Here is a 57,671-nt window from a genome sequence, read left to right on the forward strand (position 1 = left end):
GGTTGATGTCGCGCTATCCGGACAGTTGGTGCGTGAGTTCGGCCAAGTCCTCGTTGCTGTGGTGCCGGCCCGCCAATCAGACCGTCGAGAATGAACGTTTGCTGGAAAAGCTCGAGGGCCTTGGCTGGAACATTCTGCGCATCGCCGTGGGCGGGCAGGCCGATGGATTAGCGGGATTGCGTCGCTGTTATCGCCGGGTCGGCGACCTGCTGGCCTATGGGCGCGAGGTGTTGCCCCGGTCGCGGTTGTTGATCCTCAACCGTTATCGATTGCCGGTGATGCTCTGGCGCCACCGCAACGACGATGCCCTCGACGAACTGCTCAACCCGTTGCGCAAAGTCATTGCCAAGGACAACAACGGCCAGTTGCTGGCAACCCTGCGCAGCTGGTGCGAGCACGATGGCCAGAGCCAGGCCTGTGCCGATGCGCTAGGTATTCACCGCAACAGCCTGCGCTACCGCATGGAGCGGATCGCCGAACTCAGCGGCGTCGATCCACTGCGCCTCGATGGCATGCTCGCCCTTTACCTGGGCGTGCAACTGCTCCCGCAGACCGACACCCATCCATAAACAACACCCTCACCCTGGACAATGTTGGGACACAAATTTCATGAGCAACGCAAATCCCCTGTGGGAGCGAGCCTGCTCGCGAAGGCATTCACCCAGACACATCCTGCTAAATGCCGGTCCCACCCTTGGGTCTCCACAGGACTAGCCTTCTTCATGACTTGAACATGCAAGAGGCGAAGGAATGCCTGGATTGTCCGCTTCACACCGCCTGCGTCTGGGCCGTTTTGCCGAACCCAATCGGATTTACCTACTGACCACTAATACCCTCGCGAGAGCTCCGGTCTTCAACGACTTCGCCTTGGGCAGGTTGGTCGTCGCCCAATTTCGCGCCGCGCAAGAACTTGGATTTGCCCATTCATTGGCTTGGGTAGTCATGCCTGATCACTTCCACTGGTTGATCGATTTGCAGCGCGGATCATTGAGCGAACTGATGCAAAGGACCAAATCCATGAGCACCAAGGCGATAAACCAGTCTACTGGACGACAGACTCGTTACTGGCAGCAAGGTTTTCATGATCGAGCGCTACGCCGCGATGAAGACTTGGTAAAAGTGGCCCGGTACATTGTGGCAAACCCGTTAAGGGCGGGGCTGGTCGATAAATTGGGTGACTATCCGCTGTGGGATGCAATCTGGGTCTGAGCTGGAATCGAGTTGCCTTCTTCGCGAGCAGGCTCGCTCCCACAATGGACCGTGGTGGGGCCCGGACTGCATAAGCAAGACCAATCCCCTGTGGGAGCGAGCCTGCTCGCGAAGAGGCCAGCACATCCAACACCCATGCCGACTGACCCACCGCTTTCGCGAGCAGGCTCGCTCCCACAATGGACCGTGGTGGGGCCCGGATTGCCTAAGCAAGACCAATCCCCTGTGGGAGCGAGCCTGCTCGCGAAGAGGCCAGCACATCCAACACCTATACCGACTGACCCACCGCCTTCGCGAGCAGGCTCACTCCCACAATGGACCGTGATGGGACCCGGATTGCATGGGCAACGCAAACCCTCTGTGGGAGCGAGCCTGCTCGCGAAGAGGCCAGCACATCCAACACCTATACCGACTGACCCACCGCCTTCGCGAGCAGGCTCACTCCCACAATGGACCGTGGCGGGGCCCGGATTGCATAAGCAAGACCAATCCCCTGTGGGAGCGAGCCTGCTCGCGAAGAGGCCAGCACATCCAACACCTATACCGACTGACCCACCGCCTTCGCGAGCAGGCTCACTCCCACAATGGACCGTGATGGGACCCGGATTGCATGGGCAACGCAAACCCTCTGTGGGAGCGAGCCTGCTCGCGAAGAGGCCAGCACATCCAACACCTATACCGACTGACCCACCGCCTTCGCGAGCAGGCTCACTCCCACAATGGACAGTGGCGGGGCCCGGATTGCATAAGCAAGACCAATCCCCTGTGGGAGCGGGCCTGCTCGCGAAGAGGCCAGCCCATCCAACACCTATGCCGACTGACCCACTGCCTTCGCGAGCAGGCTCGCTCCCACAATGGACAGTGGTGGGGCCCGGATTGCCTAAGCAAGACCAATCCCCTGTGGGAGCGAGCCTGCTCGCGAAGAGGCCAGCACATCCAACACCTATGCCGACTGACCCACCGCTTTCGCGAGCAGGCTCACTCCCACAATGGACCGTGGTGGGGCCCGGATTGCCTAAGCAAGACCAATCCTCTATGGGAGCGAGCCTGCTCGCGAAGAGGCCAGCACATCCAACACCTATACCGGCTGACCCACTGCCTTCGCGAGCAGGCTCGCTCCCACAATGGACCGTGGTGGGGCCCGGACTGCATAAGCAAGACCAATCCCCTGTGGGAGCGAGCCTGCTCGCGAAGAGGCCAGCACATCCAACACCTATACCGACTGACCCACCGCCTTCGCGAGCAGGCTCACTCCCACAATGGACCGTGGTGGGGCCCGGATTGCATGGGCAACGCAAACCCTCTGTGGGAGCGAGCCTGCTCGCGAAGAGGCCAGCACATCCAACACCTATACCGACTGACCCACCGCCTTCGCGAGCAGGCTCGCTCCCACAATGGACCGTGGTGGGACCCGGATTGCATAAGCAAGACCAATCCCCTGTGGGAGCGAGCCTGCTCGCGAAGAGGCCAGCACATCCAACACCCATGCCGACTGACCCACCGCCTTCGCGAGCAGGCTCACTCCCACAATGGACCGTGGCGGGGCCCGGATTGCATGGGCAGCGCAAACCCTCTGTGGGAGCGAGCCTGCTCGCGAAGAGGCCAGCACATCCGACACCCATGCCGACTGACCCACCGCCTTCGCGAGCAGGCTCGCTCCCACAATGGACAGTGGTGGGGCCCGGATTGCATATGCAAGACCAATCCTCTATGGGAGCGAGCCTGCTCGCGAAGAGGCCAGCACATCCAACACCTATACCGACTGACCCACCGCCTTCGCGAGCAGGCTCGCTCCCACAATGGACCGTGGTGGGGCCCGGATTGCATGGGCAAGACCAATCCCCTGTGGGAGCGAGCCTGCTCGCGAAGAGGCCAGCACATCCAACACCTATACCGACTGACCCACCGCTTTCGCGAGCAGGCTTGCTCCCACAAAAAACGGTTTTGTGGAAATGAACAATAATCCTCAATGCCCCTTGTGCAGCGGACCGGCGCCATCGTGTTTGGCGACTGGCAGGATGAGGGTATTGGAACTGGAGAATTCCCATGAAGATCGTGATTGCCCCTGACTCGTTCAAAGACAGCATCAGTGCTCAAGGCGCGGCCGACGCCATCGGGTTGGGTTTGCGGGAAGTCTGGCCGGAGGCGCAACTGATCAAATGCCCGATGGCCGATGGTGGGGAGGGCACTGTCGCGGCGGTGCTGGCGGCGTGTGGCGGGGAGCTTCACAATGCCGAAGTGCGCGGCCCCCTCGGCGATACAGCCTATGCGAAGATGGCCTGGTTGCCGGACAGCCGCACCGCGATCATCGAAATGGCCGAAGCCAGCGGTTTGCAATTGGTGCCGGTCGATCAGCGCGATGCCTGCAACAGCAGCACCTTTGGCACTGGGCAATTGATTCGTTTCGCCCTCGACGAAGGTGCACAGCGCATCATCCTGGCCATCGGCGGCAGCGCCACCAACGACGGTGGCGCCGGCGCGATGCAGGCCTTGGGCATGCAGCTGTTCGATGCACAGGGCCAGCCGCTCGCACCGGGCGGCCTGGCCCTGGCGCAACTGTTTCGCATCGACCTGAGCGAACTCGATCCGCGCCTGGCGGAGGTGCGCTTTGACATCGCCGCCGATGTCGACAACCCGCTGTGCGGTCCCCACGGTGCATCGGCGGTGTTCGGCCCGCAAAAAGGCGCCACGCCGGAACAGGTTCAACTGCTCGATCATGCCCTTGGGCACTTTGCCGATCACTGTGCGAAAGTCCTGAACAAGGATGTGCGCGATGAACCGGGCAGTGGCGCGGCGGGCGGGTTGGGTTTTGCCGCCAAGGCGTTTCTCGGTGCGCAGTTCTTGCCGGGGGTCGAGGTGGTCGCCGAACTGGTGGGCTTGGTCGAAGCCATCGAAGGTGCCGATCTGGTAATCACGGGCGAAGGACGTTTTGATGCCCAGACCCTGCGCGGGAAAACGCCGTTTGGTGTGGCGCGAGTTGCCAAACAACATGGCGTGCCGGTGATCGTAATCGCCGGGACCTTGGGTGAGGGCTATCAGGCACTGTATGAACACGGCATCAATGCCGCGTTCTCCCTGGCGAGTGGGCCGATGACATTGGAGCAAGCCTGCAACGAAGCACCGCGTCTGTTGCGAGAGCGGGCGACAGACATCGCGCGTGTCTGGAAAATAGCTGCACTCATCAGCTGACCGCAATCACTGTGGCGAGGGAGCTTGCTCCCGTCGGGCTGCGAAGCGGCCCCAAAAAATGGGCCTGCTGCGCAGTCCAGCGGGAGCAAGCTCCCTCGCCACAGAGGTTCCTGTAGCCACAAAGGTTTTGTGTAAGGGCGACTACTGCGGTGGATCTATCTGATCCAGCACCCGGTTCGCCGTGATCTCCGCCAGCATCACGCTGTTGGAAATCCCCAGCAGCGCATGGCGGTCGCCACCTTCCAGGTGATCCACCAACTGATGGACCATCACATCCACCGACGCCAGCGTCTCCACCAGATACACCATCAGGGTTTCGGTGGTGAGTTCCGGGTCCACGGTAAACATGGTGGAAGGCGTACGCGGTGTGGCCTTGATATCGGCCGTGGAGGGGAAGTGGAAGTCGAGAGCGCGCTCGGCGGCTTCGTTGAGTTTGTTTGAATCGGGTTCGTACGGGGAGGTCGGATCGGTGTCCGGGGGATTCGGTGTGACTTTGAACATAAGCTAGGTTCCTTCATGGGGTGCCAACCCTCCTGCGACTAAACGAGAGGGAGGCAACTGTGCGCAGGTTAGTCGACCGGGGAATCTAGCAAAGCCGGCGCGCCGAAGCGCCCTGCGCACAGTCACCATCGAGTGCAGGCGTGGATCTGCCTGACTGATGAGCTTGTGCAACTCTCTAAATATCCAACCGGGCGACTAAACCCGATCACTGATGAGCAGTGACGCGAATCAAGTTACCGAGCGGCCCCAAGGCGCACAAGCCGGCGGATTCTGGCGCAAGCGTAGGCAGTGACGCAAGGTCTTGTGGTTTTCAAGAAGTTGTCTTAAACGCGATTAAACAGGTGCTCTGAGGTGACGTCGAGCCACGACTTTGCGCCGTTCATATGTGATGGTTCTTTTGTTCCGCACCACGCCTGTATAGGTAGCCACCTGTCAACTCTGACAGTATCGCGATCTGTAAAACTTCTGCTTAATTCGCTCAAGGCCCAAGCAGCCTCGCAGAGCGAAGGGAAGAGTATTGCCGTGCCCGACTGTATCGATCTGCCAGACAGATATGACGGCCATTGCCTTCGCAATGGTTTGAACGATACGAATGGGAGAGCGACATCATGGCAAGTGACGGCAGAACACAACTACTACCTGCCTGGAGCCAGAGAGCGCCAGGGCGAGCCGATGCGGATCCGTTTCCACCCCCCGATGTGAGCAAAGTCACATTGCCGGGCGAACCGAAAGGATTGTTCGCCAGAGCAACACTTGACGCCGATGTGACGTTGAAGATTCAGGCCTGGAGCACGATTCCGACTGATCCAATGGATAGAGAGCAAATCCGCGTACAGCTCGCGCGGCCAGGTACCTCGAACTACGAAACAGTTTACGAAAAGGAATATATCCCTGGTACGACCGAGATTCCGGTGGAGGTAACGATTCCTTCGCCATGGTTGCTGAAGGACGAAAATGAAGGCCCGTTCAAACTACGGTATCAACATGAGAATTATCTCGGCACACCCAGCAATTCCACAGACGTGGACGTGTTCGTCGATAAAATCCCTCCAAACGGTACTGCCGCGCCAGACAAGCTGACCTACGAGTTCGGGCTACCCATTGTCGATGCCACGCTTGCAGGGGCCGACCTGGAGTTCAAAGTTCCCGACTGGACCGGTCCTGCCCAAGGTGACAGAGTCGCCTTCACCGTAGTAGCAGACAAACTGCCTGACGACCCCAATGACATCGTGCCCATCGATGTGGTCGAGTTGGGGGCTGACCGCAAGATTAAATTTCCGACTTCATTGTTAAAAGGGTTGCCAGACGGCAACTACTGCTTTGGCTATGTCGTTTTGGACAAGGCCGGCAACCGTAGCCGCATCTCCAATTACGACCTGATTCCCTTGGCACTCGGTGCGTTTCCGCCGAATCCATACCCCCCCCCTCAACGTACCTGAAGGGGACGATGGGGTGGTAGATCGGGCAGACGCTTTGCAGGGTGTCCATGTCGAGTTCGCAAAAATCCTGAACGCAAAAGCGACGGACCTGATCGCAATTATTTGGGGCACGAAGGAGCTTCCTTACCGCACACCCGTGGGTGCCGCCCCTCAGAACCGGATGAGTGTGCGGGTTATTTGGGAACATATGAGGGACCAGTACGGCTCGGCGGACGATCCTGTTGATACGCCTGTGGAGTACAAGCTGTACCGTGGTTCGGTGGCGCTTGGCGGTGCGACGGGCAAAGTGATGGTCGATTTTTCCCACACCGGTCCGGAGAACCCTAAACCTGAACCCGGCAACCCGAACCTTCACCCATTAGATGTTTACGGCGAGAGCGGTGAAGCCAGCGACACGCCTAACAAGTTGATCGCCAGCGATGAGAACAAGCCTGTTGTGGCCAGAGTCAAACTGTATGACCCTCTTACCAAGGGCGACGTACTTCAGGTGCGCTGGAACGAAAAGCCTATCGGCAGCCCTCGCCCAATCGACCCTGACCAAGACAACCCAGGCGACGAAATTGATATCGATATAACGGATTGGGACGTTATCAGGAAGGAAGGCAACAACACGAAAATGCCGGTGATCTATGCCCTTACCAATCCTGGCTTCACCAACCCTCAGGAACCCGAGACGCCTACTGAAGTTGAAATCACCTTCCTTACCGTGACGTTGCCAAAGGCAGAACCACAAGGTCTCTTCAATGGCAGGCTCACTTGCCGTTCATTGCACTTCGAAGACGGAAAGATTGGCTTCCGATACCTGATTCCGCCAAGCGACTACTTGAAAGCAGGGATGATGGTTGCGCTTGAGTGGAAAGCTTCACATACCTACGCCGCACCCGTGCCGATACCCTCCGCCGGCCTCAAGGCATCCTACGGGCCGATATCCGACGACGAGGCGAAAAAGGGATTCTTCTGGTTTATCCAGCCTTATCAGGCTCACATCCTGCCGACATGGAACAGCCCCACCAATCAGATCGGCAAGGGTGAAGTCAGCTACACCCTGGACGTCGGTGGCGTCCCGGTGTCCTCAGTCTTCTCGGACACGCAGGTAGGGCTGACTCAAGGGGATGGCACTTGTGACTTGACTCCACCCGCGCGCCGAAATTGAACAGGACTGCAGCGGGTGCTTTACGGTACCTGCTGCTGTTGTGTGGTCCGCGACTGACTCTCGCGCTGCTCGCAGGATTAGTCCTACAAGATGTTCAGGAAACTCCTGCATCTGGGTCGGAAGCATCTGGATATTCTGCGCCGCCTTTGTAGTCCGGTTCTTTTCTATTGATCAGGAAAGCGCCGAACTTTTGTAGTTCAGAATCAATGGAGTCGCTCATGTCTGCCAGCCAGTTTTTTTTGTTGAGTCCTTTGTCGCGTACATTGCGACTGTTGCCCGTCGTGCCTTTTTTAATCATTGGCGAGCAGGCCCATGCCACCCGTTTTATCGATGGCAGCCTGGAACCCGTTGCGTCAATCGATGGGACAGCGGCACTGGATAACTATGACGTATTCAACGGTGCCACCTTGAATGCCAACGGTGCGCAAACGCGGGATATCAGGATGACAGGATCGACCTTGAACCTCACCGGTACTCAGGTACAAGGCACTTCCGCCAACGGCGTGCATCTGGATAGCAGTCATGCAACGATCATTGGCAGCAGTATCAACAGCGACAGAGTCGGACTGGTGCTCAGTCACAATGCCGCAAACACCATTGGATCAACCGCGCAGGTAAGCGGCAGCACCATCACCGGCGCGCGAAATGGTGCGACCGTCAACGGCTTGAGTACATTGACGCTGGCGAACAGCGCGGTCACCGGCAACAGCCTGGCCGGCATCCGCATGTTCAACGGTACAGTCAATGCCGAGGGCAGCAACATCACAGGGGCCACCAACGGTATTCAGATCAATACCGACCCCGGTGTGGCTTCTCCTAATACTGTCGAACTGAGTGGCAGTCGGGTCGAGGGCTTGAATGGTGCGGCGATTCTGGTCGATACACAAAATGCAGGCGCGACGCAGGCGAATATCGCCGCCCTCAAGAACTCAACGCTGGTCGGCAGCAACGGCGTGCTGATGGAAGTACGCAATGGCGCCGAAGGTAACTTGCGCGTTGGTGGCAGCACGCTGGTCGGCGATATCGTTGCGGACGGCACCAGCACGGCCAATGTGCTACTGGATGACTCCGCCACCCTGACCGGCCGCCTGCAAAACGTGCAGAACCTGGGGGTCAACAGCAATGCCCGCTGGATCATGGTCGATAACGGCACGGTACAAAATCTGGACATGAACGGCGGCGCCATCCAGTTCGGCAACCCTGGCGAATTCTTCAAGTTGAACGTAGGTACGTTGTCGGGTACCGGCGGTACGTTTTTCATGCACACCGACTTTCGGACCGGTCAGGTCGATACCCTGACTGTGACTGGCACGGCGACCGGTAATCACACTGTAGCCATTGATGCCAGCGGCACGGAGCCGGTGGGGGCCGGCGCTATTCCGGTGGTTCACATCGGTGGCGGTGATGCGACGTTCAGCCTGGCTGGCGGTGCCGTGGACCTGGGGGCTTTTTCCTACGACCTGATTCAGCAGGGCAGCAACGACTGGTACCTCAATACCGCGTCTCGCGTAATCAGCCCGGGGACCCAATCGGTTATCGCGCTGTTCAACGCCGCACCGACTGCCTGGTATGGCGAACTCAGCACCCTGCGTACGCGCATGGGCGAAGTGCGCATGGACCACGGCAAGGCCGGCGGCTGGATTCGCGCCTACGGCAACAAGTTCGACGTCGAGGCCAGTTCGGGGGTTGCTTATCAGCAAGTTCAGCAAGGCCTTTCGTTTGGTGCCGATGCGCCGTTGCCGATGGGGGATGGGCAATGGCTGGTGGGGTTGTTGGGGGGTTACAGCAAGTCCGACCTGGATTTGAGCGGTGGCACCAGCGGCACCATCGACAGCTACTACCTGGGCGCCTACACCACGTGGCTGGATGCACTGAGCGGCTACTACTTCGATGGCGTGCTCAAGTTCAACCGCTTCCAGAACGAATCCGATGTGCACCTGAGCGACGGCAAGAAAACCAAGGGTAATTACGACAGCCATGGTGTTGGCACATCGCTGGAGTTCGGCCGCCATATCAAATTGGCTGACGACTACTTCGTTGAACCCTTTACCCAACTGTCGGGCGTGATCATCCAGGGTAAAAACTACGAACTTGACAACGGCCTGTCCGCAGAAGGCAGTCGTACCCGTTCACTGCTGGCCAAGGCCGGCGCAACCGCAGGGCGCAACTTCCAGTGGGATGACAAGGTCGTGCAGCCTTATGTCCGCGCCGCTTATGTACACGAGTTCGCCAACAACAATGAAGTGAAGGTCAACGACAACACCTTCAACAACGACCTTTCGGGTTCCCGTGGAGAATTGGGTCTTGGTGTGGCGGCATCGCTGAGCGACAAGGTCTCGATTCATGCCGACTTCGATTACAGCAATGGCGACAAGATCGAACAGCCGTGGGGCGCCAATTTTGGAGTGCGTTATAGCTGGTAACGCGTTGATTGCGACAGCACGAAGGCTGGTTACTGTCTTGATCGACAGCCACCAGCCTTTGAATGGAAGTTGAGTTTTCATCAAACGGTCGGACATCTGCGGCTGACTTTGTCTCCTGCGTCTGGCACTTAGTGAAGGAGAACATCAATGTCATCAAAAAGCAGCCGTACGATGCCTGCCCCCTGGACAGATCCTGCACCACTACCCGATATAGTGGGGGGAGAGACCAATCTGATGCCTAGATTGGCGTGGATTGATCCGGCTAATCCACTCAAGGTGAAGTTCGCACCTTGGTCACCCTCAAACCCCAGCGTAGGCGATCCCGAGTCAGTCCGTATTTATCTGGACGATAGTGAAATCGGCTTCAAGGAGTGGACTGCGACCATAAGGCCCGACGATCACTTTGTTTCCATCAGTGCGGACAAGCTAACCCAAGGTGAGCACCAGCTAACCTATGTCATGACCAACTGGCTTGGAACGCCCGATAAATCACTACCATTCATCATCACTATCGATAAACTGGAGCCACAACTCAGCAACCCGAACAAACTGGTTTTTCCTGCCGAAGTCGCCCCCCCTCCGAAGAAAATCACTGCCGCTTACCTCACTGCGAATCAGGACAAGGTCTTGGCGACCCTGCCTCGATACACCGATCCCAAGCCGGGTGATGTCATCCGCTGGTACTGGGGCACCAGTCAAGGTGACTTGAATGAGGCCGATTTCATAGTGCTCGATAACACCAACTATCTTCAACCCGTCATCGTTGTAGTCACCGGAGAGCTGATTCGCGACCGTAAAGATGGCAATCGCTATGCCAGTTATCGGGTGTGGGACCGGGCGGGAAACCCGAGTGTGCATTCCGAGGTGGTTGAGCTGGATGTTGAGGCAACCCCGAAACCCCGGATATTGCCACCTTCGAAAGTCAAGGAGGCCAACGGCGGTGCTACGAGCGGTGTGTTGACCCCCAGTACGGCAGTCAATGGTGTCACGGTGCAGATTCCCGCCACGGCGGTGATCAATGATGGGGAGCGGACGGTTGTCATGTGGGCTGAAGGCACTGCAGGCGAGTTCATTACTGAAACGCCAGTGGCCGTGGGTTCGCGGGATTACAAGATTCCCAAGGACAGGATTGCCCAGCATCTGGGCAAGACCATCGTCGTGAAATACAACGTGTTTGAGCCTGGCGTCGTGGATCCGCATAAGTCTGACAACTACAGTTTGCGCGTCGAGGAGCTGACCGGCCTGCCGACCATTCAGTGCGACAAGGTTTCAGGCGGCAAACTGAGCCTGGCAAGCATCACGGACGGCTTCGCCAATTTTACCCTCGCAAGCTGGACCTTCATGGCTACCGATCAGTACCTCACTGTGACCGTGGAAGGCGTAGACAGTAATACTCAACCGTTGGTGATTCCGGTACTGACGGAGTCACCGGTCCCGGCAGTGGCTCAAAGCATTCCAGCGGGCCGAATTTCAAAGGCGGATTTGCAACGTTTCAAGCTCAATCTTGCGATTCAAGTGGTGGTTAAAGTGAGCTTCGATAACAAGCAAAGCTGGAAAAGTTTTCCCAAGTTGCAACCTCAACTCATAGCTTGAGGAGCGGGGGGACGGGTTTGCCTGCAAAGGCAAACCCTTTTTTATGAAGAAGGTGAACTCAGGGTTACTTGTAGGTCAGGGTGAAACCCAGCGCACCTTTGGCCAGGCCGGGCCGCACGGCGCTACTGTCTTGGGTCTGATAGAAGCGGGCATTGAAGTTCAGGACGGTGGTACCGGGTGAAATCGCGATCAAAGGCACCTCGGTTTCGAGTTCCATCGGGGTGATGCCGTCGGCTTTCAATACCTGAATACCCAGCCCTTTAGCATCCGAATCGGACGTCAGACTGAAAATCCCGCTGGTCGTCGGGCCAATGGGGGCTGAACCCTTGACACCTTCGAGCCGGATATTGGCCGTGGCAATGGTGCCGCCCGGATCAGTCTCGCAGGCACTCAACGTGATGCTGAACGGTACGGCCGGAGTGGAGAAGCCCGGACCGGTAAAATCGGCGGTATCCCAGTCGCCGAGTTGGACCGGGTCGGCACTGACCGGATTGGCGCCGACGGTGCACTGGGCCTGAATGATAGTGCCGATCATGCCATAGCCAAACGCTTTGCCCATATCGGTGAAATGGCCGCTGAACAATTCGCTGCCATCCAGGGTGTGGGGGCCTGGGGGCAGTGGTCCGGTTTTGATCAGTGTGACCCGATTGGACAGGTTGTTGAGCGCAATGGGTGTCAGCAGATTTCTTTCGTTGAAGCCGTCGTAGGGTACGGTGGGATCGCCGATGGGGACAAAGGAATTATCAGCCAGACCATTGAGTGGAAAGCCCAGTTTGACCCGCACGCCAACGCCGGGGATGTTGGTTTGCAGAACCTTGCCGGTGACATCTTCGCCGTTGATCGGCTCCAGCGGTCCCGGAAAAATGGGTGCCGTGGCCCGGGCGTTGAAATCCAGGCGCCGGGTACCGTCGTTATGGCATTCGACGCGCAGACCTGCGTTGTTCGGCGTGGAATGATTGAGGTCCACGGTGCCGATGACGGCACCGACGCGGGCATCTCGCGGGACGTATAGCGTCCCCATGTTGCGCTGGTAATTCATCATGGCCGGTCCGCCGATGTTCCAGCTGCAGGTGTTGGCCATTGCCAGGGGCGCCATGCAACTGGCAGCCAGTGTGGCAGTGCGCAACAGGTGGTGTATCGCAGAGTTCATCCTGTGTTTCCCGCAAAGCAGCTCATTGGCGCCTGGCGCCTTTCTTGTGATCAGACGCATGTCAGTTCCTGTAATCGATAGCCCTGAGCCTGTTCCATGGCGGCGGGTTCGACGCTGAGTCGACACTGAGGATCATTCTGTTCTCCCCAATGAACGTCGAACATCTGTGGCTCGGCATCGGTGGATACCATGACCTGGCCGGCTTGCCCCACGATCCCCATGACCTCTCCCTGGGCATTACTCAGTTGAGCGCCGAACGGCAAGGGCAGGCCCGAGGCGGTGCGCCCCGTGATGATCAGGCGATTGACCGAGCGCGCGGGAAAGGTGGCCTTGACCACCGCCCCGCGTCTTGGCACGACCTGGGTGGTGCCGTTGTCGATTTCCACTTCGGGCCCCAGTTCATCGGTCTGCAGGACAACCTGATTGATTCGATAAGGGCGCAGATGGGGCATCAGGGCGTAGCCGCGCTCGTTGGTCTTTACGCCCGTAGCGTTCATGACGCCGATCCCGGCGATATCCGGTACCTCGACCAGCGCAGTGGTTTCGCCCAGATAAGGTCCCAACTCGATGCCGTCTGCATGCATCAATACGGCACCACTGGCATTGATCGAAGCGCTTCGGTAATTCCCACCCTGGGTCAACCCCGCACCGAGACTGCCAAAGGGCGCCTGGTAGCCGGCCGAGAGCGCGGCCGCTTGCTGCTGGTGTTCATCGTTGCTCAGGCTCACACGGTAGTTGAGCCGGTTTTCGTCGAGGCTGCCACCGAGGCTGGCACGTTGGCTGTAGCGGTCGCGGTTACTCTGAACATCGAACGTCGCGGTGCTTGAATGACCAAAATCCAGTGGCAGGGACACGCTCAGGCCGAATTGCCGATCACTGCCATGGGTATCACTCAGTGATTGCGAGGCATACAGGTTGTAGCTCGCGCCGGCGTGCTGGGTATTGAAGTTGAACTGAAACTGCCGCTGTTCGTAACTGGTGTGCCAGTAGTCCTGATGCGACAGCGTGAGGCTCACTGCACTGCGGGAACCGATGTTCTGATAGATCGAGGTTTCCAGGCGACTGCGACGGCTGCCGTGGAAGGTTGTGCTGTGGCTGCGTTGGCGTACCGCTTCATCGAAATCCCGATAGCCCTCGGTGGAATAGCGGTAACCGGCGAAGCGCAGGTTGGTCCGGGTAGCGAAGGATTTACCGTACTTCACAGCGTAACTCATGCCCTGGACGTTCTGCGTGTCATGGCGGTCGACGTCGGCGCTGGAGCGGGTGACGTCCAGCGCCAGGGCGCCGATGGAGCCCAGGTCTTTGGCAATGCCCAGGGTACCCGCTTGATAAAACTCGCTGGCCATCAGGCCGCCATACAGCGTCGAATCCCAAGTCGTCCCCATGGCCAGGGTACCTTGCCAAAGCAGCGGCTCGTCCAGATTGCTGGCAGCGTTGTAACGACCCAGGGCGCCGCTGTAACGCCATACGCCTTCGCGCAGCAGGTTGCCGATCGTAGCGTAAGGCTGGGTAAAACGTCGGACCTGGCCATCGGCTTCGGTCAGGACCACCTCCAGTTCGCCGCTGCCGCCAATGGTGCTCAGATCGTCGATTTCGTAGGGGCCGGGGCTGACGTAGGTGGAGTAAATCGGGTAACCGTTCTGCAGAACCTCGAGTTTGGCGCGGGTCTGGGCGACACCGCGAATGATCGGCGCATAGCCTTGCAAGGCGTCAGGCAACATGCCCATATCCGAGCTGATCAGCGCACCCTTGATCGGGATGCTTCTGAACACATCGCCGCCGGTAAAGGTTTCGCCCAGCGTCAGGTTGGCATGGGTGCCGGGCAAGTCCCGTTGCGCATAGGTATAGGCCCGGGTCCAGACGCGTTTGCCGTCTTCGTCCTGGCGCATGGACTGGTTGCTGCGCAAGCGCCAGGGGCCGAGATTGAGGCCAGTGTTCAGATACAGGTCATCGCTGTTGTTCTTGCCGCCGTAGCGGCTGGAGCCCTGTTGCGCCGAGGCCTGGTAATTGATGAAGGCGGCGTTGATGCCGTAGTCCCAGTGTTCGGGGTCGATGTGACCACTGACATCACGGCGCATGGCAATCTGCGGAATGGAAATGGCCAGCAGCAACTTGCTGGCGTCGAAGTCGATCTCGGCGCCGGGGATCAGCGTAAACAAGTCCACGCAACGGGCGTGCAGCAGTGTGGGGTCGGCGAGGCTGTCGAGCCGAACACCCAGCTGTTCGAGCAATTCGGGCGCCAGGCAAGGTAGAAGGCGATCATTCTCCGGGCTCAATTCAAAGGCCATTTCGCGCTGGCCGAAGTAACGCAGGTTGATCTGGATGTCGACCCAGTAACGGCCTGGTCCAAGGTCGTGACTGCTTGCCAGGGCGCGCAGGGCTGCAGCACCGGCATCGCCGGCATGGGCCGGGCTTTGACGCATGAAGCCGGATTGGAATTCGATGGGCTGGATCGCCTGCGCCGGTTTGATTTCCAGCAGGATGGCGCCACTGCTGCCGATAAAGAACAGCTGAACGAGGCGCAGGCGCACAGGCACGGCCGCGCACCCGCGGTCGGGTAATGAAATCATGGGTGTGGGTTCCTGGCAGTTAGTGCGGAGGGAACTGCCTCAAGGGGCCAGTTGAATCGGCTGGGTCAATGGCGTGCTATAGCCGCCGTAGTCATTGATCGCCGAGAACACGACTTGCAGGTTGTTGTTGGGTTTGAAACCGTTCAGCGGGTAGCTCTGGTTGCCGAGTGGCTCGACCATCGTGGCATTCTGAACGGCATGGCTCTGGCCATTGCCGGTCACGTCCAGGCGGATGAAGGACACGTGAAAGGGCGTCGGATTATTCACCACAAGATGAGGCTGGCCGCCGACGTTCTTGATCGACCATTGCAGGTCCTTGAGACGGGCGATGGGGTTGTCCTTGAGTTGGCTGGGGCGATAGAAAAGCTTGATGCGTGTGCGCAACGCGATGTTCAGGACATTGCCATCGTTGGCTTCGGCCTGTGGTATTTCCTGCACGTTGAAGTAGAACAGCGACTCGCGATCGGGGGGCAGCTTATTGGGCAGGCCGTTGATCTGGACTTGTTGTTCCTTGCCCGGATTGAGTCGAAACAGGGGCGGGGAAGGGATGAACGGCACCGCGGTGGTGTCATCGTCACTGGCCGTGTTGACCCAGGTTTGCACGGCAAAAGGCCGGTTGCTGGGGTTGGCGACAATCACCGAGGTGCTGCGTTTGTCACTGTCGAATACCACGCGCGTGGCGCCGATCGTCAGCGCCGCCTGGGTGACAGGAATATGGGCGGCCAGCATGAGCAGCGTCAGGCAGACGCCTATCACATGTCGGGAAGCGTTGGGCTGTTGAGTCAAACCAAACATGGGGGGATTACCTCAATACGCCCGGGCAGACAAGGCGCACCCGGGCGTATGGAAATGCCACTTGAACACGACGCGATCACGTCGTGTTCAAAGCGGGCGGGGTGGTGATCAGTTGATGGCGACGATGAACTGCACATCCGCCGAAGCGGCACCGGCGGTCACGGTGGCGGCCGTGGAGCGGTAGTAGGCGTTGAAGATCATGTCGGTTTCGCCGGTGTCGTTCAGATCGTAATCGGCGGACGCTGCGCCCGGTGCGATCGGTGTGCCGGTCTTGTCCTTGAGCACGATCACAACGCCCTTGGCGCCATCGTTGGTGGGCGTGACTGCAAAGTAGTTGCCCGAGGTGTCGGCAGTGCCGTTGAAGGTCACGGCGGCGGTGTTGTCCGCTGGGTTCAGGTTGCAACCGGCACCGCCCTTGACGCGCAGGCCGAAGCTTTTGCCGGAATACTCCTGGCCGATGGCCGTGAAGCGGCTGGCTTCGATGGATCCCATCTTCACCAGGTTACCCACCGAACCGTCGCCAGGGTTGATGACCTCAATGGGGCAGGTGCTGGAGGTGATCTTGCCCTCGAAGTTGATGGTGCCGGTGTTGGCGAAGGCGGAAGTTCCGGACAGTGCTGCGGTTAGTGCGAGGGAAAGTGTGAGTAGATGTTTTTTCATGGTGGATCCTTAGTTAAATAACGTCCGAGGGGAGGGAGTGTGTTGCGTGTGTTTTGTTTAAAAGTGTTAATTGTTGGGGTGTCATGACGGGGCGGGATTCTAGAAGGGTTTGTTTGGATAAAATAGCCAGATACGTTGTTGTTTTGTCGACGTGATCTGTAGGAAAATTCTTTGATATGGAGGCGTAAACAGGAAGTTGCTTGGAGTGGGGGTGGTGTTTCTGGAAGAGGTGCGGTAGTTGATCGCGGTAAGCGAGGGCGACTTTCTATGCAGGCTGGCAACAAAGTATGTTTCTTGTTGCCAGCACTTCTTTAGCCTGTTTACCGACGAAGGCCCATTCCAAGATGGCTGTTTACTATGTCAGATCTATTGGATTTCTGATTTGCATGCGCTGCCGCCTCTTTGATTGTCTTTCCAAGGTTTTTCTGTTCGATAATCAGTTTCATTTGATCAGTTTCAGCTCTAATAGGTGGGGCGGTAGGTTTTGGAACTTTGAGTTTACTAATCTGAGTTGATAATTCTTCTGTGTTTATGGGGGGGTGCCCACTTGTCCCATTCACAGCTGTTGTCCCGGGAAGTTTGACGTTAGCGTTTACAGGATTTCTACCGGGTAGGGATGGGTGGAATTTTGGTGTATTAGACGAAGCGGCAAGCCGTGGTCCGGCAGAACTAATAGGTCTCAATCCCAACTTATGGACTTCGTCTGAGCTGAAGCCCCACATTTTTGTTCCAGATGTGTCAGTATTCTTAGCCAAGTTTATTAGTATGTCATCCAATCCATTACCGACAACTCTAGCAATCGAACCAAAGGCTGCCCCGGCAACCCCTGGCACAATCGACGCCAGCCCCAAATACATCCCCCACTGTCCCGCTTCTTCATCGCCATTGGCAGCAGCAACCGCACTGGCCGCTGTTGAGCCCGCGCTAAGCGCCGTCGCTGTCGCCAGTGATGCGGTTTTAGCAACTGCAAAACCAAACGCAGCACCCGTCAGCGGCGCGGCAGCGCCAAAACTGGCGACGGTCGCGGCGCCCGCTGCAACCGTACCCACCGCGCCCAGCACCACGAACACCCATGACAACCAGTCGCCTCCACTGCCCCCGGAAAGCTGCGGTACCTCGTCCTCATACGGGAATCGCAGCCGGCCGCTCCAGCCAATGGCTTCGTGTCCGGAAGGGTCACGCAGGGCGATCGGGTTGCCCAGGCAATAGCAGTAGGGGTTCAAGCCGCCACTGTCGAACGGGCTGTGCGAGTCCGGGCTGTGGAAGCGCATCAGGCTCGGGTTGTAGGCCCGGTAACCTTGTCCCAATAGGTACCAACTGCTGGCCGGGTCACGGAACTCGCCGTTGTAGCCCGCCAGGCTTTGCAGAACATCATCGCTGTGGCGTTCGCCATAGGCGCTGTAAACAGCCGTGCGTAACGTCTTCTGCTGACTTTCACCGAGTACGCTGTGGTTCGCGTCGGTCAACAACAGCAGAGTCTGCGTATCGTCCCCGTCTTGCTGTTGTCCCAGGGGCTGCTCCTGGTGGTAGAGGAGGTGGGTCTGGCGATCATCCTGAACCAGCGCATTCAGTTGCTGGCCCTGATAAAAACGCAATATTTCGCTCTGGTTGCCCTGTTGCGAATTGACCAGGTGATCGTGACCGTCATAACCGTACTGACTGACGATCTGGCCTGCCGCAGTCTCGACCTTCAATAAACGGTTCTGGCTGTCGTAACTCAGGCGCCGGCCACGTTCATCATTGAGCTGGTTGCCGTTGGGGTCGTAGGTGAATGTGGGATCGTCCGTCACTCTTTTCGGGGTGTAGGTGATGCGGTCCAACAGGCAGGGATCATTGGTCGAGTAAAAGAACCGGATACGTTCTGATGTTCCGTCGGCAAAATTCGTCAACGTCAACTTGGGATTATCCAGTTCATCGAAGCTGAAGATCTGCTCCTTGAATGGCCGGCCTTCGTCATTGCGGGGCAGAGTGCTGCCTGAGCATTCATGGTGGGTGAGCCGGCCACGAAAATCGTAATCGAAACGTTCCATCAGCAAGCTGACATTGCTTTGTTTCAAATGCCGGCTTTCCAGCAGTCCATCGACTCTCCAGGTCTGCTCCTGTGTACGCGGTGGGTGCTGGTCCAGCGTCAGGGTCCGGAGAATCTCCCGTCCTTGATCATCATATTTCAGCTCAGTCTTCAGATTGCTGTTGGCATTAAGGTCCCGGGTGGTGGTTTTGGCGAGTTGACCGAGGCGGTCGTATTCGAAGTGGACCTGAAGCTGACCTTGATCGGTACGTTCCACCCGTCCGAAGGCGTCGTAATGATGCACGGTGTCCAGCCCGTTGTTCCCTTGCTGTTTCAAGTCGGTCCGTTTTAGCAACCGGCCTTGCATCGAGTTCGAGTAAAGGGTGTCCCAAGCCTTTCCTTGTTTGTCGACCCAACGCTCGCCAAGCAATTGATTGCTGGTGTTGTAGTCGTATTCCCGTGTCCCTTGTTCATTGCTCGCCCGGGTCAGGCGGGCACTGGTGTTGTCAAAGGCGAACCTGGCGATTTCGTCCGGTGCATGGCTGGCAATCGGCTGGTCGGTGAGCGTCCGATTGTAGTCGTAGGTGATGGTTTGGTTGGCAGGTGTGGTCTTGCTACTGACCTGACTTTGGCCGCCATCGTAGGCGTAACGTTCTGTACGTTGGCCCGTCGTGAGCCGGGTCAGGCGTTCAAGTCCATCGAAATCCTGCTCGCCCATCAGGGTGTAATTCACGCCATCGGCGCTCACCCTCAGGGTCACGGCTAGTTCCGAGGTACTGTGAGCGGCGTACTCGCGCTTGACGATGCTGTTGTCAGGGAGGGTGCTGTCGACCATGCGTGAAAAGGCGTCATAGGTGAATCGGGTGATTCGTTTGTTCGGGTCGCTTTGTTCGGTGCAACGGCCCAGCCCGTCGTATTTGAAGGTTTCTCGGGATAGTTCATTGCCTGCTGCATCCAGCAACCGGGTCTGGGAGGGTTTGCCAAATTCGTTGAGCCAGGTCTCGGTTTGGCCACTGACAAGGGGGGCAGGTCCAGGGCTTTGCCGCCAACTGCGCACGACCGGTCCCTTCCAGTCATCACTGCCGATCGGGTCGATGTCCTGGTGTTCTTCAACGCCATCCGCGCCGATGGCCATGCATCGCTGGGCCCAATCGTCATACTCGAAGCAGGTAATCAGTGCCAGTTCCTGACCGTTCAGCCAGTCATAAACGGTCTGCTCGACCAAGTCGCCCCGCTCGTTGTAACGGGCCGCGCTGGTTTGTCGAGTTCGACTCGGGTTGCCGCTATCGACGTGATCGCGTTCGCTGAAAACCTCCCGGGCAAGTCCGTCGAGAACCGTGCGCGTCCTGACGTTGCGGGCATTGATGATGACATGTTCGACCGGTTGCCCGGTGGCTGCACTGAGGGTGTACTCGTATTGGCGACGGGCTTCGTACTGCGTGCCGGGTGAAGCGACTTCGCTGGTCAATCGACCCAGACTGTCGTAGTGGAACTGTGTTTCCTCACCGTCTATCCGGCTCAACAGTTCTTGCGACGTGAGCAGCGAGTGTTGACGAGTGATGGATTTGCTCACGTTATCGAAGTCGGTACTCAAGGTCTCAATGGTTTCCTGTACGGGCACCTGGCGTTGAGGGCTGATGGACTTCAGATACTGGTAATCGACAAAGCTGGACTTGTTATTGAGCGTCACTGCCTGACGTTTGACACGACCATGCCCGAAGGCGTCGTCCGGATCGTCGAAGTGCGTGTAAACCGTACGCTGCAACTCGGTTTCAATGCCGGCCGCGACCTGTACCAGCGTTTCACTTTCCAGCGTGTGCCAATGCGGCAAAGGGCTGCCGGTCAATGGCGCCAAAGTCTTGTAGGTGTAATGGGTTCGCAGCGTCGGCGCATTGCCATGGGCTGATGGCGCCGGTGTGACGGTGCGGTCCTTGATGTAGCGCACAAAGTCGTCGGCATCGGCGGCGGGGTACCAGGTGCTGGTTTCAACCACGCCGTTGGCTTGTTTGTGCGTCAGCAGGTTGCCGTGAATGTCGTAGGTGCTGCTGACGGTTTCGCTGCGTTGGCGGGTGGCATTGTTGAGTTGCGACCAGGTGGTTTTGACTTCCTTGGGCAATTGGCAATACCTGGGCTGTTGCTCGAACGGCACGTTCGGCGTCAGGTAGTAGTCGGTCTGGACCGTTTGAACATTATTGTTTTGCGTCGTTATTTCTTCGGTCAGCAGGTGGAACTGATTGAATTTGCGTTCAATCGTACGCACCGGTTGGTTGGCGACCAGCAGGGTTTCAACGCATTTATATTCGTAGTTGCCAATGTATTTGTAGAGGTTGTCCAGACCTCCGTTGTCCCAGGGGATGGAAAGGCCACCGCCCACGAAGTTCCTGTCGCCTGGGTAGGTGTAGCCGACCTGGACCATCGGCTGCCCGGAGCCGGGAAAAATACGGTGGTCGGTGACCCGTGGCAAAGGAGTGCGACCGCTGCCCGTAGGGAACTGATGGCCGAGGTCTTGATAGCGGATTTCCTCCCGCGCACCGCTGGGCGTTTCCACCGAGGTAATGCACAAGTGGTCGTTCTTGAGGGTGTAACCGAAGCGCCAGGACGCCTGGTTGTCGGTGGGCAAGGTGATCTTGCTCACGTATCGGTCGGAACCTTGCAGCGTCATGACAAAGTTTGCCAGCGGGCCACCGTTCGGGCCGGAAAACGGGTACAGCAGCACCTCGACCGATGCGCTGTCGCGTTTCACCGTCAACAGGGTTTGGCCTGAGTCATCCTTGATCCAGGACAGGATTTGGTCCGAGCCACTGAAGGGGACATAGCCCAGCGTGATCTTGTGCCCCGTAAAAGAATGAATCTCGACAGGCAGGGCGACCCGGTTCTGGGCGCTGCCGAGCACTTCGAGGATCTCGACCAGCCCGGATTTGTGCACCACGCGGTAGCGATTGCTACCCTCCGGGTAGAAATGAAAGCTGTCGATTTTCTGTTCCTTCATTACCAACTGACCGGTCTGACTGTCGGTGCCGGTGACTTTGAAGGTTTCACCGGTACTCAGCGACAGGATCTGAGTGCTGGGGATGTATTGCGACAGCTTCAGGTTCCAGCCATGACCCCAACCACTGTCACGAGGGTTGAGGGCGCTGTAGTACAGCCTCAGGTCAAACCCTGGCCCGCGTAAGTCATTGGTCTTGATCTCCGGCAAGTTGATGGAGATTTTGTACAGACCCGTGCGTGAGTCGACGCCGTTTTCCACGGCGCTCACGAAGTTATTTGCGTTGGAACTCACCGAGGAAGTATCAGTCATGGTTATTAATCTCGTATTGGGCCAGGTAAAGAAAAACAGAATGAGGCGTTCGGGCGCGTATCGAAAATAAAAGCGCTCACCAATGTGCCCACAATAAAACGCCAATAAGAAATTGGTCTGAAATCCAGATTTTCACCTGTAGTCCGTGGATGGGTTCAGGTTTCTGGTTAAAACAATAACAGCGAAAGAACGCGGAAGAACCTATCAGTTCTGATAGTGGGCAGATCTGGAATTCCGGCGTAAAACATAGTCATCCATGACTGTCGTGTTGTATGCGGCCTTGACCCAGTACGGGGCCTGGGCCGTATGCGCGCAATAGGAGTTTAAAAGATGACGGCTACACTGCCAGCGCCGAAAGTTCCCGATGTTGGGCCTGATAATGTTATCGATCTTGATAAGTTGGGCAATGCAGATCTGAAGACCTGGGTCGACTATCCGCGTATAGCCGAGGGTGATGAGTTTTGGCCTACCTGGTGGGGCCGCAGTGCGAGTGGTGAGGCTGTCGATGATTTCAACGAGTTGGTCGTCATAGGTCCAGGTGAACTTAAACCGGAAGGCATGCCGGTACTTATCTCCAATGGCAAGCTCAAGGCGCTGAAAGGGGGACAAGTATTCTATTCGTACAAGATGAACGATCCCGATGCGCCGGATGGACGAGGGGAAGAATCGCTGCGCCGGTTTTTCTATGTTGGCAAATCGTCGTCGACTTCATTGCAACTGCCTGTCCTGCACTTCAAGGAATCTCACAGCCTTTGCGTGGACCTGGATCAAATTGGAGACGGCGGGGCTACTCTTGTAGCCACGCCTTATCAGGCCATGTCGGTTGGCGATGTTTTTACCTTTGTATTTGAAATGTATTTTGGAGAGGACGATCCCTGGAAGGAATTGACTTACGCTAAAAAATTGCTCGAGGCCGATATCGGTAAACCGTTGCAATGGTCGATACCAAAGAACGAGTTACAGATTATCCAGGGCGGCTTCGCGAACATGGGTTATCGCATCGACTATGCCGAACCTACCGTAACGAGCGAGTCGGCCATACAAACGGTGCACGTGATCGAGCCTCCGGACACTTTGCTACCCGCCCCTGAAGTTAAAGGGTTTGAAGGCGATGAACTGGACCCCGATGTACATCCTGATGGCATCATGCTGGTAATCGTGCCGTACCCCGGCATTCAGGTAGGTGACGACGTAGTGGTGTACGCCGAGAGCGATACTTCAGTCACCAAGACGCTGCGCCTCGATCCATCATCCATCGACAGCGGCATTATTGAAGTTCATCTGAGCCATCAATGGCTGTCGGCCAATAACGGTCAGGCCGTCAGCTTGAAATATCAGTATGCCCGGGAGGGCAGTGCAGGCACTTCCGAGCCATTGCTCCTGACACTGCGCAAGCCTCTGCACCTGCCTATGCCCATTGTCGAGGGCGCAACGCCGGATGGTGAAGGCAAAGGTTATTTGCAGGCCAGCAGAATCACCGGTGGTGTCTACATCAAGGTTCCGGAAGACGCCGTTATTGGCGGGGGTGACAAGGTCCAGATGCACTGGGCGGGCTACGGCAGCACTGGATCTCACATTGCTGATCCCATGGCTGGATATCCAGATCGCTTCTATATTCCTCCAGGCGCTGTACCGGCGAACATGGGCAAGCGTCTGAAGGTGTTTTACCAAGTCACTCCACCGGGAAAAAATTCGAAAGACTTTGATCTTGAGATCAGGGACATCACCACGGGGTGGCCGACGCTGCAAGCCATGGCACCTTCATCCAACACTCAGATTAAATTGAGTTCAGTGACGACCGGTGTCGTGTTCAAACTGGCCTCGTGGACCTATATGCGGTCGGGGCAAAGAGTGAGGCTTCAGGTTGAAGGTCTGCTTAAGGCTGGCGGAAAGGAAATTTACCCTCTACGTACAGGTGCTGCGGAAGTGGTCACGGAAGTCGAGTACAACGATGGGGAGTTGCAAGCGATATTGCCACGGGGCTTTTTGGACAGGCTGGAACTAAATCAAAAGTTAAATGTAATAACTGAAACAAGTTTCGATCAAGGTTTCACGTATAAGCAGTTTCCTCCGATATCTCCTCAGTTGATTGCCTGAGGTTGATTTTTATCTGTTGGTTTTTTGAGGGCGGAGTCATGAGTGGGAATTCACTGGCTGACTTGTTGGCATGGCTGAAAGTAAAATCGAGGCTGCAGGGTTGGGGGATGATTTATGCGTTTGAGAAAGACAAAATTAACCGTTTGATCGAGCAAGAATATATTCGACGCTTTAATATGGGTAATGACATCGCTCCAGTTAAAGGCGACGTGCCGGTTGTCGAAAATATATGGAAAGTGAGTTTGAGTAATTGGCTGTTGAGGTCTCCGCAGATGTCGTTCGAAAACACCGGTCTTAATGATTCCAGAGCTAGATTGAGCATGGCAGTCATGGGCGGAAAGACGGTATCACTGAATAAAGTGAACGACAGCTGGAAAGCGAACAAGATCGAAGAATATGATCCGCTGCAAGGGCCGAAGCTGTTTCTTGAACTGCTGTTGCACCAAGTAATCGGCAATGTCTCGGGCGATGGATTGATAAGTCTGGATTTGAAAAAAAGTGATAATTTCATTTTGGAGTCCAGCGATACGTTGATCCAGCGAGAGATTGTCGGGGAATATTTCAAAACATTGTTCACTGAACTTCCCGATGAAAAACGTATTTACCCGTTGGGTAGAATTAGGCATGGGTCAAATCAGTTAATGAACCCGACATCGTTCCATCTTCGAACGCAGTCGGGCGCAGATGTAGTAGTAAATCCGCAGTACAAAGGCTGCATCTTGGTGTTTATAGCCACAGCTACGCGTAAGGGAGATGGATTTCCAGGCGAGGGTTTTAAATATCTAATACCCGACGATGCGGGTAAAGACTACTCGGCAACATTGCTGTTTGAGCCTTCGGCGGTCAGTGCAAGTGTTTTGATATTTGAAGTTGCCAAACTTCTGGGGATTTCGGCAGAGACTGATTTTAAGTATTCACACAATGCGGATGGCGAGTTGCTCACGGCCACAGCAACGTCCGGAAAGATCTCCCTGCCTGCAATAAACACCGATGTTCATGTCGATTTGCAGGACGGTTCCAAGATCCTTGTCAATCTGGATTTGAATGAGTTGATTTTTCCGTCATTCGCTCCCAGTGCGCTCGTTATTGACGTGAGTCAGAACAAATATACCGTGCAGTGGAGTGTGGCAACGAAAACAAGATGCAAACTTTCCAGTCAAGGGCAGGTTCCGTATGAGAAAATGATCGCGTGCTCATTGAAAATGAGTGCAGAGTACGAGCTCGATGACAGTGCCGCGGGTGTATCGCTGCGCCGCACTGATTTGCAGGTGGACACTGCGGCAGAGTTCCTGGACGAGAAAGCTCATAAGCAGGATAAAGGGACTAACCAGGCAGAGTTCTGGGATACAATCAAGCTGTATTTCATTCTGTCAACCGTGAAAGCCGACATACTGGACAAGAAACTTGGTGACCTGCTTGAAGAGGCACTGAAGGGGCTGTTCAAAGCCGACTTTTTGGTCAAGGACCTGATCGACGAAGTCATTGAAATGCATGTCGGCCAGACAGTCCAGGGTGGTGAGACTCATGCGCCTTGGGATATCGGCTACTTCGGCCGAATCAATCCTACCCAGACTACGTTCGTGATCAACCCCACGGATTTGATACTGGGCCAGGATGGCACTCATCAATTCGCCACCGATCCCGTAGTGACGGGAGTGAAATGGGCGGTGGAGCCGCTGGTGAAAAGTGCTGACAGTCCTGGAACCATCAGTGAAAGCGGCTTGTATCACGCCCCCAAGGCCAATTCATTCTCGGGGCGTTTCACTCGTCTTCGGATCACGGCAAGCGACCCCCGAACCGGGTATTTCAGCCAGGCTCTGGTGACCGTGGTGGCCAAAAACCTGACCATCAACCCTCGGATCCAGACCTGTGATCGAACGAACACGGTCGAGTTGAGGGCCGGAAGCCTGGGCAATGCCCCACAGAAATGGTCGATCAAAAATCCTGTGGCGGGAAGCGGCACAGTGTCGCCCATTAGCGGGCAATACGGTGCTTACACCTATCGCCCAGGATCGGAGGTTCCCGATCAAACGTTTTTACTGGAAGAGATCGAAGTGCAAGTCGGAACCGAGCCCGCTCAGTCGGTGCATGTTCTGGTGTTGCAAAAGCAACCGGCCGCCTTCGTCGAAATCGTGAGCACTGATCCTGGGAAAGGGCAGGTTCAACTTCAGGCTGTGATCAATGGAAGAGTGGTGCCCGTTGTTTGGCGACTCCCTTTGGGTGGGCCGGGGACGATCGATGCAAATGGTTTGTACCAGGCGCCGGCGAACCCTGTTGCATCGTTCGTCCTCATCTACGCCGTGTATGAAAATGAATTCCTGGGCAACTTTGAAGGTTTTCGGATTTTGCCTTTACCCCTGGACGAGTTTCCCGAACTGCTGGAGGTACTGGAGCAATGAATACCTCGCGCGAGGCGAACAAAGCATTGATCACTACTGAATATGCGATGGGGAGTCACTGTCATGGCCGGTAATACTGTGGAGAGTTTGTTGGCGTGGATGAAAGATGCCTCGCAGATGCACGACTGGGACTTGATCGTTGCGTTGAGCGGCCAAACGATTAATCGTGAGTTGCGCAATGACCATATTCGGCGTTTGAGCCAGGGCAGTGACCTGGGCGACATCGGTGTATCGATTCCGATTCCCCAGACGAACATCACTCAAATCTTGTCCGGTGTGAAGTTGGATGCACCGGCGACCACCTACGAAAATGCCTCGCTGCAAAGTTCAAAAACAGGGCTGAGCCAAAATGTGGTGGGGGGAACCTTGATGATGGTGGAAACCGTCCAAGGGCAGAAACGGATCATCCGGCTTTCGACCATGGACCCCCTGGATGGAGCGAAATTGCGCATGCACGTGCCGGTGCGTACCGATTCCAGCCGTGCTTGGGTGGACCTGGCGGAAGGCGAAGAACCTTTTCTGACGTTGTTTCATACGGAACTGCAGCAACAGGAAGCAGGCAAACACTTTCTGGAGCGCTTCAAGGAATTGAGCGCCGACAAGCGGATTCTCCCCCTCAGTCAGTTCACTGAAGATGCAAACCCATTCATGCAAAGTCGCAGCATTGATGTTCGAAGCCAGAAGCGCGCCACCCGGGTGCCGGCGGCACAGGCGCTGAACGAAGAGGGTGAACTGCTCTTGTTTACGAGCATGGTACAAGGCAGGAAAGGTGGTTATCCCAAAGACGAGGATTTCAGGAATCTGATTCCGGACGATGACGAACAGCGGTCCTGGTCGGGGACGGCATTGTTTTCCCGAGCATTGATCCATCGCGCGGCATTCGGGGATGCAGTGCTAAAGGCGCTCCCCCATGTGCAGTTCGAGCGGCTTACCGATGAGTTCGGCACGCTGACGAAAATGGTGGCCAAGAGCGGTGCATTGCACGCGCCTGATGCAAGCTACCGGAGCCTCGAACATGAGTTCGAGTCCGACGCCTTTGAACTTCAGGCGAAGGGCGGGGCGTCGCCCTTGACCATCGAGTTCTTCGAACACCAGGTAAAACAACGCTGGCCAGCTGACTTGCTTCTGTCATTCAAATACCGTCCTGTGGGCGGTACCACTTGGCAACCCCATACCGCCACGTTCAGGATCCTTCTGGACCATGAGTTCCATTTTTCCGCGGATGACGCCGAAGACCAGGGCATGCTGGGTGAGTTGTGGGTGCCCTATGAAAGCACGCAGGAAGTGCGTCATGTTTCCGGACTACCTGGCACGATTGATCCGAAACTGCTGGAACACATCGAGGCGTTCGTCGCGCAGACCGTCAAACGGGCGCTCCTTGAGTCCTTTTCCAACACCTTGACGGCAACCTCCTCCCGGGATGCACTGGCGGAGCTCGATATAGTCGGCCAAAGCTATTTGCATCCGATTGTCGAAGCCCTGCCTTTGGACCACGCGAAGTTCTGTGTCGGGCGTACGAGCGATTCATCGTTTTCAATTGTCCAGCCGCAATCGCTGGTGGCTGCCGGTAAAACCCTGCAGTTGGGGATCGAGCCTCCACGCGCGGTGAAGTGGGCCGTGGAAAACTTCTCCGGCAGCGGCAGCGACCCTGGCAGCATCGATGATCATGGCCTGTATAAGGCTCCTCCTCGCCATGCCATTCAAGGCACATACAACCGTGTATTGATCACTGCCACTGATGAGGACACCAGCGAGCGGAGTGTATCGCTGGTCACGGTTCAATCGGATCCGGTAACGGTCAATCCTCGAATCCAGACATGCTTTCACAGTGAACGAGTGGAGCTGTCGGCCGGCGGGATCGGTGGAGAGCCCCTGGAGTGGTCAATCAAGAATCCTGTTCCAGGGCAAAGCGGAACCCTGGTTGACAGCAACCTGCCTGAGAGTGATCGCACTTATGTCGCCGCGCCGAAAGTGGCAAATCAAACCTATGTTCTCGATCAAATCGAGGCCAAAAACAGCCAAACCGGTGAGGTCGGATCTGCGTGGGTGCTGGTGATGCAGCACGAGCCTGGAGCAACGATAAAGCCGGTCCTGGACCCTGGCCAACCGGAGGGGCAGATTCAATTGCAGGCCTTTGTGAACAGTCGGCCAGTCCCTGCGAAATGGTCAGTGGCGATTAACGGGCCGGGAGAGATCGATTCGTCGGGTGTCTATTACGAGGACCCGCTCGCCAAGGAACATTTTGTTCTGGTTATGGCGGAGTACGATGATCCAATATTGGGTCAGTTTCTAGGTCATCTGATTTTACCGATACCCCTCAAAAATTTCCCAACAGTACTTAAGTCACTGGCCGAGTAACGATTCAACGCTAATTCAATGCTTTGTTTTCTACATCAAGGCAGAGGGTCATATCATGTCAAATTTGACAGGTTTGCTTAAGGAAATGGAAAAAGGCCCGGTAACGAATGGGTGGGGCGCCATTTCAATCATGAGTCGTAGTCGTCTGAATCGGTTGTTGGAGCAACAGTTCATAGAGCGATACAGTGGTCTGGGGTTTATGCCATTGTTTGGCGGCAGCTTAGCGGGCAATGGCCAGGATGATGAGGTTAAGTTAGAAGATATTTCATTAGGGCATCCGCTGCTGTCGTTCAATAAAGCATCATTTAGTGATTCGACTGCTGTCTTGACGATGAAAATCGTGGCCGGTCGTTATACCTCCATACGCAAGATGCCAGGCGCCAAGGATGTCGTGTTGTCGGCCTTCAGTATCACGGAGGCGCAAGACTATGTTCTGGAGATGGAAGTCAGGTTGTCGATGGTGATTGGTGAAGTCGATCGTCAGGGGAAAGTTACATTGGATCTATCGAAAGCAGCCGACTTTCGATGCAATCTGGGGGGCGATGATGAGGCGCTTAATGGTCGACTGGCCAACTATTTCAAACAACGCTTCGAAGAACTGCCACCGCATCGACGGAACTATCAGTTGGGGATGGTGGAACTCAAGGGCTATAACCAGTTGAATCCGGTTTCGTTTCGTATTCTGACGCAAGCCGCACCCGGTGCAAAAGTACTTGGCGCCAGTAACTATGGCGATGGGGCAGTGGTCATTCCTATACAGCTTCGGGGCAACACCGGCCCCGGACAATTTCCACTGCCCCGAGACTTTCCGTATTTCATTCCGAATGACTTGAATCCAGACGGGAGTGAAAAATATTCTGCATCATTGATTGTGGCAAAGGATATGCTTTCGCATATCGTGGATAACAATATTGAGGTACTTAGTAGTTTGCTCTTTCCGGGGCAACATGCCTTTGTAGAGAGCTCTCGGCATTCACCCGCTGATGGGTTCATCGTCGGTAATATCAGTCCGAAACAAACGCTCCTCACCCTGGAGCCCACTTTCAACACTATCAAGGCTGGAGAAACACAGCGCTTTACCCTGCGAAACGGCAAGGGAGAGGTGATTCAGGCCAGTCGCTGGCGCGCCGTCAGCCTGCAAAGCCATACCACCGAAGGCCATGGCGCTATTGCAAATGGACTCTATACATCCCCTCCATCCATACGGATCGGGCATGATGTCTCCCACGTGGTGGTGACCGCCGAGTATGTCGATGCGGACAAGACTTTCACGGCATCGGCCTTATTGCGGGTGGTGTACGACAACACGACGATCGCTCCGCGAATGAGCGTTTATTCGACAACCGCTCAATCACGCCCCTTGGTGTTGAGGGCGTCGACACTGGGTGATGTCCCCCTGAACTGGAAGTTGCTCGCTCCGGAATATGGGACCTTGACCCCGAGCGGTAATCAAGCGTTGTTTACCGCCAATGCCCGATCCAAAGACAGAGGCCTGGCTGTGCAGCAGATTGAGGTTGCGGGTAACGAGCCGCGCCAGGCGTCGCTCTTGCTGCTCAAAGCACAGCAATTTTTACGGGTCGATCCTCCCTATGTGCCGGCAGTCAAGAAGTCCGTGGTTGTTGTGCTCAAGGACGATCCAACGCTACTGCCGGACATTCCCAGGCGGTGGAAGGTTGTCAGTGGTGGCGGCACCGTCGATGCCAACGGGCATTACACCGCGCCGGCGCAGGGCGCCACGGCGACCAGCATCGTACAGTGTCAAATCGTGCGAAATGGCGTGGTTTTTTCCAGTGGATACAGTGCTATCGATCGTTCCGAACAAGAACCGGAACCTACCTGGAAGGATCTCGTGCAATTCAAGATCAAGGTTCCGGGGGGGCTCGATAATGGGCGTATTGGTTCCCTGTTTACCAACGGTTATCAGCAGGCGCGGGCTCAGATCACCGTCGAGACCGGTCTGGTAGACGGCAAAGAGTACCCGTTGAGCGTCATGGAAATGGCCAGCATGCGCTTGGTCGACAATGCCTCGAAAGCCGAAATCGAGTCGGTGGACGAGGCCCTCGACGGCATTCCGGAAGGGGACGATCAGGTGTGGCGTACTCGTTTGATCCCCAACCGGTTTCAGTTGGCCAATCCGGTTTCCGCCAATCCTGGTGGCTCCCCCAATACCATCCTGGCCGCCGTCAGTGTACAGGATATTTACATCCACACGCGGGAGAAAGCTAACGCCGCGGCGACCTTCCATGCGACTTTTCAGGCTGACAGTGACAAGCGCTGGTGGCGTTCTACCGATCTGACCGACATCAATAGCACGATCGACGTTACGCCACGGTCGATTCCAGTGACTACGGCGGAGGACTACAGTTTATTTCGGGTCAGGGTCGATGGAGGAAGCGGTTCGCTGCCGGGGGAACCGACGAATCCGGATGACGATTTTGACTTCCATTTGCGCACGCTCGATTACTGGAAGTTTGCTTACACAGGTAGGCCGGGAACCACAGGGTCTCCTTTCGAAACGATGGAGTTTTTGCCTGTGGATGGAAAAACGATCAATACCTCGAGCCTTCTTTACGAGAGCGAACAACTCGCCGAAAAAATGTGCAGCTGGACAGGCTATATCTTCAGGGATCCGTTGAAACCTGCTGATTCCAGGGTCCGAGTCGATGAGGTCACCAAGAATATCGTAAAGAATGAAACGCTGAACCCTCCCATCGATCAGTCAGTGTTCGAGGAAGGCATGCTGGTGATCACATTACAGCGCTCCGATCGCATTAATTATGTGCGGTTGACGGATCCGTCGCGAGCCAAGTTGGCGCGAGACCTCGCGGTATTGCTGATTGATAAAAATGGTAATCCACATAAACGGCGAATTTCGTTCCTTCCGAGTACCACTGTGGGGCGTCGTAATAGATTGATGCACACGTTGTTTACTCCGGTCCCATAGCGACGGCTGTTTTGTAATGGGTAGATGACTTGGCTCTGGCTAATGCAAGGGGCTGAGTGTGCATGGTTAAAATCTGAGGAAGTTATTATGAGATTTCTGACAATGTTTTCAGTGGCGACTCTGTTTGTGATAGGACTATTAGCCGGATGCAGTGTGTTCAATACGGCGGGGGCAGCCAGCTTGAGGCTTGCAGAGAATTCGGATGGTGGCGGTAAATCATGCTCGATTACACTTCCGGAGCCTAATGAAGCTGCTTTGCCCGATGATCCTGAATATCCTGATCATAAGTACCATAAGTGGGACCTTGATTATATGCCCGGCTGCGATTATGACGTCTACAGTTATTTTTCGTTGGATAATGCACCCTCTGCGGCTATTTTTGAATTTCATTCGGATGAAGGTTGTAAACGTGAAGGGTCCACTCATAATGAATGGTGGTACGGAGTTCAGACGTATAAGCAGCCTACAACGACGGGTTGGATATCGATACCGACATTGAATGCTCATAAAGTCGGGGATATTGTAAAGGCGGGTGTAAAGATGGTTCGCCACCATTACGATTTCGGAGATATAAAGGCCGAGCTTGAGTGTGTCAGATATTACGTATCTAAACGACCTTGAAAGATTCGCGGTTTACCAGCAAGACGGTGACCTGCCTATGGCCAAAGGATTGTTGCCTGGTGTCTACAGGTGTCTCTTAATTTAACTGGCGAAGCTAAAAATGACCATTTCAACATCCGTACACTCAAACGCCTTCAACTTCATGAGTTACCACAAAGGCGGTGTCGACCCACGCACCGGACAATATACATTTACGATCACTCTACCCGACGTCAAGACAAATAGCCTGCGCGGTCCAGGGTTTGGGCTGGACTTGCGGTACAACTCGCTCAATACCCAGGACAGCGGTTGGGGCCTGGGCTGGAACCTGGAACTGTCGCAATACACCCCCGCCGATCAGATCCTGTCGTTGAGTACCGGCGAAAGATTCAAGGTCACGGGCACCGACAGCCAGACCGGTCAACTGGTGATGAAGGAAAAGAAACTCGACAGCTTCCGTTTCTACCAGGAGGGCAGCAACCGCTACCGCGTGGTGCACAAATCCGGGCTGGTCGAAATTCTCGAAGTGCTCGGCAGTGCCCAGAATCGGGTCGCCCTGCCTGTCGAGATTCATGCGCCCGAGGGGCACAAGGTCACGCTGGGCTATACGCCGTTCAGTGGTGTGCACCAGATCCTGGCCTGGATCAAGGATGATTCGGGCCAGACGCTGTTATCGGTCAAACGTGACAGCGCGTCGGTCGAGGTGCTGCTGTACCCGTCTTCCGGTCCGGGCGGTGGCCCGCTGGCAAACTTTGGCATGACGCTGCAAGGTTCCGAGCGATACGTGAGCAAAATCACCTTGCCCACCGACAACCAGGCCTCCTGGCGCTTCGGTTACGTGATTGAGAAGGATCATGTCTGCATCAGCACGGTGGAAACACCCACCGGCGGCCGTGAGGAAATCCGTTATCAGGACCTCGGCCATCAGTTCCCGGCAAGCAGCGGTCGTAAACCGTTGCCGCGGGTGACCGAGCACCGCACCTTCCCCGGCTTCGGCCAGCCCATGATCCAGGTGGGCTATGCCTATCCGCAGGGGTTTAACTTTCTCGGTTTCGGTCTTGGTTTTTCCTGGGATGACGACGGCCTGGACAACCTCTACAAGCACCCGGGCGACTACGATTATCAGTGTGTTGAAACCCTGTTGGTGGCCGGCAAGCCGGAACGCACGATCGAACGTACATTCAACCGCTTCCACCTGTTGACCCGGGAAAAGACCACTCAGAACAACAACGTTCAGACCGTCGACACCACCTACCACCTGACCCCGAACGCTTCGTTCGACCAGCAGCCCAGCTATTTCCAATTGCCCAAGGAGGTCAAAACCACCTGGTCGCTGCTCAACGATGCCACTCGCCAGCGCAGCGAAACCGTCAGTAGCACCTACGACGTCCACGGCAACCTGCTGACGCAGAAACAGGCCAATGGTGTGATCGAAACCAGCACCTGGCACCCCGCAACCGGTCCGGACAGTTTCGTGCGGGACATCAAGGACCTGACGGTCACCCCGGCGCCATCACCCGATGGCAAGGCGCCGACACTGCGGACCCACTACACCTACAAGACCTTGCCACCCGTGACCGGCAGCCCGTTGCCGGACTGGCGCACGGTTGAAACCCAAAAACGGGTACAGGTGGAGGCGGGCGGCGAAACCGAGTTGCAGCGCACGGTCTACACGCACATCAACAAGCCGGGCGATCCCTTCCTGCACGGGCGTGTCGAGCGGCAGACGGTGACGATGAATCAACTCGACACAGTCACCACTTATGCCTACAGCATCATCAACGGTCCTGTGTTGAACGGAAGCGTGTTGCAGATCGTTGAACACCTGACCGGTTTCGACCATGGGCAAAATGGCCGGAACGTGGAAAAGATCATCACCCTCCAGCATTCGTTGCTCAGTGGCGATCCCTTGCTCAATCGTGACGATAACGATGTCGAAATCCGCACTGTCTACGATGTACTTCGCAGGGTGACCCGCGAAACCGTGGCACCCGGCACACAATACGAAGCCACGCGTCATTATGAATACCAGCTGTGCGCCAATACCGGTGACCAGGCTGAACAGCGGTTGTTCGACGTCAAGAACGTAAAGACCCGTACAACGTTTGACGGCCTCAACCGGGCGATCTACGAAGAGCGCGATGACGTTGACGATCCGGCAGGCGGCACTGCGCCCCGTCAAATCTATGCAGCCACCTATGACGAGTGGAATCGTCTGAAGACAGAGACCGAGTTTGACTGGCTGGACAGGCAGGCGCTGGCCCTGACCAGTTCCTTTGAGTATGACGACTGGGGCGCGCAATGCTGCGTGACCGGCCCGGACGGTGTGAAAACATTCGAAGTAACCGACCCCATCGGTACGTCTGCGTGGAGTGGGCCGATCCAGCGCAGCTGGCGCGAAGGCACCGGTGCCACGCCGATGAAAAGCGGTGTGACCGAAACCTGGATCAATCTGTTCGACAAGCCGGTTCGCACGGAGCGGTTCGATCTGAACAACCAGCGCATCAGCCTGCAGCAAAATGTGTATGACGGCCTGGGGCGCACCCACAAAGAGACTGTCGGTTTCGGTGCGGTGCAACGAGACACGACCTATGGCTACGACGCTTTCGATCGGATGATCGAAAGTACCTTGCCAGACAAGGCGGTGGTTAAACGCAGCTATGCGCCACACAGCGACGAGGATTTACCGACCGCGATCAGCGTCGACAACATTCAGCTGGGGACCCAGACGTTCGACGGGATGGGACGCATGATCGAATCGGTCACCGGCGGTCGCAAGCAGGTGTTCACCTTCGAACCTGGACAAACCGAACCCAAAACAGTGACCACGCCGAGCGGGGAAGTCATCGAATATCGCTATCAGCCACTGTTGGGGGCCGAGCCTGTTTTGCGGCGGTTGCCACAGGCCGGGGCCCAGGGCGTTTTTGACGAGGCTACTTATGTATACGATGACAAAAACGCGCGCCTGCTCGCTTGTGAGGAGCAAGGCCTGAAGCTCACCCGGGCGTACTTCAGCACGGGTGAGTTGAAAAGCGAAAAACGGGAAGTGGGCGGCAACGAGTTCACCATGACTTATCAGTACAGCCGACTGGGCCGTTTGCTGGGTTACACCGATGTTCTGGGCCAAAAGCAGGACTATGAATATGACCCGCAGGGGCGATTGAAAAAAACCGTGTTGGGTACCACCGCTTCGGCGTTTACTTACGATTCGTTGAACCGCACTGCAACTATTCATACCGGCGACAGCGCCAGTGGGCAAAGCGTAGGTATCACCCTGCAATACGATGAGTTCGATCGGGAAACCCTGCGCAGGTTCGACCTCAACGGGCTTAGGCAGGAATTGAGTCAGGTTTACAACGATGTCGATGGCTTGAAGCAGCGGACCCTGATGGAGGGCGCCACCCTGTTGCGCGATGAAACCTATGAATACGACCTGCGCGGGCGATTGACCAACTACGGATGCACGGGCACGCAACCGCCAGTAGATCCCTATGGCAAGCTGATCTCCCAGCAGATTTTCAGTTTCGATGCCCTGGATAACATTACGTTGCTGATGACCTATTTCGGCAGCGCCTTCAACCGGGCGAGATATTTCTATGACAACCCGGACAAGACACAACTGAGCAAGGTCACGAACAATCATGCGGACTACCCGCCGCAGATTGATTTGAAATACAACCTGGATGGCCACCTGATCCTCGATGAAGAAAAACGCACACTTGATTACGACGCCCTCGGCCGGTTGATCAGCGTCAGCGGCTCGTCAAGTGGGGCGTCGAGAAGCTACGGCTACGATCCGCTGGACAAAGCGGTTGCCATGAACGATGGCACTGGCGCTGAGCAACGCTTTTATCAGGGTGATCTACTGGCTAATCAGATCAAGGGCGCCACCAGCAGCACCTTCATGCGTGGTCATGAGGTTGTGCTCGCCGAGCACCAGGCTGGTGCGAGCCCAAAGTCCCTGTTGCTGGCCAGTGATCTCAAGAACAGTGTGATGAGCGAGGTCAGTCAATCGGGTCGTAAGGATAATGCGTACTCGGTGTATGGCTACCGTGGGGATGACCCGGTGGGGAGTGGGGCTTTGGGGTACAACGGAGAGCTTCGTGAAGTAGTCACGGGATCCTATTTGTTGGGGGATGGGCATCGTTCCTTTAATCCGACGCTGATGAGATTCCATAGCCCGGACCGCGAAAGTCCGTTTGAGGAGGGCGGTGTAAACCCGTATGCGTATTGTGGAAATGATCCGGCTAATTTTGAGGATCCCACGGGGAAATTTCGCTTTTTTGCATGGGTTGCGAAGTTCTTTGGTTCCAAGGCGAGCGCTGGAGCAAAAGCGACCAGCAGCGGCGTGAAAACAGCAAAGGCAGCAGGTGCCGCAAGGAAAGTAACCAAAGCAACTGACTCAGGCTCAAAAGCTGGTCAGAGCACAAGTGTTCCCTCCCAAGCCAAGTCAGTAGCAAAAACAAACGCTAAAGCTGATAAGTTCGCGAGACAAAGGGCGAAAGTTAATTCGAATACTAAGAGTAGTTTCTGGAGAGAGGTGAATACGGAGGAACTCAATCAAAGACGTATCACGCAAATGGCGCCGACTAATCAATCTCTTTCGTACGTAAGGGGCCCCAAGTTTGGAGAATCATTAGCGGACCCACCATCCGGGCTGCAGCAATTAATGCACAGAGCCGATAACCCGGAGTCGATGTTCAAGAGCATGACAAAGAATATAGGGAGTAAAAAGTGGAGCCAGGCAGCGGAAGCCGCAGAATCAATTCGCAAGTAAGTGACGGACCTGTCCATGCTCGCCGCAGGTAAGGCGAGCATGGATTTTTTCTTACCGGGCAGACTAAGTTGCTGCTGTTCTTCAATTCTGGGCGAAACCGACGCACACTCAAAGTCAGCCTCAAGGCAACTCAATCAACCCCAGCTCCAACGCCTTGACCACTGCACACCCACGAGAGCTCACGCCGAATTTGCGTCGAATATTGGCAAAGTGATAATTCACACCGGCTTCGGTGCAGTTGAAAATCCGCCCGATTTCCCAGGATGATTTGCCAATGGCGCTCCAGCGCAGTACTTCTTTTTCACGCGCGGTCAGGGTAACGGCGGCGGGACGCTCCGTTTCGGGATGCTTGAGGTGGGCCGGGGATGAAGAAGATGTGACTGTGGCTGAGTCGGCACGGAACATGTCGGGAATCTCCCATAAATCATCAATGATTGCGGGGGCCGCAGGATCGTCCTGCTCCACGATGGCGAGGTACGCGCGGCCATCCTTCGGATGCCATGACAGGCAACGCAAGGTTCGATTTCCTTATATCCCGAATAGAAAATCATGGAACCTGTCACAAATTACAGGCAGCAGTCTTCGACAATCGTAACTTGCTGAATAAATGTGCTTTTGTAGTTTAAAAATTCTTCCCTTCCCGACCAGTAGCTCTTCATCGGCAGAGTTACGCTGGAAAGCTGTTCGCCATGCTGGCGAGTTGCGTGATTTGAGATAGGGTAGAGGCTGGATCCCGCGCGATATGGAGAACGACATGCGCTATTCAGCCTTGACTCAACGAATTGCCGGTGACGGCGCAGCAGCCTGGCAGATTCATGATCGAGCGCTGCAATTGCGCGAGCAGGGCGTCGATGTGCTGCTGTTGTCCATCGGCGATCCGGATTTCGATACGCCGCCACCTATTGTGGAGGCAGCCGTTGCCAGCTTGCTGGCCGGAGACACTCACTATCCAGCGATACGCGGTAGTCAGGGCTTGCGCGACAGCATTGCCCGGCGGCACCAGCAACGCAGTGGGCAGGTGGTGGACGCCGACCACGTGATCGTGATGCCCGGCGCGCAATGCGCGGTGTATTCGGTTGCGCAATGCCTGCTCGATCCGGGCGACGAAGTGATCGTCGCCGAACCGATGTACGTCACCTATGAAGGCGTCATTGGCGCCTGTGGGGCGAAAGTGGTGGCCGTGCCTGTGCGGCCGGATAACGGCTTTCGGGTCGACCCCGCAGACATCGCCGTGCGTATCACTGAGAAAACGAGAGCGATTCTGCTCAACAGTCCGAATAATCCGTCGGGCGCGAATTTATCGCTGGCAATCTGGCGTGAACTGGCAGCGTTGTGCGTGCGCCACGACCTGTGGCTGATCAGCGACGAGGTCTACAGCGAACTGCTGTACGAAGGCGAACACATCAGCCCGGCCAGCCTGCCGGGCATGGCCGAGCGCACCACGACCATCAACAGCCTGTCCAAATCCCACGCCATGAGCGGCTGGCGAGTGGGGTGGGTGATCGGGCCCAAATCCATGGCCGAGCATCTGGTGAATTTGTCGATGTGCATGTTGTTCGGCATTCCCGAATTCATTCAGAACGCGGCACAGCTTGCGCTGGATGAGGATTTGCCTGAAGTGGCAATGATGCGCGAGGAGTACCGCCAGCGTCGCGATCTGGTGTGTGCAAGCCTGAACCAATGTCCGGGCCTGCGGGCGATTCGGCCGGATGGCGGGATGTTCGTGATGGTCGATGTGCGCCAGACCGGATTGTCTGCCCAACACTTTGCAGAACGATTGCTGGAGGGGTATGGCGTGTCGGTACTGGCCGGGGAGGCATTCGGGCCGAGCGCGGCAGGGCACATTCGCCTGGGGTTGGTCGTGGATCAATTGAAACTGGCGGATGCCTGCCGGCGAATTGCGTTGTGTGCGATGGACCTTTTGGAAGCGCGCCGGGCCTGATGGTTTTGTCTTGTCTGTACCGGCCTCTTCGCGAGCAGGCTCGCTCCCACGGTGAACCTGTGTTGAACACAGATTTTGTGTCCACTGAAGATCCTTTGTGGGAGCGAGCCTGCTCGCGAAGACTGACTGACAAACGCCGAATGTCTTAATCCTTCCACGCCCGCACATTCACCAGATTCTTCGGCAGCTCGCCCGCCAGCGCCGCCAGCAGGTTGTTCACCGCACACCCGGCCATGGCCTCCCGCGTCTCATGGGTCGCCGAGCCGATATGCGGAGTCGCCACCACGTTATCCAACTGCAACAACGGCGAATCCGGATCGAGCGGCTCGCGCTCAAACACATCCAGCCCCGCGGCGCGAATCTGCTCCGCCCGCAACGCCTCGATCAGCGCCTTTTCGTCGACCACCTTACCCCGTGAAATATTGATGAAGATCGTCTCGGGGCGCATTTGTGCGAACTGCTGCGCACCGATCAACCCTTCAGTTTCAGCCGTCAACGGCAAGGTCAGACAAACAAAATCCGCCTGTTGCAACAGCTCCGGCAAACTGCGGTACTGCGCATTGAATCGCTGCTCCACCGCCGGTTTCGGCGAGTGGCTGTGATAGATCACCGGCATACCGAAACCGAAATGCCCGCGTTGGGCCAATGCCTCGCCAATGCGCCCCATGCCGATGATTCCGAGGGTCTTGCCGTGCACATCGCTGCCGAATTGCGCCGGGCCGATGTTGCGTTGCCATTGACCGGCGCGAACCATGTTCGCCAGCTCCACCACGCGCCGGGCGGTGGCAAGGATCAGGGCGAAGCCGGTGTCGGCGGTGGTTTCGGTGAGCACGTCCGGGGTATTGGTGAGCAGGATGCGGCGTTCGGTGAGGTAGTCGATGTCGTAGTTGTCGACGCCCACCGAGACGCTGGCGATGGCCTCCAGATTCGGTGCCAGATCAAGCAACTGAGCATCCAGTTTCAGACTGGCACCGAGTAAACCGTGGGCATGGGGCAGGGCGGCGCGCAATCGGGCCAGGCCTTCGGCATCGAGGCTGTCGATCAGGGTGACTTCAGCGTGTTCCTGAAGCCTGGCCATCAGCGCCGGCGAGAGTTTCTTGTACAGCACAACCTGCTTTTTCATCGCGTGTCTCTCAACTTCTTCTATTCAGGAATGGGCGGGACGGGTCACGGCAACCGGGGGCCGCGCCCGGTCACTGGCGCCGGGCTTGAGGAAAATCGTCAGTACCACCGAGAACATCAAGGCACCGCTCATCAACAGGTACGAGGCGCCGGGCGAACCGGTTGAGCTGTTCAGGTAACCGACCAGATAGGAGCCGCCAAACGAACCAAGGGCACCCATGCTGTTGATCAGGGCCATGGCACCTCCGGCGACGTTGGCCGGGAGGATTTCCGGGATGATGGCGAAGAATGGTCCGTAAGGTGCGTACATGCAGGCACCGGCAATCACCAGCAGGGTGTAGGACCACCAGAAATGTTCAGCGCCGAGGGCGTAGGAGCCGTAGAAGGCAATCGAGGCGATCAGCAGCGGCGGCCAGACGAAGCGTTTGCGTTTCTGCAATTTGTCCGAGCCCCAGGACACCAGCAGCATGCCGATGACCGCCGCCAGGTACGGTAGCGCCGAGAGCCAGCCGGCCTGGACCATGTCCATCTGCGCGCCGGCCTTGAGGATCGATGGCAGCCACAGCACGAAGCCATAGACGCCGATGCTCCAGCAGAAAAACTGCAAGGCCAGCAGGATCACTTTTGGCGAGCGGAAGGCTTCAGCATAGTTTTTCACCGCCTTGATGCCGACCTGTTCGGCGGCGAGGGCGCTTTCCAGATCCTGTTTCTCCTGATCACTGAGCCACTTGGCCTGTGCGGGACGATCATCGGCCAGCTTCCACCAGATAAATGCCCAGAGCACCGCCGGCAAGCCTTCAATGATGAACATCCAGCGCCAGCTGTAGTGCTGCACCAGATAGCCCGAGACCACCGACATCCAGAGCATGGTCACCGGGTTGCCGAGGATCAGGAAGGTGTTGGCCCGGGAACGTTCGGCACGGGTGAACCAGTGGCACAGGTAGATCAGCATCGCTGGCATCACGGCGGCTTCGACCACGCCGAGCATGAAGCGGATGACGATCAGCCAGTAGGCGTTGGAGACGATCCCGGTCAGGGTCGCCAGGCTGCCCCACAGGATCAGGCTGACGAAAATCAGCTTCTTCACGCTGTGCTTTTGCGCGTAGATCGCGCCGGGTACCTGGAAGAAAAAGTAGCCAAGGAAGAACAGTGCGCCGAGCATCGACGACAGGCCCGGGGTGATCATCAGGTCGGCGGCCATGCCCGAGGCGGCGGCGAAACCGTAGTTGGCACGGTCCAGGTACGCCAGGCTGTAGGTGATGAACACGATGGGCATGATGTACCACCAGCGGCGGGCGGCGAGGGTTGCGGTTTTCATCAGTGGTGCTCCTGAGCTTGTTGTTTTTGTCGCAGCAGGTAACGGTTTTTGGATCTTTAGTGACAGTTCCGGTCTCATCGCGGGCAAGCCCGCTCCCACAGGGATTTGTTGTGGATATCAAATTGTTGTTCACCACAAAAACCTGTGGGAGCGGGCTTGCCCGCGATGGCGGCCTCAAATTCGCCATACATCTCAAGTCGGGTCGGCAACCCCTCCATATCCCCCCGACTCTGCACGGCACGGCTGCCAATCCAGTTGGCCCGCTTCACGGCGTCGACAATGCTGTGGTTTTCCAGCAGCGCGCTGATCAAGCCGACTGCAAACCCGTCGCCGGCGCCCACGGTGTCGACCACCGTTTCCACCGGCACACCGGCAACGAATCCCTCATCCAGCTGCGTGCGGTAATAAGCACCATGTGGGCCGAGCTTGATTGCCACCGCTTCAACGCCCTGGTTGAGGTAGAACGCCGCAATGTCAGCCGGGTCTTCGAAACCGGTCAGCAAGCGACCTTCACTCAAGCCAGGCAGCACCCAATGGGCGAGGGCGGCAAGGCGATTGATTTCGGTGATCATCTCTTGCTGGCTCGCCCACAGGCTCGGGCGCAGGTTCGGGTCGAAAGAGACGCTGCGCCCTGCATCACGCATGCGGGTCATCAGTTCAAAGGACATTTCCCGCGCAGTGGCGGAGAGCGCCGGAGGAATGCCGGTGGCGTGCAGGTGCCGAGCCTTGAGCAATTGGGGAACGATGGATTGCGGTGACAAATGACTCGCCGCCGAGCCGCGCCGGAAGTATTCCACCACCGGATCGTCGCCATCATCGGTACGGGATTTGAGTTGAAAACCGGTCGGATGCGCGGGGTCGACAACCACGTTGCTGCAATCGAGCCCTTCTTTTTTCAGCGTATCGACCACGAAACGCCCCAGCGAGTCATCGCCCACCCGGCTCAGCCATGCCACCTTGAAACCCAGGCGCGACAACCCGATGGCAACGTTGCTGTCTGCTCCGGCAATGCGCTTGTGAAAGTGGTCGACCTTGGCCAGGTCGCCGTTCTGGTCAGCGACGAACATCGCCATGGTTTCGCCGAACGAGAGGATATCGATCTCAGACATGGGCGTTCTCCAGCCGGGATTCACCCAGTCGGGCGAGGGTGGCGACATGTTCGCGGGTGAGCTGAACCAGGTCGTCGCCTTGCAGCGGGTATTCCACGGCGCGCATGACGCCTTGGGCCATGTGCCGAAGCAGTTGTTCCCACTGGTGCAAGTCGCTGGCGGCCGGCGGTATGGCGACCAGTTTGCCATCGGCCCGGCGTGATACCGCCTTGCAATGCACATAGCCCACATGACGACCGAGGAGACGCGCGGCGCTGGCGGCGGATTGATCCTGCCAATGCCAGTTGCCGATATCGAAGGTCATCTTGATCGGCAGTCTGTGCTGTTCGACTTCATTGAAAAAGCGTTGGAAGGGTTCGATGCGGCCGCCGTGCAGGGTCTGGTCGTTTTCCACCAGTAATTGCACCGGGCTTTGCGCGAGTGTGTTGGCCAGGGCTTGCAGGTCGTTGTTGTCGGTGAAGTAGCCCAGGGAAACCTTGAGCCATTTGGCGCCGAACGCCCGGGCGCGTTGCAGGGCACTCATCAACTCGAAGTTAGGTTTCGACTGGCCGGCCAGCCACAGTTCCATGGGCGAGGAGTACACGCTTTGCAGCCCTTTGGTCTGTGTTGCGTTGGCCAGTTGTACAGGCGCTTCACCGGTCAGCAATTCTTCACGCCACTCAATGTGCGTGGCCCCCGCGGCGGCCAGCACGTCGATGAAACTGCCCTGGCCCCGTTGGCGCACCAGATCGGCGCCGTAGCTGGAGAGGCTGATGGAAACGGCGGGTGTGTTCATTATTTTTCTACCTCTGAAACCGGTTTCATTTTTGTTCAAAAAAATAGGCGGTGATCTTGTGGGCCTCTTCGCGAGCAGGCTCGCTCCCACAGTGGATTGGTTTACGCAGATCCATTGTGGGAGCGAGCCTGCTCGCGAAGGGGCCAGAACAATCACCGAGAAATCCCACGGGTAGACCCCCGAACAATCAACCGCGCCGAAAAATCCAGGGTCCGCAGCGGGCCGTCATCACCCCGCAATCGCTTGAGCAAGCATTCAAACGCGCTCGCGCCGATTTCAGCAGTCGGCTGGGCGAGGGCAGTGATGCCGCTGCCCACCAACGGATACCAATCCAGGTCATCGAGGGCAATCAGGCCCACGTCCTCGAACAAATTGCACTGGAGCTCCCGCAAAGCATGGGTGCTGGCCAACGCCGCAATCCCGTTGGCGCAAAACAGCGCTTTCGGGCCGTGGCCAGGTGTGTCGAGAAAAGCTTTGAGATGTTCGATCAGTTCACTGCCGGTTTCGATGATCGTGCCGCTCAGCGCCGACCGTTGTGCGATCTGCTCTTTGAAACGGTTCACGCGTTCGATCCGCGAACTGGTGCCATCAAACGGCTCAGTCACCATCAGCACGTCCCGGTAGCCACGTTCTTCAAGATGATCGAGGGCCAGGTCGACGGCTTGCGGATTGTCCAGCCCGACCATATCGCTCTCGAGGTGCGCGACCTTGCGGTCCACCAGCACCAGGGGCATTTCCCGGTGCAGTTCATGCAACTCGTCGCGGTGGTGGCCGAGCGTATTCACAATCAAGCCTTCGATGTTGTACGAACGCAGCAAGGCCAGGTGCTGGCGCTCCTGCTCATCGTCGCGGTCGGTGTTGCACACCACCAGGCTGTAGCCGTGCTGACGGCAGGCGGTTTCCACCCCGTGCATCACGGCAATCGAATAAGGGTTACGGATGTCGGCCACCAGCATGCCGATCAAGCGCGTACGCCCGCGCTTCAGGCCGCGAGCCATCTGGTTCGGGCGGTAGCCCAACTCGGCAATTGCCTGTTCAATGCGCAGGGCGATGGCATCGGAGAGCAGGGCGCGGTCTTCGCCGATGAACCGCGAGACGCTGGCCTTGGAGACCTTGGCGTGTTCGGCCACGTCGAGCATGGTTACGCGGCTGCGCTGGGCGGCGGAGAAATCGTTCACGGGCTGAAACCTTGTTATTGGATTTATAAGGTTTGAGTGCGTCGCGGGGTTGCACTGAAACCGGTTTCAGAAGACACCAAAAGCGGATTCGCCGTCAAGCCCCGCGTTGGCAATTGTCCGACAAATGGGCTTACGCCAAAACGCTCAACCACGCAGAGCCCAACAACAACAGGGCCATGCAGCGATTGAACCATTGCATGGCAGGGGGCGAGCGCAACCAGCGACTGGAGCCAGCACCGAGCAACGCCCAGACACCGAGACAGGGCAGCGAGATCAGAAAAAAAGCTATGGACAGGTACAGCACATGCATCAGCCGATCCTCACCGGCACCAGCGAAAACGCTGACCACGGCCAGCGCCATCATCCAGGTTTTCGGATTGATCCATTGCAAGCTGGCGGCGCCCAAGGCGCCAAGACGGGCACCGGTTACTTGCGCGGTGATCGCGACGGCCGGGGTGCGGAAAATCTGCCACGCCAGATAACTCAACCACGCTACGCCGGCCCATTGCATGACCGTCTGTAACAGGGGCCATTGAGTGAGCGAAGAGCCGGCGCCCGTGCCCACCACCAGCACAAGGAGCGCTGCGCTGACACAGGCGCCCAGGATGATCGGCACGGCGGCTAACAGGCCGAATCGCGCACTGTTGCTCAGCACCAGAATATTGGTCGGCCCCGGGGTGATCGCGGCCACAAAGGCAAACATCAAGAAGGGAAGAAACGTCGGGAAAGAGGACAGCATCGCAGGCAAACTCCGGTAAAGATCAGTGAATTGATCTTCTTCTCGGTCGGGGTTACCTGTCTGGAAGATTTGAGCAACGCTTGCGGTACAGCGCGGGTGTCAGGCCGTAGGCGCGCACGAACCAGCGACCCAGATGGCTCTGATCGGCGAAACCCAGCGTCATCGCTACAGTCGTTGGCTGTTCGCCTTGGGACAACATACGCCGGGCGGTGGCCAGTCGTAACTGCACCAGATAAGCATGGGGCGCCATGCCATAAGCCGCCTTGAACGCGCGGGTCAGGCGGAAGCGATCGACGCCGGTGGCGGCGGCCAGCTGGTCGAGGCCGATGTCGTATTGCGCATTGGCGTGCAGATACTCCCGCGCCTTCTGCGCCACCAACGGCAGGCGCGGGTCCTGGTCATAGCGGGTGCGCCAGTGCAGGTGGCGGGTCAGGCCCTCGAGCAAGGCATCGAGCGCCGTTTGGCGGACGATTTTCAGCTCACCCCTATGCAGGGTTTCAAAGGCCAATGCAGTGGCATGGGCCAGTGGCAGGTCGGTGGTGAGTGTGTTGGCAAAACTCAATTCGCTGTTGTCTGGAGCCTTGTCGAACACCGCGCCGAGTTCTCGCGTCAGCCACTGCGGATCGATATACAGCATGCGATACGTGAAGCCGTCGTCGGTCGGCGCTTCACCATCGTGGATGTCACCCGGCTCCAGCAAAAACACCTTGCCCGGTGTGCTCTGGTGTTTCGCTCGCCGACAGTTGAACTGCTGCACGCCTTGCTCGGTGACCCCCACCAGATAACTGTCATGCCAGTGCGGATCGTAGGCATGCCCCTGGAAATGCGCGCGCAGGGTCTCGATGCCGGTGTCGGCGTCCTGTTTCAGGTCGATCCAGTTATGAGCGTTCATGCAGCACCTGCGGGAGAATTGCCGATCCATTTAACGCCCGCGCAGGGCCGATGACTAGAACGTTTGTGCACGGATCAGTTGAACAGCCCGGCGGCGATGTTGATCGAGAATCCGAGTATCGCTGTATTGAACAGAAATCCAATCAGCGACTGCGCCAGCACAATCTTGCGCAATTCCCGTGTCGCCACGCCAACGTCCGAGGTTTGCACCGCCACGCTGAGGGTGAACGAGAAGTACAAAAAGTCCCAGTAATTGGGTGTGGTCAAGCCCTCGGCAAATCGCAGCGCCGGGTCTTTGCCTTCCCAGGTGTAAAACAAGCGCGCGTAGTGCACGCTGAATATCACGCCAATCAGCAACCATGAGCCAAACACCGTCAACGCAGTAAAACCGTAATGCAGCAGCTTGCGGGTGGTTTCCAGGTCCTTGCTGCCCGCCAGTTCGAAGGTGATGGTGGCCAGGCTGGCAAGCGCCGCAATGCACACCACCAATAGCACCAGCCCGGCGTTTTCGTCCTCGATCTCGGCAATGCGCTTCACGTCCGGCGCCTTGGAGCGCACGGTGAGCCAGAGCATCAGCACCAGATAGGTCCAGACCCCGGTGTTCCAGCCGATGAGGATTTTGTTGATGATCGAATCGGCGGGAATCAGGATGCCCGCGGCGATGCCCAGTGTCGTGGCGGCGGACAGGCGAGGGTGGGTGTGGGTGAGGTAGGGCATGGGGGCTCGATGGGTCGGGGTATTGCAAACACCTTAGCCCAGATCCTGAGGCCGAACATCGTCCCTTGTAGGAGCGAGGCTTGCCCGCGAGGAGGCCGTGACATCCAACATTGATGTTGGATGACACTCCCTCTTCGCGGGCAAGCCTCGCTCCTACAGGGACGGTGGTGTGGGTTAGGGATTCTTGTGGCGTTTGTGAACGAGCTTCATCACCACCACAAAAAACATCGGCACAAATATCACCGCCAGTGTCGCGGTGATCATTCCGCCGATCACCCCTGTGCCGATGGCTTGCTGGCTGGCCGAGCTGGCGCCGGTGGCGATGGCCAGCGGTACCACGCCGAGGATGAACGCCAGGGACGTCATCACGATCGGCCGCAATCGCAGGCGCGCGGCTTGCAGGGTGGCGTCGATCAGGTCGTGGCCTTCGTCGACCAGGCTCTTGGCGAACTCAATGATCAGGATCGCGTTCTTCGCCGACAGACCGATGATGGTGATCAAGCCGACCTTGAAGAACACGTCGTTGGGCATGCCTCGGACGGTCACCGCCAACACCGCGCCGAGCACACCCAGCGGCACTACCAGCAGCACCGAGGTCGGGATCGACCAGCTCTCGTACAACGCCGCCAGGCACAGGAACACGATCAGCAGCGACAAGCCGAGAAGGATCGGTGCCTGACTGCCGGACAAGCGTTCCTGCAACGACAGGCCGGTCCATTCCTGACCCAATCCGGCCGGCCCTTGTGCCACCAGACGCTCGATTTCAGCCATGGCTTCGCCAGTGCTGTGGCCCGGTTTCGGCTCGCCCGAGATGCTGATCGCCGGATAGCCGTTGTAGCGGGTCAACTGCGCCGGGCCTTGGGTCCATTTGGCCTGGACGAAGGACGACAGCGGCACCATGTTCCCGGCATTGTTGCGCACGTGGATCTTCAACAGGTCGTCGACCTGACTGCGCTGATCGCCTTCAGCCTGGACCACCACCCGCTGCATCCGTCCCTGATTGGGGAAGTCGTTGATGTAGCTCGAACCGACGGCGGTGGACAGCACGCTGCCGATGTCGGCAAAAGAAACACCCAAGGCATTGGCCTGCTTGCGGTCGACGATCAATTGCACTTGCGGCGCTTCAGCCAGGGCGCTTTCACGCACGTTCATCAGGATCGGGCTCTTCTCGGCGGCGGCCAGCAATTCGGTGCGTGCGCGCATCAATGTGTCATGGCCCAGGCCGCCACGGTCCTGCAAGCGGAATTCGAAGCCACTGGAGGTGCCGAGGCCGTCCACCGGGGGCGGCAAGACCGCGAAGGCCATGGCGTCCTTGATCTGGCCGAGGGCGATGTTGGCGCGGTCGGCAATCGAACTCGCCGAGTCATCGCCGCCACGCTCGGACCAGTCCTTGAGCGTGGTAAACGCCAGTGCCGCATTCTGGCCGCTGCCGGAGAAGCTGAAGCCGAGAATCACGGTGCTGTCACCGACGCCGGGCTCGGTGGCGTTGTGCGCTTCGATCTGCTCGACCACCTGCACCGTGCGGTTTTTGCTCGCGCCCGGTGGCAGTTGAATGTCGGTGATGGTATAGCCCTGATCCTCCACCGGCAGGAACGAGGAGGGCAGACGACTGAAGCACAGCCCCAGGCCGACCAGCAGCACCCCATAGATCAGCAGGTAACGACCGCTGCGTTTTAGCGCGTAGGCGACCCACCCTTGATAACGTGCAGTGAGTTGCTCGAAGCGACGGTTGAACCAGCCGAAAAACCCGGTTTTTTCGTGATGCTCACCCTTGGCAATCGGCTTGAGCAGGGTCGCGCACAGTGCCGGGGTCAAGGTCAGGGCGAGGAAGGCCGAGAACAGAATCGAAGTGGCCATCGACAACGAGAACTGTTGGTAGATCACCCCGACCGAACCCTGCATGAACGCCATCGGAATGAACACCGCCACCAGCACCAGGGTGATGCCGATGATCGCGCCGGTGATCTGTTTCATGGCCTTGCGGGTCGCGTCCTTGGGTGAAAGACCTTCAGTGGCCATGATCCGCTCGACGTTCTCCACCACCACAATCGCGTCGTCCACCAGAATGCCGATGGCCAATACCATACCGAACATGGTCAACACGTTGATCGAGAAACCCAGCGCCAACATGGTCGCGAAGGTGCCCATCAGCGCCACCGGCACCACCAGCGTGGGGATCAGCGTGTAGCGAATGTTCTGCAGGAACAGGAACATCACCGCGAACACCAGCACCATTGCCTCGAGCAAGGTGTAAACCACTTTGGTGATCGAGACTTTGACGAAAGGCGAGGTGTCGTAGGGGATCTTGTACTCGACGTTGGCCGGGAAGTAGCGCGACAGCTCATCCATCTTCGCCCGCACCAGGGTCGCGGTACTCAGGGCATTGGCCCCCGGCGACAGTTGCACGCCGACGGCGGTCGAGGGCTTGCCGTTCAGGCGCGTGGAAAACTGGTATTCCTGGCTGCCGATCTCGACCCGGGCCACATCGGCGATGCGCACAGTGGAACCGTCCGGATTGGCCTTGAGCACGATGTCGGCGAACTCTTCCGGGGTCGACAACTGGCCTTTGACCAGAATGGTCGCGGTGATCTCCTGAGTGGTGCGGCTCGGCAAGTCACCGATGCTGCCCGCCGACACCTGGGCGTTCTGCGCGACGATGGCGGCATTGACGTCGGCGGGGGTGAGGTTGAAACCGATCAGTTTCTGCGGGTCGATCCAGATGCGCATGGCCCGTTCGGCACCATACAACTGGGCCTTGCCGACGCCGTCCAGACGCTTGATCTCGTTCATCACGTTGCGTGCCAGGTAGTCGCTGAGCGCTACGTCGTCGAGCTTGCCGTCGCTGGAGGTCAGGGTGATCAACAACAGGAAACCGGCGGAGACTTTCTCTACCTGCAAGCCCTGTTGATTGACCGCTTGCGGCAGGCGCGACTCCACGACTTTCAGGCGGTTCTGCACATCCACCTGGGCCATTTCCGGATCGGTGCCGGGCTGGAACGTCGCCTTGATCGTGGCGCTGCCGAGGCTGCTTTGCGATTCGAAATACAACAGATGGTCGGCACCGTTGAGCTCTTCCTCGATCAGGCTGACCACGCTCTCGTCCACGGTCTGCGCTGAGGCGCCGGGGTACACGGCATAAATTTCAATTTGTGGCGGTGCGACGTCGGGGTACTGCGCCACCGGCAACTGCGGGATGGACAGCGCACCGGCGAGCAGGATGAACAGGGCGACCACCCAGGCGAACACCGGGCGGTCGATAAAGAACTGCGGCATAAACAAGCGTCCTGCTTACTGGCCAGAAACCTGGGCAAGTGGAAGAGGGGAGTCGTCGATCTGCACCTTTTCGCCGGGGCGCGCGTGTTGCAGGCCTTCGATGACAATGCGGTCGCCGGCTTTGAGCCCGCCGGTGACGATCCAGCGATCGTTCTGCACCGGGCCCAGTTCCACCGGTTGCCGGGCGACCCGTTGCTGCGCGTCGAGTAGCAGCACTTGAGCAATGCCGGCGCTGTCACGCTGGATCGCCCGTTGCGGCACGCTGATGCCTTGCTGGTCCACCGCTTGCTCCAGGCGCACCCGCACGAAGCTGCCGGGCAGCAGGTCGAGGTCCGGGTTGGGGAATTCGCTGCGCAGGATGATCTGACCAGTGCCCGGGTCGACCGTGATGTCGGAGAACAGCAGCTTGCCCGGTAGCGGGTAGAGGCTGCCGTCGTCCTGAATCAGCGTCGCCTTGGCCTGTCCCTGGCCCACTTCCTTGAGTTGACCGGAACGGAAGGCGCGGCGCAGGTCGTTGAGTTCGCGGGTCGATTGGGTAAGGTCGGCGTGGATCGGGTTCAGCTGTTGAATCAGCGCCAGTGGCGTGGTTTCGTTCTGCCCGACCAGTGCGCCTTCGGTGACCAGCGCGCGACCGATGCGCCCGGAAATCGGCGCGGTGACGGTGGCGTAGCCAAGGTTCAACCGGGCACGCTCGACCGCGGCTTTACTGGCGGCAACATCGGCGGCGGTCTGCCGCGCATTCGCCCGGGCATTGTCGTAGTCCTGGCCGCTGATGGCCTTGTCGTCGATCAACTGGGCGTAGCGCTGTTCTTGCAGCCGGGCCTGGAACGCGTTGGCCTCGGCCTTGCGCAATGCCGCTTCGGCGCTGTCGAGGTCGGCCTTGAACGGCGCCGGGTCGATGCGGAACAGCACGTCGCCCTGTTTCACGTCGCTGCCTTCACGGAAGGTGCGTTGCAGGACCACGCCGGCGACACGGGCGCGCACTTCGGCGATGCGCGGCGCGGCGATGCGCCCGCTCAGCTCGCTGCTGATGGTCAGCGGTCGGGCTGAGAGGGTTTCGATGCGCACGGTGGCCAGTGGTGCCTGTTCTTCGGCGGTCGAGGCCTTGTCGCACGCGCTCAGCGTCAACGCCAGGGCCAGAAGGCTGAGCCTGGCAAGCAGATTGTTTGACATGAATTACCCCAATAATGACCCCCAGCATCCTACTGGGCGACGGCGAGGGTAGCGGTGAAGCTTTGTTGGCGCTGTGTGAAATTGTGTAAGGGTTTTACTCAGGTGCGTGCGGGGGCGTATATCCTTGAATCCTTGAATTCCATTGCGTCTGTCAGATCGTCTTCGCGAGCAGGCTCGCTCCCACAGTTGAAATGCGTTCCCCTGTGGGAGCGAGCCTGCTCGCGAAAACGGTCTATCCGGCGCCACTGCACTTTCTGGAAACACCCATGCCCAACATCCTCCTGGTCGAAGACGACACCGCCCTCGCCGAACTGATCGCCAGCTACCTGGAACGCAACGGCTACTGCGTCAGCGTGATCAGCCGTGGCGATCAGGTGCGCGAGCGCGCGCGGGTCACGCCGCCGGACCTGGTGATCCTCGACCTGATGCTGCCCGGTCTTGATGGCCTGCAAGTCTGCCGTTTGCTACGGGCCGATTCCGCGACCCTGCCGATCCTGATGCTCACCGCCCGCGACGACAGTCACGATCAGGTGCTGGGCCTGGAAATGGGCGCCGACGACTATCTCACCAAACCCTGTGAGCCTCGGGTGCTGCTGGCGCGGGTACGTACCTTGTTGCGGCGCAGCAGTCTCAGCGAACCCCAGACCGTCAACGACCGCATTGTGATGGGCAATCTGTGCATCGACCTGTCCGAACGCACCGTGACCTGGCGTGAACAACCGGTGGAGCTGTCCAGCGGCGAATACAACCTGCTGGTGGTGCTGGCCCGGCACGCCGGCGAAGTGCTGAGCCGCGACCAGATTCTGCAACGCCTGCGCGGCATCGAATTCAACGGCACGGACCGTTCGGTGGACGTGGCGATCTCCAAGTTGCGGCGCAAGTTCGACGACCATGCTGGCGAGGCGCGCAAGATCAAGACCGTGTGGGGCAAGGGTTACCTGTTCAGCCGTTCCGAATGGGAATGCTGAGACGATGTTCAGAATCCTTTTTCGCCTGTACCTGGTCACCATTGTTTCATTCAGTGCAGCGATCTACCTGGTGCCGGACCTGGTGATCAAGGTCTTTCACGAGCGCTTCCTGACTTACAACCTTGATTATTCCCGTGGCCTGCAAACCCTCATGGTCAAGCAGTTCAAGGCGGTGCCAACCGAGCAGTGGCCATCCCTGGCGGCGGAGATGGACAAGGAGTTTCATCCGCTGCACATCGTGCTCAGCGGCAACGACGATCCTGGTTTTTCCCTTGATGAGCAGCAGCGTTTGCAGCGTGGCGAAAACGTCGTGCGCATCGGCGACTGGGGCTGGCGTACCCTGGCGGTGGCGCCGCTGGATGAGCACACCGTGGTGCAAATGGTGGTGCCACCGGACCCGACGGACGTCAGCTTGCTGTACTGGAGCATTAACGTACTGATCGGCGCGACCATGCTCGCCTGCCTGTTGCTGTGGCTGCGCCCGCACTGGCGCGATCTGGAGCGGCTCAAGGGCACGGCCGAGCGCTTCGGCAAGGGCCACTTGAGCGAGCGCACGCAGATTGCCCCCAGTTCCAACATCGGCAGCCTGGCCAATGTCTTCGACACCATGGCCGGTGATATCGAAAACCTGCTGAACCAGCAGCGCGATCTGCTCAACGCCGTCTCCCACGAATTGCGCACGCCGTTGACCCGCCTGGATTTCGGCCTGGCCCTGGCCCTGTCCGACGATCTGCCAGCCACCAGCCGTGAGCGCCTGCAAGGGTTGGTGGATCACATTCGCGAACTCGATGAACTGGTGCTGGAACTGCTGTCCTACAGCCGCCTGCAAAACCCGGCGCGGGTGCCGGAACAGGTTGAGGTGTCGCTGGATGAATTCATCGACAGCATTCTGGGCAGTGTCGATGAAGAGCAATCGCCGGACATCGTCATCGACGTGCTGCTGCACGGCCAGCTCGAACGCTTCACCCTCGACCCGCGCCTGACCGCTCGCGCCCTGCAGAACCTGCTGCGCAATGCCATGCGTTACTGCGAAAGGCGCATTCAGATCGGCGTGCAGGTCTGCCACAAGGGTTGCGAGATCTGGGTGGACGATGACGGCATCGGCATTCCGGACGACGAGCGTGAGCGGATTTTCGAGCCTTTCTACCGGCTCGACCGCAGCCGCGATCGCGCCACCGGTGGGTTTGGTTTGGGGCTGGCGATCAGCCGCCGGGCGCTGGAGGCGCAGGGTGGCACCTTGACCGTGCAATCGTCACCGCTGGGTGGAGCACGGTTTCGGCTATGGTTGCCGACGCCGGTTTGACTCACGAGGACACCTGATACATAGCTATATAGCGCTACGCGATAAACAGTGTTCAGGAAGAAACTTGTTAGTCTGTTGTTTACTAAAAAACTAGTAATTCTGACAGTAGGCATGGGTTTCTTATTTGCTGATAATTTGCCGGGCAAGCAAATAAACAGCGGTTAATTAACTTTGTGCAAGGGGTTTTAATATGATATCTGTTACTGAGGTGGAAAAAATTTTAAATAAAGCCAAGGATAGCGTAAGTGATACTGGCACGTTTACCGGGACACTTCCGAGTAGCATTCCAGCCGAACCGAAAAACTTTGCCGCCAATGTGGTGAATATTGACTTCACGGGTGATACTGGCATGGTTTCGGGGGTCAGTAACCAACACTCTTCAGGGAATAATGCGTTCATATTTACGGTGCCTCACGGTCTGAAGACCGGAACACACCTTATTGTAAATGATCTGAGCCCTAAAACCGTGGGTGCCAGTTTTACGCGTTTTTTTAGCGGGGACGATTACCAGATATATGTGGGAGTGACAGGCGCCCTCGTAGTGACCCAGATTTCTCAGTCGCATATGGTCGCTACTTTTAACTTCAAGACAGTTGGCGGTAAACAATTCTCTGGTGCGTTCAATATTAGGGAAGGCTGATTAATGTCGAGGGGCTGATACGGGGTGGTGGGGTCTTGTGACCTCATCGCCACATTCAAAAGATGTCGCCTGCTATTGATGCTGATGACAAATCGTGGTGTTTGTCATAAATTTGAGTAGCAATCTATCAAACCTGACAGTCGCCACCTTCACCATTAAAACGTTTCATTATTCCTACGCAGTCAGGCTGTCGCGCCACGCACTGACGACTGGAGGGTGGAGATGGAAGCGCCAACAACAAGAATGGGTAAGGGGACGATCAACGCGATCAGGGTCGTCTGGGTCGATTCAATGTGGACGAAGTTCGCCATGGTCGTGCCGGATGATGGCTGTTCCAGGCTGGCAGTCAGGATCGGCCCTAATCGCACGCCTGAGGGGCAGGATCATTTCCTCGTGGGCGACAAGGTGAAATACACAGTAGTGCTGGACTCTTTGGGGGCGTTTCCGAGGGCGCAGGAGCTTGTGAAGGCTGGCAGCAGAACCGCCTGATCGACCTGTGGCAACTGTTCCGGCCTCTTCGCGGGCAAGCCACGCTCCTACAGGGTGCCCGGTGCTCTTGTAGGAGCGAGGCTTGCCCGCGAAGACGGCCAGAAGGTCACCATTGAAATCAAAACCTGCTCCCACATCACGCGCTCAACCGTCCGCGCAACACCGTGGCCATACCCTCCAGATCCGCCATCGGGTTATGCCCGATCAGCATCCACGCATGCTCCATGTCAGCCCAATAGACAATGTTCATCCCGCGCCGACGTTCCTGGGCGAAATGCCGGCTACCGCTGTTGGAGCGGGTGACGCACAGCGCCATCGGACCATGGACCGGGTCGAGGTAGCTGATCTGGGCGATGGGCACGCCGTCGTATTCAAGGATTTGCGCGCGCTTGAATTCGGCGCGGGGCAAGGTCAGCTGCGCGGGCGTGAGGACCAGGCCCAGGCGTGCATCGAGGGTGTGCAATTGCGCGCGTTGGGCGGCTTCGTCGCCGGGCAAGTGGTCGAGGGTTTGCGGCACATAAAGCGCCATGTAGTCGGCCACCAATTGGCGCCAGTTGTCCTGCTGCTGTGTGGCTTGCCAGCCAAGGAACAAACGATCCGCCAGTACACCGCTGACCACCAGCCCGGCTGCCGCCGCGAGGAACCAGCGGCGATTGAGTGTCGGACGGGCTGGCGAGGGCAGGGTGTCGAGCATGGCTTGCAGGCGATCCACCGGCGCCTGGCGCCCCAGTTCGTCGTAGGCCGCCTTGAACGGCAGGCTGCTGCGGTTCAGCCATTGCAGGCGCAGGCCGAGCATCGGGTCTTGCGCCACGGCCGCATCGATACGCTGACGCTGTTCGGTGTCGAGTTGGTCGTCCAGATAAGCCACCAGTTGCTCATCCGGGATTCGCGCGTTCATCGACGTTCTCCGCTGGAAGGGTTTGGCACGGACTGCAAGGGCGGGTATTCGGCGAGTTTGCCCCGGGCGGCCGCCAGGCGACTCATGACGGTGCCGATGGGCACTTGCAGTACCTCGGCGACTTCGCGGTAGGACAGGCCTTCGACATAGGCCAGGAACACCGTTTCGCGCTGGGCTTCGGGCAATGCATCGACGCGGCGGATGACTTGCGCCGCCATGACATGGGTTTGCGCCGCGTGTTCACCGTCGAACGACAACACCTCTTCGCCCTCCATCGTGCCTTGACCATGTCGCACCCGACGGGCTCGCACTTCATTGAGCCAGATCGAATGCAGAATGCTCATCAGCCAGCGATCCATGCGCGTGCCCGGTTCGAATTGACCGGCCCGTTCCAGCGCCCGCACACAGGTGGCTTGCACCAGGTCTTCGGCGACATGCCGTTGCCTGGACAACAGCAAACCGTAGCGCCACAAACGCGCCAGATGCTGGCCCAGTTCTGCCCGTATTGCCTGATCGCTGGCGATGACGACCTCCGTCCATTCGGTGTGTCAGGTTTTCGATGAGTCGTTGATGGCTTCGGCCAGGTCCCGGTATTCCTCGCAGCTCGTGTTGCCACAAATCGATTTGATCTGCCGCAACTGTTCCTGGGCAAGATCCAGCTGACCCTTGATCACATAGGCTTCGCCGAGGTACTCGCGAACCTTCGCGTACTGCGGGTCGAGCTTGACCGACTGCAGGTAATAACCGATGCCTTCGTCGGTGCGGCCCAGTTTACGCGTAACGTAGCCGCGATAGTTCAGCGCCTTGGCGGTATTGGGGTCTTTGAGCGTGTCGAGCAGCGCCAGGGCCTCTTCGTAGCGCCCGGCCTTGGCTAGCTGATAAGCATAATCGGTACGGTCGGCGTCCGGCACCAGATTGCTGGTTTGCTTGACGCATTTCTGCGACTTCTTGTCGAGGACCTGGCCTCTGGGGCACTGGGGAGCGGCGGGAGCGTCATCGTCGCCGTGGGCCCATGCCTGTGACCCGGACAGCACAACAGCGAGTATCAAGGGGGCGGTGAATATCGAGTAGCGGCTATTCATGGGGAATGCTCCACGCGTATCAGGGTTGGGACAGCGAACGGGCCGAAAAGGTTGGGTGTCGGTGACCACCTGATATTGAACACCGCTGCGTGACCAATTATTCATTTTTTTCTTTTGGTTTGCCCAAGGGGCTTCAGGTCAGCGGCGCGGCCATTCGCGAGCAGGTTCGCTCCCACAGGGGAACGCATTTCAAATGTAGGAGCGAGCCTGCTCGCGAAGAGGCCGGCAACGGCACCGTATCACTCAATCGGTCCCGTTTTTGGCCGAACCACTGCCTTACTGCCCACCTCCAGGCCTTGGTATAGTCGGGCCTCTTTTTTGCCTGCTAAAAGGATCACCGGCATGTCTCAATACACCGCGTTCACCGTCGAACTGGTTGATAAAATCGCCCATGTGCAAATCAATCGCCCGGAAAAGATCAATTCGATGAACGCTGCGTTCTGGAGCGAAATCGTCGAGATTTTCCAGTGGATCGACGACACCGACGAAGTGCGTGTGGTGGTCCTCAGTGGTGCCGGCAAGCACTTTTCCTCCGGCATCGACCTGATGATGCTGGCGGGCGTCGCCAATGAGCTGGGCAAGGACGTCGGGCGCAATGCACGTCTGCTGCGACGCAAGATCCTCACCCTGCAAGCGTCCTTCAACGCCGTCGATAACTGCCGCAAACCGGTGCTCGCGGCCATCCAGGGCTATTGCCTGGGGGGCGCCATTGATCTGATCGCTGCATGCGACATGCGTTACGCCGCCGAAGACGCGCAGTTCTCGATCAAGGAAATCGACATCGGCATGGCCGCCGACGTTGGCACACTGCAACGCTTGCCGCGGATCATCGGTGACGGCATGCTGCGTGAACTGGCTTACACTGGTCGCACTTTCGGCGCCGAGGAAGCG

General features: G+C 57.7%; 40 protein-coding genes (2 of these 40 only partly in view). 19 read left to right on the forward strand and 21 right to left on the reverse strand.

Translation table 11 applies throughout. From position 1 onward, the window contains the following. The 3 genes from LAB08_RS13430 to LAB08_RS13440 form a co-directional block, all read left to right on the forward strand. Positions 1-569, forward strand: the 3' portion of a protein-coding gene (locus LAB08_RS13430; RefSeq protein WP_096511745.1) for a sugar diacid recognition domain-containing protein. Its footprint begins 553 nt before the window's first position; only the last 569 of its 1,122 coding nucleotides appear in the window; its start codon lies beyond the left edge, outside the window; its stop codon occupies positions 567-569. 181 nt (positions 570-750) lie between these two features. After that, positions 751-1,209 (forward strand): REP-associated tyrosine transposase, encoded by a 459-nt coding sequence (locus LAB08_RS13435; RefSeq protein WP_096511744.1) that lies wholly within the window; start codon positions 751-753, stop codon positions 1,207-1,209. Positions 1,210-3,255: 2,046 nt separating this feature from the next. After that, on the forward strand, positions 3,256-4,398 hold the full coding sequence (locus LAB08_RS13440) for a glycerate kinase (RefSeq protein WP_096511740.1): 1,143 nt from the start codon (positions 3,256-3,258) through the stop codon (positions 4,396-4,398). A 141-nt stretch (positions 4,399-4,539) separates the two neighbouring features. On the opposite strand, the gene LAB08_RS13445 is transcribed toward LAB08_RS13440, so the two are convergent. Beyond that, positions 4,540-4,899, reverse strand: a complete 360-nt coding sequence (locus LAB08_RS13445) for a DUF6124 family protein (protein WP_096511739.1) — start codon at positions 4,897-4,899, stop codon at positions 4,540-4,542. Positions 4,900-5,507: 608 nt separating this feature from the next. On the opposite strand from LAB08_RS13445, the gene LAB08_RS13450 reads away from it, so the two are divergent. Further along, positions 5,508-6,338: a hypothetical protein gene (locus tag LAB08_RS13450; protein ID WP_157755708.1), complete on the forward strand. Its 831-nt coding sequence runs from the start codon at positions 5,508-5,510 to the stop codon at positions 6,336-6,338. 34 nt (positions 6,339-6,372) lie between these two features. Continuing rightward, the gene (locus LAB08_RS13455) at positions 6,373-7,491 is read left to right on the forward strand and encodes a hypothetical protein (protein ID WP_157755707.1); all 1,119 of its coding nucleotides are present in this window, start codon (positions 6,373-6,375) and stop codon (positions 7,489-7,491) included. A gap of 94 nt (positions 7,492-7,585) precedes the next feature. Here LAB08_RS13455 and LAB08_RS30525 read toward each other — a convergent pair whose 3' ends face one another. Beyond that, positions 7,586-7,711: a hypothetical protein gene (locus LAB08_RS30525; protein ID WP_256658473.1), complete on the reverse strand. Its 126-nt coding sequence runs from the start codon at positions 7,709-7,711 to the stop codon at positions 7,586-7,588. Between LAB08_RS30525 and LAB08_RS13460 the strand changes: the two genes are divergently transcribed. Together LAB08_RS13460 and LAB08_RS13465 are read left to right on the forward strand one after the other, a co-directional pair. Then, positions 7,710-9,914, forward strand: a complete 2,205-nt coding sequence (locus LAB08_RS13460) for an autotransporter outer membrane beta-barrel domain-containing protein (RefSeq protein WP_096511736.1) — start codon at positions 7,710-7,712, stop codon at positions 9,912-9,914. The two genes, LAB08_RS30525 and LAB08_RS13460, sit on opposite strands and share 2 nt — an antisense overlap. Positions 9,915-10,061: 147 nt before the next feature. Beyond that, complete coding sequence (locus LAB08_RS13465; protein ID WP_157755706.1) at positions 10,062-11,507, forward strand: hypothetical protein; 1,446 nt, start codon at positions 10,062-10,064, stop codon at positions 11,505-11,507. Positions 11,508-11,571: 64 nt separating this feature from the next. On the opposite strand, the gene LAB08_RS13470 is transcribed toward LAB08_RS13465, so the two are convergent. The 5 genes from LAB08_RS13470 to LAB08_RS13490 form a co-directional block, all read right to left on the reverse strand. Continuing rightward, positions 11,572-12,603, reverse strand: a complete 1,032-nt coding sequence (locus LAB08_RS13470) for a fimbrial protein (protein ID WP_254007544.1) — start codon at positions 12,601-12,603, stop codon at positions 11,572-11,574. 104 nt (positions 12,604-12,707) lie between these two features. Then, on the reverse strand, positions 12,708-15,227 hold the full coding sequence (locus LAB08_RS13475) for a fimbria/pilus outer membrane usher protein (RefSeq protein WP_096511733.1): 2,520 nt from the start codon (positions 15,225-15,227) through the stop codon (positions 12,708-12,710). Between the two features lie 39 nt (positions 15,228-15,266). Continuing rightward, positions 15,267-16,022, reverse strand: coding sequence for a fimbrial biogenesis chaperone (locus LAB08_RS13480; protein WP_096511732.1), 756 nt, complete (start codon positions 16,020-16,022; stop codon positions 15,267-15,269). A 108-nt stretch (positions 16,023-16,130) separates the two neighbouring features. Then, entirely contained in the window at positions 16,131-16,682 is a 552-nt protein-coding gene (locus LAB08_RS13485) for a fimbrial protein (protein WP_096511731.1), read from the reverse strand. A 320-nt stretch (positions 16,683-17,002) separates the two neighbouring features. Next, the gene (locus LAB08_RS13490) at positions 17,003-21,988 is read right to left on the reverse strand and encodes an RHS repeat domain-containing protein (protein ID WP_096511730.1); all 4,986 of its coding nucleotides are present in this window, start codon (positions 21,986-21,988) and stop codon (positions 17,003-17,005) included. Between the two features lie 330 nt (positions 21,989-22,318). On the opposite strand from LAB08_RS13490, the gene LAB08_RS13495 reads away from it, so the two are divergent. The 6 genes from LAB08_RS13495 (at position 22,319) to LAB08_RS13520 (ending at position 37,163) form a co-directional block, all read left to right on the forward strand. Further along, positions 22,319-24,085, forward strand: a complete 1,767-nt coding sequence (locus LAB08_RS13495) for a hypothetical protein (protein WP_096511729.1) — start codon at positions 22,319-22,321, stop codon at positions 24,083-24,085. A 38-nt stretch (positions 24,086-24,123) separates the two neighbouring features. After that, on the forward strand, positions 24,124-26,484 hold the full coding sequence (locus tag LAB08_RS13500; protein WP_096511728.1) for a hypothetical protein: 2,361 nt from the start codon (positions 24,124-24,126) through the stop codon (positions 26,482-26,484). A gap of 63 nt (positions 26,485-26,547) precedes the next feature. Continuing rightward, the gene (locus tag LAB08_RS13505; protein ID WP_096511727.1) at positions 26,548-28,842 is read left to right on the forward strand and encodes a hypothetical protein; all 2,295 of its coding nucleotides are present in this window, start codon (positions 26,548-26,550) and stop codon (positions 28,840-28,842) included. A 55-nt stretch (positions 28,843-28,897) separates the two neighbouring features. Further along, complete coding sequence (locus tag LAB08_RS13510) at positions 28,898-31,786, forward strand: hypothetical protein (protein ID WP_157755705.1); 2,889 nt, start codon at positions 28,898-28,900, stop codon at positions 31,784-31,786. An 87-nt stretch (positions 31,787-31,873) separates the two neighbouring features. After that, positions 31,874-32,407, forward strand: a complete 534-nt coding sequence (locus tag LAB08_RS13515; protein ID WP_157755704.1) for a hypothetical protein — start codon at positions 31,874-31,876, stop codon at positions 32,405-32,407. A 100-nt stretch (positions 32,408-32,507) separates the two neighbouring features. Continuing rightward, a complete protein-coding gene (locus LAB08_RS13520; RefSeq protein ID WP_096511725.1) occupies positions 32,508-37,163 on the forward strand; it encodes an RHS repeat-associated core domain-containing protein in 4,656 nt (1,551 codons plus the stop codon). 120 nt (positions 37,164-37,283) lie between these two features. On the opposite strand, the gene LAB08_RS13525 is transcribed toward LAB08_RS13520, so the two are convergent. Beyond that, a complete protein-coding gene (locus LAB08_RS13525) occupies positions 37,284-37,679 on the reverse strand; it encodes a LuxR family transcriptional regulator (protein WP_367115884.1) in 396 nt (131 codons plus the stop codon). A 238-nt stretch (positions 37,680-37,917) separates the two neighbouring features. On the opposite strand from LAB08_RS13525, the gene LAB08_RS13530 reads away from it, so the two are divergent. After that, entirely contained in the window at positions 37,918-39,105 is a 1,188-nt protein-coding gene (locus tag LAB08_RS13530) for a pyridoxal phosphate-dependent aminotransferase (RefSeq protein WP_096511724.1), read from the forward strand. Positions 39,106-39,250: 145 nt separating this feature from the next. Here the strand turns inward: LAB08_RS13530 and LAB08_RS13535 are convergent, their stop codons facing one another. From LAB08_RS13535 to LAB08_RS13580, 10 genes are all read right to left on the reverse strand, one after another. Next, positions 39,251-40,228, reverse strand: coding sequence for a 2-hydroxyacid dehydrogenase (locus LAB08_RS13535; protein ID WP_096511723.1), 978 nt, complete (start codon positions 40,226-40,228; stop codon positions 39,251-39,253). Positions 40,229-40,252: 24 nt separating this feature from the next. Further along, positions 40,253-41,545, reverse strand: a complete 1,293-nt coding sequence (locus LAB08_RS13540; RefSeq protein ID WP_096511722.1) for an MFS transporter — start codon at positions 41,543-41,545, stop codon at positions 40,253-40,255. Between the two features lie 74 nt (positions 41,546-41,619). Beyond that, positions 41,620-42,654, reverse strand: coding sequence for a sugar kinase (locus tag LAB08_RS13545; protein WP_254007530.1), 1,035 nt, complete (start codon positions 42,652-42,654; stop codon positions 41,620-41,622). After that, on the reverse strand, positions 42,647-43,429 hold the full coding sequence (locus LAB08_RS13550; RefSeq protein WP_096511721.1) for a sugar phosphate isomerase/epimerase family protein: 783 nt from the start codon (positions 43,427-43,429) through the stop codon (positions 42,647-42,649). Before LAB08_RS13550 ends, LAB08_RS13545 begins: the two co-directional genes overlap by 8 nt. Positions 43,430-43,581: 152 nt before the next feature. After that, complete coding sequence (locus LAB08_RS13555; protein WP_096511720.1) at positions 43,582-44,607, reverse strand: LacI family DNA-binding transcriptional regulator; 1,026 nt, start codon at positions 44,605-44,607, stop codon at positions 43,582-43,584. A gap of 130 nt (positions 44,608-44,737) precedes the next feature. Then, complete coding sequence (locus LAB08_RS13560) at positions 44,738-45,346, reverse strand: LysE family translocator (RefSeq protein WP_096511719.1); 609 nt, start codon at positions 45,344-45,346, stop codon at positions 44,738-44,740. 52 nt (positions 45,347-45,398) lie between these two features. Further along, positions 45,399-46,238 (reverse strand): AraC family transcriptional regulator, encoded by an 840-nt coding sequence (locus tag LAB08_RS13565; protein WP_096511718.1) that lies wholly within the window; start codon positions 46,236-46,238, stop codon positions 45,399-45,401. A 74-nt stretch (positions 46,239-46,312) separates the two neighbouring features. Beyond that, complete coding sequence (locus LAB08_RS13570) at positions 46,313-46,954, reverse strand: DUF1345 domain-containing protein (protein WP_096511717.1); 642 nt, start codon at positions 46,952-46,954, stop codon at positions 46,313-46,315. A 174-nt stretch (positions 46,955-47,128) separates the two neighbouring features. Next, the gene (locus tag LAB08_RS13575) at positions 47,129-50,227 is read right to left on the reverse strand and encodes a multidrug efflux RND transporter permease subunit (RefSeq protein ID WP_096511716.1); all 3,099 of its coding nucleotides are present in this window, start codon (positions 50,225-50,227) and stop codon (positions 47,129-47,131) included. A 15-nt stretch (positions 50,228-50,242) separates the two neighbouring features. Beyond that, complete coding sequence (locus LAB08_RS13580; RefSeq protein ID WP_096511715.1) at positions 50,243-51,400, reverse strand: efflux RND transporter periplasmic adaptor subunit; 1,158 nt, start codon at positions 51,398-51,400, stop codon at positions 50,243-50,245. Positions 51,401-51,666: 266 nt separating this feature from the next. Here LAB08_RS13580 and LAB08_RS13585 point away from each other — a divergent pair, with 266 nt between their 5' ends. The 4 genes from LAB08_RS13585 (at position 51,667) to LAB08_RS13600 (ending at position 54,800) form a co-directional block, all read left to right on the forward strand. After that, a complete protein-coding gene (locus LAB08_RS13585; RefSeq protein ID WP_096511714.1) occupies positions 51,667-52,368 on the forward strand; it encodes a response regulator in 702 nt (233 codons plus the stop codon). Positions 52,369-52,372: 4 nt separating this feature from the next. Then, positions 52,373-53,671 carry an ATP-binding protein gene (locus LAB08_RS13590; protein ID WP_096511713.1) on the forward strand — a complete coding sequence of 433 codons (1,299 nt, stop codon included), beginning with the start codon at positions 52,373-52,375 and terminating at the stop codon, positions 53,669-53,671. Positions 53,672-53,861: 190 nt separating this feature from the next. Next, positions 53,862-54,311: a hypothetical protein gene (locus LAB08_RS13595; RefSeq protein WP_096511712.1), complete on the forward strand. Its 450-nt coding sequence runs from the start codon at positions 53,862-53,864 to the stop codon at positions 54,309-54,311. A gap of 222 nt (positions 54,312-54,533) precedes the next feature. Beyond that, complete coding sequence (locus LAB08_RS13600; protein ID WP_096511711.1) at positions 54,534-54,800, forward strand: hypothetical protein; 267 nt, start codon at positions 54,534-54,536, stop codon at positions 54,798-54,800. 136 nt (positions 54,801-54,936) lie between these two features. On the opposite strand, the gene LAB08_RS13605 is transcribed toward LAB08_RS13600, so the two are convergent. The 3 genes from LAB08_RS13605 to LAB08_RS13615 form a co-directional block, all read right to left on the reverse strand. Next, positions 54,937-55,698 carry an anti-sigma factor family protein gene (locus LAB08_RS13605; RefSeq protein ID WP_096511710.1) on the reverse strand — a complete coding sequence of 254 codons (762 nt, stop codon included), beginning with the start codon at positions 55,696-55,698 and terminating at the stop codon, positions 54,937-54,939. Then, on the reverse strand, positions 55,695-56,180 hold the full coding sequence (locus LAB08_RS13610; RefSeq protein ID WP_096511709.1) for an RNA polymerase sigma factor: 486 nt from the start codon (positions 56,178-56,180) through the stop codon (positions 55,695-55,697). Before LAB08_RS13610 ends, LAB08_RS13605 begins: the two co-directional genes overlap by 4 nt. Positions 56,181-56,246: 66 nt before the next feature. Next, positions 56,247-56,780: a tetratricopeptide repeat protein gene (locus tag LAB08_RS13615; protein ID WP_096511708.1), complete on the reverse strand. Its 534-nt coding sequence runs from the start codon at positions 56,778-56,780 to the stop codon at positions 56,247-56,249. 342 nt (positions 56,781-57,122) lie between these two features. On the opposite strand from LAB08_RS13615, the gene LAB08_RS13620 reads away from it, so the two are divergent. Further along, on the forward strand, positions 57,123-57,671 hold the 5' portion of the coding sequence (locus LAB08_RS13620; protein WP_096511707.1) for a crotonase/enoyl-CoA hydratase family protein. Its footprint extends 264 nt past the window's final position; only the first 549 of its 813 coding nucleotides appear in the window; it begins with the start codon at positions 57,123-57,125; its stop codon lies off the right edge, out of view.

Origin of the sequence: Pseudomonas izuensis, from assembly GCF_002356535.2 — a bacterium.
Classification (GTDB): Bacteria; Pseudomonadota; Gammaproteobacteria; order Pseudomonadales; family Pseudomonadaceae; genus Aquipseudomonas; species Aquipseudomonas izuensis.

Bases quoted from the DNA above. Each gene is read 5' to 3' on its own strand.
- LAB08_RS13445 (WP_096511739.1), bottom strand. From the start codon at position 4,899: ATGTTCAAAGTCACACCGAATCCCCCGGACACCGATCCGACCTCCCCG.
- LAB08_RS13500 (WP_096511728.1), top strand. From the start codon at position 24,124: ATGAGTGGGAATTCACTGGCTGACTTGTTGGCATGGCTGAAAGTAAAA.
- LAB08_RS30525 (WP_256658473.1), bottom strand. From the start codon at position 7,711: ATGAGCGACTCCATTGATTCTGAACTACAAAAGTTCGGCGCTTTCCTG.
- LAB08_RS13595 (WP_096511712.1), top strand. From the start codon at position 53,862: ATGATATCTGTTACTGAGGTGGAAAAAATTTTAAATAAAGCCAAGGAT.
- LAB08_RS13585 (WP_096511714.1), top strand. From the start codon at position 51,667: ATGCCCAACATCCTCCTGGTCGAAGACGACACCGCCCTCGCCGAACTG.
- LAB08_RS13515 (WP_157755704.1), top strand. From the start codon at position 31,874: ATGAGATTTCTGACAATGTTTTCAGTGGCGACTCTGTTTGTGATAGGA.
- LAB08_RS13570 (WP_096511717.1), bottom strand. From the start codon at position 46,954: ATGCCCTACCTCACCCACACCCACCCTCGCCTGTCCGCCGCCACGACA.
- LAB08_RS13590 (WP_096511713.1), top strand. From the start codon at position 52,373: ATGTTCAGAATCCTTTTTCGCCTGTACCTGGTCACCATTGTTTCATTC.
- LAB08_RS13560 (WP_096511719.1), bottom strand. From the start codon at position 45,346: ATGCTGTCCTCTTTCCCGACGTTTCTTCCCTTCTTGATGTTTGCCTTT.
- LAB08_RS13465 (WP_157755706.1), top strand. From the start codon at position 10,062: ATGTCATCAAAAAGCAGCCGTACGATGCCTGCCCCCTGGACAGATCCT.
- LAB08_RS13530 (WP_096511724.1), top strand. From the start codon at position 37,918: ATGCGCTATTCAGCCTTGACTCAACGAATTGCCGGTGACGGCGCAGCA.
- LAB08_RS13545 (WP_254007530.1), bottom strand. From the start codon at position 42,654: ATGTCTGAGATCGATATCCTCTCGTTCGGCGAAACCATGGCGATGTTC.
- LAB08_RS13575 (WP_096511716.1), bottom strand. From the start codon at position 50,227: ATGCCGCAGTTCTTTATCGACCGCCCGGTGTTCGCCTGGGTGGTCGCC.
- LAB08_RS13550 (WP_096511721.1), bottom strand. From the start codon at position 43,429: ATGAACACACCCGCCGTTTCCATCAGCCTCTCCAGCTACGGCGCCGAT.
- LAB08_RS13480 (WP_096511732.1), bottom strand. From the start codon at position 16,022: ATGTTTGGTTTGACTCAACAGCCCAACGCTTCCCGACATGTGATAGGC.
- LAB08_RS13605 (WP_096511710.1), bottom strand. From the start codon at position 55,698: ATGAACGCGCGAATCCCGGATGAGCAACTGGTGGCTTATCTGGACGAC.
- LAB08_RS13485 (WP_096511731.1), bottom strand. From the start codon at position 16,682: ATGAAAAAACATCTACTCACACTTTCCCTCGCACTAACCGCAGCACTG.
- LAB08_RS13520 (WP_096511725.1), top strand. From the start codon at position 32,508: ATGACCATTTCAACATCCGTACACTCAAACGCCTTCAACTTCATGAGT.
- LAB08_RS13510 (WP_157755705.1), top strand. From the start codon at position 28,898: ATGTCAAATTTGACAGGTTTGCTTAAGGAAATGGAAAAAGGCCCGGTA.
- LAB08_RS13615 (WP_096511708.1), bottom strand. From the start codon at position 56,780: ATGAATAGCCGCTACTCGATATTCACCGCCCCCTTGATACTCGCTGTT.
- LAB08_RS13470 (WP_254007544.1), bottom strand. From the start codon at position 12,603: ATGGCGCCCCTGGCAATGGCCAACACCTGCAGCTGGAACATCGGCGGA.
- LAB08_RS13580 (WP_096511715.1), bottom strand. From the start codon at position 51,400: ATGTCAAACAATCTGCTTGCCAGGCTCAGCCTTCTGGCCCTGGCGTTG.
- LAB08_RS13460 (WP_096511736.1), top strand. From the start codon at position 7,710: ATGTCTGCCAGCCAGTTTTTTTTGTTGAGTCCTTTGTCGCGTACATTG.
- LAB08_RS13535 (WP_096511723.1), bottom strand. From the start codon at position 40,228: ATGAAAAAGCAGGTTGTGCTGTACAAGAAACTCTCGCCGGCGCTGATG.
- LAB08_RS13565 (WP_096511718.1), bottom strand. From the start codon at position 46,238: ATGAACGCTCATAACTGGATCGACCTGAAACAGGACGCCGACACCGGC.
- LAB08_RS13475 (WP_096511733.1), bottom strand. From the start codon at position 15,227: ATGATTTCATTACCCGACCGCGGGTGCGCGGCCGTGCCTGTGCGCCTG.
- LAB08_RS13490 (WP_096511730.1), bottom strand. From the start codon at position 21,988: ATGACTGATACTTCCTCGGTGAGTTCCAACGCAAATAACTTCGTGAGC.
- LAB08_RS13435 (WP_096511744.1), top strand. From the start codon at position 751: ATGCCTGGATTGTCCGCTTCACACCGCCTGCGTCTGGGCCGTTTTGCC.
- LAB08_RS13505 (WP_096511727.1), top strand. From the start codon at position 26,548: ATGGCCGGTAATACTGTGGAGAGTTTGTTGGCGTGGATGAAAGATGCC.
- LAB08_RS13495 (WP_096511729.1), top strand. From the start codon at position 22,319: ATGACGGCTACACTGCCAGCGCCGAAAGTTCCCGATGTTGGGCCTGAT.
- LAB08_RS13600 (WP_096511711.1), top strand. From the start codon at position 54,534: ATGGAAGCGCCAACAACAAGAATGGGTAAGGGGACGATCAACGCGATC.
- LAB08_RS13540 (WP_096511722.1), bottom strand. From the start codon at position 41,545: ATGAAAACCGCAACCCTCGCCGCCCGCCGCTGGTGGTACATCATGCCC.
- LAB08_RS13440 (WP_096511740.1), top strand. From the start codon at position 3,256: ATGAAGATCGTGATTGCCCCTGACTCGTTCAAAGACAGCATCAGTGCT.
- LAB08_RS13450 (WP_157755708.1), top strand. From the start codon at position 5,508: ATGGCAAGTGACGGCAGAACACAACTACTACCTGCCTGGAGCCAGAGA.